Source organism: Actinoplanes auranticolor, assembly GCF_018332655.1.
GTDB lineage: Bacteria > Actinomycetota > Actinomycetes > Mycobacteriales > Micromonosporaceae > Actinoplanes > Actinoplanes auranticolor.
In genome coordinates this window covers 1-56,223 of record NZ_BOQL01000007.1, presented here as the reverse complement: position 1 = coordinate 56,223, position 56,223 = coordinate 1, and the positions used below count along the sequence as shown (strand labels likewise).

At 72.5% G+C, this 56,223-nt stretch carries 53 protein-coding genes and 1 pseudogene (1 of these 54 only partly in view); 30 read left to right on the top strand and 24 right to left on the bottom strand.

Annotated features, from left to right (window positions below; genetic code table 11):
- Positions 1–546: pseudogene (locus Aau02nite_RS04435) on the bottom strand (carbohydrate ABC transporter permease) (it extends 397 nt beyond the left edge of the window).
- A gap of 115 nt (positions 547–661) precedes the next feature.
- Positions 662–2,026 carry an ABC transporter substrate-binding protein gene (locus tag Aau02nite_RS04430; RefSeq protein WP_212987013.1) on the bottom strand — a complete coding sequence of 455 codons (1,365 nt, stop codon included), beginning with the start codon at positions 2,024–2,026 and terminating at the stop codon, positions 662–664.
- A gap of 301 nt (positions 2,027–2,327) precedes the next feature.
- Here Aau02nite_RS04430 and Aau02nite_RS04425 point away from each other — a divergent pair, with 301 nt between their 5' ends.
- Entirely contained in the window at positions 2,328–4,166 is a 1,839-nt protein-coding gene (locus Aau02nite_RS04425) for a diguanylate cyclase domain-containing protein (protein WP_212987012.1), read from the top strand.
- Positions 4,167–4,175: 9 nt separating this feature from the next.
- Here Aau02nite_RS04425 and Aau02nite_RS04420 read toward each other — a convergent pair whose 3' ends face one another.
- The gene (locus tag Aau02nite_RS04420; protein ID WP_212987011.1) at positions 4,176–4,865 is read right to left on the bottom strand and encodes a response regulator transcription factor; all 690 of its coding nucleotides are present in this window, start codon (positions 4,863–4,865) and stop codon (positions 4,176–4,178) included.
- A gap of 113 nt (positions 4,866–4,978) precedes the next feature.
- On the bottom strand, positions 4,979–6,199 hold the full coding sequence (locus Aau02nite_RS04415; protein WP_281420956.1) for an APC family permease: 1,221 nt from the start codon (positions 6,197–6,199) through the stop codon (positions 4,979–4,981).
- Positions 6,200–6,431: 232 nt separating this feature from the next.
- Here Aau02nite_RS04415 and Aau02nite_RS04410 point away from each other — a divergent pair, with 232 nt between their 5' ends.
- The 6 genes from Aau02nite_RS04410 to Aau02nite_RS04385 all read left to right on the top strand — a co-directional run bounded on the left by Aau02nite_RS04410 (position 6,432) and on the right by Aau02nite_RS04385 (position 12,296).
- On the top strand, positions 6,432–7,235 hold the full coding sequence (locus Aau02nite_RS04410) for an FAD binding domain-containing protein (protein WP_212987010.1): 804 nt from the start codon (positions 6,432–6,434) through the stop codon (positions 7,233–7,235).
- On the top strand, positions 7,232–9,913 hold the full coding sequence (locus Aau02nite_RS04405) for a molybdopterin-dependent oxidoreductase (protein WP_212987009.1): 2,682 nt from the start codon (positions 7,232–7,234) through the stop codon (positions 9,911–9,913). The genes Aau02nite_RS04410 and Aau02nite_RS04405 overlap by 4 nt, the downstream gene beginning before the upstream one ends.
- A gap of 102 nt (positions 9,914–10,015) precedes the next feature.
- Positions 10,016–10,453 (top strand): SRPBCC domain-containing protein, encoded by a 438-nt coding sequence (locus tag Aau02nite_RS04400; protein ID WP_212987008.1) that lies wholly within the window; start codon positions 10,016–10,018, stop codon positions 10,451–10,453.
- Positions 10,440–10,790 (top strand): ArsR/SmtB family transcription factor, encoded by a 351-nt coding sequence (locus Aau02nite_RS04395; protein ID WP_212987007.1) that lies wholly within the window; start codon positions 10,440–10,442, stop codon positions 10,788–10,790. The genes Aau02nite_RS04400 and Aau02nite_RS04395 overlap by 14 nt, the downstream gene beginning before the upstream one ends.
- A 49-nt stretch (positions 10,791–10,839) precedes the next feature.
- Entirely contained in the window at positions 10,840–11,658 is an 819-nt protein-coding gene (locus Aau02nite_RS04390; RefSeq protein WP_246594888.1) for a DUF899 domain-containing protein, read from the top strand.
- A gap of 134 nt (positions 11,659–11,792) precedes the next feature.
- A complete protein-coding gene (locus tag Aau02nite_RS04385) occupies positions 11,793–12,296 on the top strand; it encodes a CAP domain-containing protein (RefSeq protein WP_246594887.1) in 504 nt (167 codons plus the stop codon).
- On the opposite strand, the gene Aau02nite_RS04380 is transcribed toward Aau02nite_RS04385, so the two are convergent.
- On the bottom strand, positions 12,211–12,807 hold the full coding sequence (locus Aau02nite_RS04380; protein ID WP_212987006.1) for a hypothetical protein: 597 nt from the start codon (positions 12,805–12,807) through the stop codon (positions 12,211–12,213). The genes Aau02nite_RS04385 and Aau02nite_RS04380 overlap by 86 nt on opposite strands.
- Before the next feature lie 67 nt (positions 12,808–12,874).
- On the opposite strand from Aau02nite_RS04380, the gene Aau02nite_RS04375 reads away from it, so the two are divergent.
- Entirely contained in the window at positions 12,875–13,801 is a 927-nt protein-coding gene (locus Aau02nite_RS04375) for a 1-phosphofructokinase family hexose kinase (RefSeq protein WP_246594886.1), read from the top strand.
- A gap of 5 nt (positions 13,802–13,806) precedes the next feature.
- Positions 13,807–14,700 (top strand): 5'/3'-nucleotidase SurE, encoded by an 894-nt coding sequence (gene surE, locus Aau02nite_RS04370; RefSeq protein WP_212987005.1) that lies wholly within the window; start codon positions 13,807–13,809, stop codon positions 14,698–14,700.
- 4 nt (positions 14,701–14,704) lie between these two features.
- On the opposite strand, the gene araD is transcribed toward surE, so the two are convergent.
- Positions 14,705–15,424: an L-ribulose-5-phosphate 4-epimerase AraD gene (araD, locus tag Aau02nite_RS04365; RefSeq protein WP_212987004.1), complete on the bottom strand. Its 720-nt coding sequence runs from the start codon at positions 15,422–15,424 to the stop codon at positions 14,705–14,707.
- Between the two features lie 89 nt (positions 15,425–15,513).
- On the bottom strand, positions 15,514–16,107 hold the full coding sequence (locus tag Aau02nite_RS04360) for a RidA family protein (RefSeq protein WP_246594885.1): 594 nt from the start codon (positions 16,105–16,107) through the stop codon (positions 15,514–15,516).
- Here Aau02nite_RS04360 and Aau02nite_RS04355 point away from each other — a divergent pair.
- Together Aau02nite_RS04355 and Aau02nite_RS04350 are read left to right on the top strand one after the other, a co-directional pair.
- Positions 16,093–16,485, top strand: a complete 393-nt coding sequence (locus tag Aau02nite_RS04355) for a GGDEF domain-containing protein (protein WP_212987003.1) — start codon at positions 16,093–16,095, stop codon at positions 16,483–16,485. The two genes, Aau02nite_RS04360 and Aau02nite_RS04355, sit on opposite strands and share 15 nt — an antisense overlap.
- Positions 16,452–16,697 (top strand): nucleotidyl cyclase domain-containing protein, encoded by a 246-nt coding sequence (locus Aau02nite_RS04350; RefSeq protein WP_212987002.1) that lies wholly within the window; start codon positions 16,452–16,454, stop codon positions 16,695–16,697. The genes Aau02nite_RS04355 and Aau02nite_RS04350 overlap by 34 nt, the downstream gene beginning before the upstream one ends.
- A gap of 8 nt (positions 16,698–16,705) precedes the next feature.
- On the opposite strand, the gene Aau02nite_RS04345 is transcribed toward Aau02nite_RS04350, so the two are convergent.
- The 4 genes from Aau02nite_RS04345 to Aau02nite_RS04330 all read right to left on the bottom strand — a co-directional run bounded on the left by Aau02nite_RS04345 (position 16,706) and on the right by Aau02nite_RS04330 (position 20,117).
- The gene (locus Aau02nite_RS04345) at positions 16,706–17,503 is read right to left on the bottom strand and encodes an ATP-binding protein (protein ID WP_212987001.1); all 798 of its coding nucleotides are present in this window, start codon (positions 17,501–17,503) and stop codon (positions 16,706–16,708) included.
- A gap of 185 nt (positions 17,504–17,688) precedes the next feature.
- On the bottom strand, positions 17,689–18,465 hold the full coding sequence (locus tag Aau02nite_RS04340; RefSeq protein ID WP_212987000.1) for a maleylpyruvate isomerase family mycothiol-dependent enzyme: 777 nt from the start codon (positions 18,463–18,465) through the stop codon (positions 17,689–17,691).
- Between the two features lie 41 nt (positions 18,466–18,506).
- On the bottom strand, positions 18,507–19,730 hold the full coding sequence (locus tag Aau02nite_RS04335) for a cysteine desulfurase-like protein (protein WP_212986999.1): 1,224 nt from the start codon (positions 19,728–19,730) through the stop codon (positions 18,507–18,509).
- Between the two features lie 21 nt (positions 19,731–19,751).
- Positions 19,752–20,117, bottom strand: a complete 366-nt coding sequence (locus Aau02nite_RS04330) for a MerR family transcriptional regulator (protein WP_246594884.1) — start codon at positions 20,115–20,117, stop codon at positions 19,752–19,754.
- 49 nt (positions 20,118–20,166) lie between these two features.
- On the opposite strand from Aau02nite_RS04330, the gene Aau02nite_RS04325 reads away from it, so the two are divergent.
- Both Aau02nite_RS04325 and Aau02nite_RS04320 read left to right on the top strand, forming a co-directional pair.
- Entirely contained in the window at positions 20,167–20,607 is a 441-nt protein-coding gene (locus tag Aau02nite_RS04325; RefSeq protein ID WP_212986998.1) for a PPOX class F420-dependent oxidoreductase, read from the top strand.
- A gap of 133 nt (positions 20,608–20,740) precedes the next feature.
- Positions 20,741–21,043 (top strand): DUF1905 domain-containing protein, encoded by a 303-nt coding sequence (locus tag Aau02nite_RS04320; RefSeq protein ID WP_212986997.1) that lies wholly within the window; start codon positions 20,741–20,743, stop codon positions 21,041–21,043.
- Here Aau02nite_RS04320 and Aau02nite_RS04315 read toward each other — a convergent pair.
- Both Aau02nite_RS04315 and Aau02nite_RS04310 read right to left on the bottom strand, forming a co-directional pair.
- On the bottom strand, positions 21,040–21,780 hold the full coding sequence (locus Aau02nite_RS04315; RefSeq protein ID WP_212986996.1) for an SAM-dependent methyltransferase: 741 nt from the start codon (positions 21,778–21,780) through the stop codon (positions 21,040–21,042). The genes Aau02nite_RS04320 and Aau02nite_RS04315 overlap by 4 nt on opposite strands.
- Positions 21,781–21,789: 9 nt before the next feature.
- Positions 21,790–22,137 (bottom strand): hypothetical protein, encoded by a 348-nt coding sequence (locus Aau02nite_RS04310; RefSeq protein WP_212986995.1) that lies wholly within the window; start codon positions 22,135–22,137, stop codon positions 21,790–21,792.
- 7 nt (positions 22,138–22,144) lie between these two features.
- On the opposite strand from Aau02nite_RS04310, the gene Aau02nite_RS04305 reads away from it, so the two are divergent.
- Positions 22,145–22,432 (top strand): hypothetical protein, encoded by a 288-nt coding sequence (locus Aau02nite_RS04305; protein ID WP_212986994.1) that lies wholly within the window; start codon positions 22,145–22,147, stop codon positions 22,430–22,432.
- Between the two features lie 16 nt (positions 22,433–22,448).
- Here the strand turns inward: Aau02nite_RS04305 and Aau02nite_RS04300 are convergent, their stop codons facing one another.
- The 4 genes from Aau02nite_RS04300 to Aau02nite_RS04285 form a co-directional block, all read right to left on the bottom strand.
- The gene (locus tag Aau02nite_RS04300; RefSeq protein ID WP_212986993.1) at positions 22,449–23,879 is read right to left on the bottom strand and encodes a serine hydrolase domain-containing protein; all 1,431 of its coding nucleotides are present in this window, start codon (positions 23,877–23,879) and stop codon (positions 22,449–22,451) included.
- Positions 23,880–23,951: 72 nt separating this feature from the next.
- The gene (locus Aau02nite_RS04295) at positions 23,952–24,875 is read right to left on the bottom strand and encodes a serine hydrolase domain-containing protein (protein WP_212986992.1); all 924 of its coding nucleotides are present in this window, start codon (positions 24,873–24,875) and stop codon (positions 23,952–23,954) included.
- Between the two features lie 9 nt (positions 24,876–24,884).
- Positions 24,885–25,493, bottom strand: a complete 609-nt coding sequence (locus tag Aau02nite_RS04290) for a thiamine pyrophosphate-dependent enzyme (RefSeq protein ID WP_212986991.1) — start codon at positions 25,491–25,493, stop codon at positions 24,885–24,887.
- 121 nt (positions 25,494–25,614) lie between these two features.
- On the bottom strand, positions 25,615–26,211 hold the full coding sequence (locus Aau02nite_RS04285; RefSeq protein WP_212986990.1) for a TetR/AcrR family transcriptional regulator: 597 nt from the start codon (positions 26,209–26,211) through the stop codon (positions 25,615–25,617).
- 104 nt (positions 26,212–26,315) lie between these two features.
- Here Aau02nite_RS04285 and Aau02nite_RS04280 point away from each other — a divergent pair, with 104 nt between their 5' ends.
- On the top strand, positions 26,316–27,497 hold the full coding sequence (locus Aau02nite_RS04280) for a macrolide family glycosyltransferase (protein WP_212986989.1): 1,182 nt from the start codon (positions 26,316–26,318) through the stop codon (positions 27,495–27,497).
- Between the two features lie 208 nt (positions 27,498–27,705).
- Here the strand turns inward: Aau02nite_RS04280 and Aau02nite_RS04275 are convergent, their stop codons facing one another.
- The 3 genes from Aau02nite_RS04275 to Aau02nite_RS04265 all read right to left on the bottom strand — a co-directional run bounded on the left by Aau02nite_RS04275 (position 27,706) and on the right by Aau02nite_RS04265 (position 30,328).
- Positions 27,706–28,665 carry an Acg family FMN-binding oxidoreductase gene (locus Aau02nite_RS04275; protein ID WP_212986988.1) on the bottom strand — a complete coding sequence of 320 codons (960 nt, stop codon included), beginning with the start codon at positions 28,663–28,665 and terminating at the stop codon, positions 27,706–27,708.
- Between the two features lie 32 nt (positions 28,666–28,697).
- Positions 28,698–29,681: an Acg family FMN-binding oxidoreductase gene (locus Aau02nite_RS04270; protein WP_212986987.1), complete on the bottom strand. Its 984-nt coding sequence runs from the start codon at positions 29,679–29,681 to the stop codon at positions 28,698–28,700.
- A 110-nt stretch (positions 29,682–29,791) separates the two neighbouring features.
- Positions 29,792–30,328 carry a GrpB family protein gene (locus Aau02nite_RS04265; protein WP_246594883.1) on the bottom strand — a complete coding sequence of 179 codons (537 nt, stop codon included), beginning with the start codon at positions 30,326–30,328 and terminating at the stop codon, positions 29,792–29,794.
- 194 nt (positions 30,329–30,522) lie between these two features.
- Here Aau02nite_RS04265 and Aau02nite_RS04260 point away from each other — a divergent pair, with 194 nt between their 5' ends.
- Genes Aau02nite_RS04260 through Aau02nite_RS04240 form a run of 5 tightly spaced genes read left to right on the top strand, consistent with a single transcriptional unit; the run spans position 30,523 to position 35,693 of the window.
- The gene (locus Aau02nite_RS04260) at positions 30,523–30,939 is read left to right on the top strand and encodes a YciI family protein (RefSeq protein ID WP_212986985.1); all 417 of its coding nucleotides are present in this window, start codon (positions 30,523–30,525) and stop codon (positions 30,937–30,939) included.
- Complete coding sequence (locus tag Aau02nite_RS04255) at positions 30,936–32,162, top strand: RNA polymerase sigma factor (protein WP_212986984.1); 1,227 nt, start codon at positions 30,936–30,938, stop codon at positions 32,160–32,162. The genes Aau02nite_RS04260 and Aau02nite_RS04255 overlap by 4 nt, the downstream gene beginning before the upstream one ends.
- Positions 32,163–32,213: 51 nt before the next feature.
- A complete protein-coding gene (locus tag Aau02nite_RS04250; protein ID WP_246594882.1) occupies positions 32,214–33,509 on the top strand; it encodes a GlnX family signal transduction membrane protein in 1,296 nt (431 codons plus the stop codon).
- Positions 33,506–34,582, top strand: a complete 1,077-nt coding sequence (gene pstS, locus Aau02nite_RS04245; RefSeq protein WP_212986983.1) for a phosphate ABC transporter substrate-binding protein PstS — start codon at positions 33,506–33,508, stop codon at positions 34,580–34,582. The genes Aau02nite_RS04250 and pstS overlap by 4 nt, the downstream gene beginning before the upstream one ends.
- 55 nt (positions 34,583–34,637) lie before the next feature.
- Positions 34,638–35,693 carry an aldo/keto reductase gene (locus Aau02nite_RS04240; RefSeq protein ID WP_212986982.1) on the top strand — a complete coding sequence of 352 codons (1,056 nt, stop codon included), beginning with the start codon at positions 34,638–34,640 and terminating at the stop codon, positions 35,691–35,693.
- A gap of 4 nt (positions 35,694–35,697) precedes the next feature.
- Here the strand turns inward: Aau02nite_RS04240 and Aau02nite_RS04235 are convergent, their stop codons facing one another.
- From Aau02nite_RS04235 to Aau02nite_RS04225, 3 genes are all read right to left on the bottom strand, one after another.
- Positions 35,698–36,615, bottom strand: coding sequence for a phage exclusion protein Lit family protein (locus Aau02nite_RS04235; RefSeq protein ID WP_212986981.1), 918 nt, complete (start codon positions 36,613–36,615; stop codon positions 35,698–35,700).
- Between the two features lie 218 nt (positions 36,616–36,833).
- A complete protein-coding gene (locus Aau02nite_RS04230; protein WP_212986980.1) occupies positions 36,834–38,363 on the bottom strand; it encodes a glycoside hydrolase family 53 protein in 1,530 nt (509 codons plus the stop codon).
- A gap of 27 nt (positions 38,364–38,390) precedes the next feature.
- Positions 38,391–40,385 (bottom strand): beta-galactosidase, encoded by a 1,995-nt coding sequence (locus Aau02nite_RS04225; protein WP_212986979.1) that lies wholly within the window; start codon positions 40,383–40,385, stop codon positions 38,391–38,393.
- Between the two features lie 151 nt (positions 40,386–40,536).
- On the opposite strand from Aau02nite_RS04225, the gene Aau02nite_RS04220 reads away from it, so the two are divergent.
- The 4 genes from Aau02nite_RS04220 to Aau02nite_RS04205 all read left to right on the top strand — a co-directional run bounded on the left by Aau02nite_RS04220 (position 40,537) and on the right by Aau02nite_RS04205 (position 44,765).
- Positions 40,537–41,844 carry an ABC transporter substrate-binding protein gene (locus Aau02nite_RS04220; RefSeq protein ID WP_246594881.1) on the top strand — a complete coding sequence of 436 codons (1,308 nt, stop codon included), beginning with the start codon at positions 40,537–40,539 and terminating at the stop codon, positions 41,842–41,844.
- 11 nt (positions 41,845–41,855) lie between these two features.
- Positions 41,856–42,791 (top strand): carbohydrate ABC transporter permease, encoded by a 936-nt coding sequence (locus tag Aau02nite_RS04215; protein WP_212986978.1) that lies wholly within the window; start codon positions 41,856–41,858, stop codon positions 42,789–42,791.
- Positions 42,788–43,687 carry a carbohydrate ABC transporter permease gene (locus Aau02nite_RS04210; protein WP_246594880.1) on the top strand — a complete coding sequence of 300 codons (900 nt, stop codon included), beginning with the start codon at positions 42,788–42,790 and terminating at the stop codon, positions 43,685–43,687. The genes Aau02nite_RS04215 and Aau02nite_RS04210 overlap by 4 nt, the downstream gene beginning before the upstream one ends.
- Before the next feature lie 100 nt (positions 43,688–43,787).
- Positions 43,788–44,765, top strand: coding sequence for a LacI family DNA-binding transcriptional regulator (locus Aau02nite_RS04205; protein ID WP_246594893.1), 978 nt, complete (start codon positions 43,788–43,790; stop codon positions 44,763–44,765).
- Here the strand turns inward: Aau02nite_RS04205 and Aau02nite_RS04200 are convergent.
- The gene (locus Aau02nite_RS04200; protein ID WP_246594879.1) at positions 44,762–46,381 is read right to left on the bottom strand and encodes a serine/threonine protein kinase; all 1,620 of its coding nucleotides are present in this window, start codon (positions 46,379–46,381) and stop codon (positions 44,762–44,764) included. The genes Aau02nite_RS04205 and Aau02nite_RS04200 overlap by 4 nt on opposite strands.
- Positions 46,382–46,558: 177 nt before the next feature.
- Between Aau02nite_RS04200 and Aau02nite_RS04195 the strand changes: the two genes are divergently transcribed.
- The 6 genes from Aau02nite_RS04195 to Aau02nite_RS04170 all read left to right on the top strand — a co-directional run.
- Positions 46,559–48,784: a putative bifunctional diguanylate cyclase/phosphodiesterase gene (locus tag Aau02nite_RS04195; RefSeq protein ID WP_307857839.1), complete on the top strand. Its 2,226-nt coding sequence runs from the start codon at positions 46,559–46,561 to the stop codon at positions 48,782–48,784.
- A gap of 74 nt (positions 48,785–48,858) precedes the next feature.
- Positions 48,859–49,737 (top strand): alpha/beta fold hydrolase, encoded by an 879-nt coding sequence (locus Aau02nite_RS04190; protein WP_212986976.1) that lies wholly within the window; start codon positions 48,859–48,861, stop codon positions 49,735–49,737.
- Between the two features lie 756 nt (positions 49,738–50,493).
- On the top strand, positions 50,494–51,750 hold the full coding sequence (locus tag Aau02nite_RS04185) for a glycosyltransferase (protein ID WP_212987019.1): 1,257 nt from the start codon (positions 50,494–50,496) through the stop codon (positions 51,748–51,750).
- Positions 51,747–53,318, top strand: coding sequence for an ArnT family glycosyltransferase (locus Aau02nite_RS04180; RefSeq protein ID WP_212986975.1), 1,572 nt, complete (start codon positions 51,747–51,749; stop codon positions 53,316–53,318). Before Aau02nite_RS04185 ends, Aau02nite_RS04180 begins: the two co-directional genes overlap by 4 nt.
- Positions 53,315–54,505: a glycosyltransferase gene (locus Aau02nite_RS04175; RefSeq protein WP_212986974.1), complete on the top strand. Its 1,191-nt coding sequence runs from the start codon at positions 53,315–53,317 to the stop codon at positions 54,503–54,505. The genes Aau02nite_RS04180 and Aau02nite_RS04175 overlap by 4 nt, the downstream gene beginning before the upstream one ends.
- Positions 54,502–56,223 (top strand): Kelch repeat-containing protein (locus Aau02nite_RS04170; protein ID WP_212986973.1); only part of this gene is annotated, 1,722 nt, incomplete at its 3' end. The genes Aau02nite_RS04175 and Aau02nite_RS04170, both read left to right, overlap by 4 nt.

The window sequence follows — 56,223 nt, the reverse complement described above, 5'->3', positions numbered from 1 at the left end:
AGGAACGTGTTCAGTGGTGAGTCCACCAGCCACTGCTGCGGGGTCCCGCCCAGCCAGACCAGCACCTGGTTGAGCAGGCCGATCTGCTTCACGTTGGCCTGGTCCGGCCGGTACGCGTAGACGAAGCTCCAGATGATCGACGCGCCCACGAACGAGATGGCCATGGGCAGGAAGATCAGCGACTTGGCGAACGACTCCATCTTGGCCTTGTCGACCAGGATGGCGTAGAGCAGCCCGACCGCGGTGGCCACGAACGGCGTCACCACGACCCAGAAGACGGTGTTGCGCAGCACCGTGAGCTGATCGCCGTCGGTGAAGATCGTCTTGTAGTTGTCGATGCCGATGAAGGCGTTGCCCGCCGCGTTGAAGAACGACTGGTAGATCGTGCGCACGCCGGGGGTAGACGAGCCCGACGAGCAGCATGAGCACCGTGGGGGCGAGATAGGAATAGGCGACGATGCGGTCACCGCGGCGGCCGCCGAAACGGCCCGCGATGAAAAGGATGATGCCCACGACCGCGGCGAAGAGAAGGATCGCAGCGAACATCTGCGTGATCTTCTCGGCGGTGGTGTCGGCGGTGTCGAACACGCGACCCGTACCTCCTCTGGAGAGCGGCGGGGCCGGTCGCCTTGCGGCGACCGGCCCCTGGTGAAGATTCAGATCACTTGGGCCAAGCCTTCTCGATGTTGTCCACCGTCGTCTTGGTGTCCTGTCCGGTGATCCAGCTCGTCGTCTGCTTCCAGTAGGCGTTGGAGCCCACGGCGGCCGGCATCTGGTCCGAGCCGTCGAAGCGGAACGTCGCGTTGGGGTCGAGCAGGATGGTCGCGGCCAGCTTGTCGACCGGGTTGCTCAGGTTGTTCGGGTCGATCTTGTTGTTGGCGCTGACCCAGCCCTGCGAGAGCTTGGCCTTGATGTTCGCCCACGTGTCGGTCGACAGGTACGTCTGGAAGGCCTTGACCTCCGGACGGTCCGCGAACGCCACGTTGAACTCGCCACCGCCGAGCACCGGCTTGTCCGTGGCGGTCTTGCCCGGCAGGTAGAACGCGAAGACGTCGCCGTCCTCGGCCACCTTGGTGCCCTTGGGGAAGTTCGCCGCGTAGAAGCTGGCCTGGCGGTGCAGCGAGCAGGTGCCCTCGAGGATCGGCAGACCGGCGTCCTGGAACGTGGTCGTGGCGATGCTCTTGACCTCGCCCAGGCCGCCGTTGACGTAGGCCGGGTTCTTCAGGTACGCGCCGGCCGCGTCCAGCGCCGCCGTCGACTCGGGGCCGTTGAACGGGATCTCGTGGCTGACCCACTTGTCGTACGTCTCCGGGCCGGAGAGCCGGAGCATCATGTCCTCGTGCCAGTCCGTGAGCGGCCAGCCGGTCGCCTCACCGCTGGCGATGCCCGCGCACCACGGCTTCTTCTTGTCCGCGACCATCTTGTCGGTCAGCGTCTTGAGCTCGTCGAGCGTCGTGGGCACCGTGTAGCCGGCGTCCTTGAACTCGCTGGGCGAGTACCAGACCAGCGACTTGACGCTGGCGCCGGACGGCGCGCCGTAGAACTTGCCGTCGACGGTGGCGTAGGCCTTCCAGTCCTCGCCCCAGAACTTGTCGACGTTCGCCGCCACCTCGGCCGGAGCCTCGACCGCCTTGCCGGTGGCCACGAGCTGCTTGAGCAGGCCCGGCTGCGGCACGATGGCGAGGTCCGGCGGGTTGCCGGCCTTGGCGCGGACCAGGATCTGCGTCTCGAAGGCCTTGTCGCCCTCGTACTTGATGGTCACGCCGGTGCACGTCTCGAAAGGCTTGTACGAGTCCTTGTACGCCGTGTCCTCGGGCGTCACGATGCCCGTGTAGACCGAGACAGTCTTGCCCTTCAGGTCTCCGAACGAGCTGAACTGCGCGCAGTCGATGGACTGCGCGGCCGTGTCGGAATCGTCGGCCGAGTCATCACTGCCGCCGCAAGCGGCCAGACCGAACACCAGGCCGATGCCCAGCGTGCCGGCGAGCGCGCTCCTGAAGCGCGGGCTATTGGATTGACCGAACATACCTCTCCCTATCTCACATCACGCCGGGGCGTGACATCACCGTCACCGTCTCCGGTTCCCCCGGTTGCCAGTCAAGAGGTGGAAACGGTGTTTCGCAATGTTTCCGCTTGATCAACCGAGTAACGATTCGGCACCGGGCCAGCGGAGACCTTAAACGGTTAAGAAAACTAACCGTCAATGGGCAGGTCAGCCGCCGCACCGATGTCACCCCGGCGGCGCACCCGGACCGCTACCCCGTACCGGTGTAGTAGGTGGGCGCGGCGTGGCCGTGCCGAGCCCGAACGCCCGCAGGAGGATCGCGATGCCGCCCGCCCGGTCCCGCTCGCTGCTGCGTACGGTCGCGACCGACCCGGTGCTGCTCACCCTGGCCGGGGTGGCCCTGACGGCGATCTGCTGGCTGCTCTGGGGGCCGGGCGGCATCGCGGTGCACGTGTTGCTGCGCTCGTGGCTCGGCCCGGTCCTCAACCTCTTCCTGCTGGCCGGTGCGCTGCGGCTCGCCCGCCGGCCCGGGCGCGACCCGGCCGACCGGCGCTTCTGGCGCTCGGTGACCGCCATGGGCGGCCTGCTGCTGGCCGGCCACCTCGGCCGGCTCGCCGGCGCGCTGCACAGTCCCGACGCCGGTGCGGTGGCGACCGGCCGTTTCCAGAGCATCTGCGTGCTGGCCGGGGTCACCGTGCTGGTGGTCGCCGCCCTCACCCACCCGCGCCCGCCGGCGTCCGGCCGGGCCCGGCTGCGCTACCTGCTGGACACCTCCGCGGTCGGCACGGCCGCGGTCGTGGCCATCTGGTTCATGGCCGACCGCTCGGCCGCCCTGGGCGTCAGCTCGGACGCCTCCATGGCCGCGGTCGCCATCGCGGTCGTGACCACCTTCGCCGTCACCCGCCTCATCATGGGCGGGCACAGCCCGATCAGCTCGGCCGCGGCCGCCCCGCTCGGCGCCGCCGCGGTGCTGCAGTGCGTCAACGGTGGTGTGCTGCCGGGCAGTGCCGGGTGGCGGGTGCAGCTGGCGTTGCAGCTCGCCGCCGTCACCCTGGTCAGCGTGGCCCCCAGGATGCAGGAACTCGCCGACCGCGTGGCCGCCGGCCGGCCCGCGCGGCGCCGCCGGACCTACAGCGTGCTGCCGTACGCCATGCTCGGGCTCGTCTTCGCCGTCCTGCCCGCTGTCCTGCCGGCCGGGCTGAGCACCACCGCCCTGGTCGCGCTCGGCGGCCTGCTGGTGATCACCGCCGTCGTGGTGGCCCGGCAACTGCTCACCTTCGCCGAGAACGAGTTGCTGGTCCGGCGCTCGGAGGCCGGCCTGGAGACGCTGCGCCGGCAGGAGGAACGGGTCCGGCTGCTGCTGGAGTACTCGACCGACATCACCTCGCTGATCGACCACACCGGCGCGATGACGTACCTGACCCCGGCCACCCGGATGCTGGGCTACGAGCCGCACGAGATGCTCGGCGTCCGGGTGATCACGCTGATCCACCCCGACGACCTGCCCGCGCTGCTGGGCGACCTGCAGCGGTTGATGGCCACGCCCGGTGCGACCTTCACCTACCAGGCGCGCTACCGGCACGCGGACGGCTCCTGGCGCTGGCTGGAGGTCACCAGCCGCAACCTCACCCACGAGCCCAGCGTGGGCGCCGTGGTGAGCAATGCCCGCGACGTCACCGACGCCCGTGAACTGCAGGACCGGCTGCGGCACGAGGCCACCCACGACCCGCTGACCGGGCTGGCCAACCGGGTGCTCTTCGGCCGCCGGCTGGCCGCGGCGCTCGGCGGCGGCGTCGCGCTGCTGCACATCGACCTGGACGGGTTCAAACCGATCAACGACACGTACGGCCACCACGCCGGCGACGCGGTGCTGGTGCGGGTGGCCGAGTGCCTGCGCGCGGCGCTGCCGGCCACGGCGGTGGCGGCGCGGCTGGGCGGCGACGAGTTCGCGGTGCTGCTGCCCGGGGCCGGCACGACCGCCGCCGGCCTGGTCGCGGAGCGGTTCCGCAGCGCGCTGGCCGAGCTCGTCGAGGTGGACGGGCACCGGCTGACCATCGGCGCCAGCGTCGGTGTGGTGGTGGGCGCCGGGGACGACCCGGAGGCTCTGCTGCGCCGGGCCGACGAGGCGATGTACCGGATCAAGCACGCCGCCCGGCGCTGACGGGCAGGGTCAGGGCAGGCGGGCGCGGAGCGCGTACCCGAAGCCACGGTGCGTCGCGATCAGCGGTGGGCCGAGCCGCTCCAGCTTGCGGCGCAGCGAGCCGGCATGGGCCTCGACCAGCTCGTGCCCGCTGCCCGGCAGGTCCGGCCAGACCCCGGCCCGGATCTCGTCGTGCGACAGCACCCGGCCCGGATCCCGCAGCAGCAGGCGCAGCAGCTCCCGCTCGGACGGCGACAGCGCGACCGGCTCCCCGGCCCGGCGCACCTCGCCGGTGTGCTGGTCCAGCTCCACGTCGGCGTAGCGCAGGACCCGGTTGCCCGGCGCGCCGTCCAGGCGCCGCAGCGCCGCGTACACCCGGGCCAGCAGCACCTCGACGTCGAACGGCTTGGTGATCCAGTCCTCGTCGCCGTAGGCCAGCTCGGCGACCAGGTCGTCGCGGGTGTCCCGGGCGGACAGGAACACCACCCCGGTCTCCGCGCCCTCGGCGCGCAGCCGCCGGCGCACGTCCATGCCGTCGCCGTCGGGCAGCGACACGTCCAGCAGGACCAGGTCCGGCCGTTGCTCGGCGGCCTTCTCCACGGCCTGTGCCGCGGTGCCCGCGGTGTCGACCGCGAAGCCGTGGCCGGTCAGCACCGTGGACAGCAGGTCCACGATGGTCGGCTGGTCGTCGACGACCAGGATCCGTGCGTTTCCCGTCATGTCGCCCCCATGAGACACAGCGTGAGCACCCGGTGGGTACACCCCGACAGTCCTCCCGGTCGGGACATGGAGGAAAGACCCTGCCCACATGGCAGGAACACGACGGCGGCCGATCACACCTGCGCGGCGCCGGCGCGGCGGCGTAGCCACCACACCGCGATGCCGAGCGCGAAGACGGCCAGCCCGGCGACGACCGAGGGCAGCGGCAGGGTCGCCGCCAGCAGCAGGCAGCCGGCGAGCCCCAGGACCGGCAGCGGCCGCCACGGGGCGCCCTCGCCGGGGCGCAGCGTCATCGCCGAGGCGTTGGCGATCGCGTAGTAGACCAGCACGCCGAACGAGGAGAATCCGATCGCGCCGCGCAGGTCCACCAGCAGCACCAGTACGGCCACCGCGACACCCACGGCGGCCTCGGCGCGGTGCGGCACCCCGGTCCGCTCGCTGACGGCGTCCAGCACGCCGGGCAGGTTACGGTCGCGGGCCATCGCGAACGTCGTCCGGGAGACGCCCAGGATCAGGGCGAGCAACGATCCCAGCGCGGCCAGCGCCGCCCCGGCCCGCACGACCGGCGCCAGCCAGCCCGGTCCGACCTCGGCCAGCGGCGCGGTGGCGGCGGCGAGCCGGGCGGGCCCCAGGCTGCCGAGCAGGGTGAGGGCGACCGCGGTGTACAGGACGAGGGTGAGGGTGAGCGCGATCGGGACGGCCCGGGGGATCGTGCGGGCCGGGTCGCGGACCTCCTCACCCAGGGTGGCGATCCGGGCGTACCCGGCGAAGGCGAAGAAGAGCAGGCCGGCACCCTGCAGCACGCCCCACGGCGAGACTTCGGGGCCGCTGCCGAGGTGGGCCAGGCCGTCGGTGGAGCCCGCGGCGACGACCGCCAGCAGTACGGCGACGACCGTCGCCACCAGGATCCGGGCGGCGAGCGCCGACTTCTGCACCCCGGCGAGGTTCAGCGCGGTCAGCGCCGCGACGGCGAGCACCGCCAGCAGCCGCTCGTGGCCCGGTGCGACGTACGCGCCGAAGGTCAGCGCCATCGCCGCGCAGGAGGCGGTCTTGCCGATGACGAAGCCCCAGCCGGCGAGGAATCCCCACACGTCACCCAGCCGCCTGCGGCCGTAGACGTAGGTGCCGCCGGAGGACGGGTACACCGCCGCCAGCCGCGCCGAGGAGACCGCGTTGCAGTACGCCACCACGGCCGCCACCGCGAGGGCGAGCAGCAGCCAGCCGCCCGCGACCGCCGCCGCCGGGGCGAACGCGGCGAAGACTCCCGCGCCGATCATCGCGCTCAGGCCGACCACCACCGCGTCGGTCACACCCAGCCGCCGGGTCAGCTCCACGTGCCCATCCTCCCGAGATCCACGGACAGCTTTGTAGCCGGGTGAGATGAACGCCGGGTGGACGTGCTCACTCCGAGATCGACACGGCCACGACGCTGATCGTCATGGCTGCATCCGTTCCGCTCCTCCGCACCGTATGACGGGTGAGGATAAGCGTTCGCACGCCGGAAACACCCCGCGCGTACCGTAACGTTCCAGGTCAGGCACGGTACGTCGGGACGGGGGACCGCACGTGGATCTGCACACGGTCGTCGAGGTCGTCAGTCCGGCCGAGGTGGGGCAGTGGCGGCCGGGGGATGCCTGGCTGGCCGGCGGGACCGGCCTGTTCGCCGAGCCGCAGACCGGTGTGACCCGGCTGCTCGACCTGGTGGCCGCGGGCTGGACCCCGGTCACCGCGTCCGGCAACGGCCTGGAGATCGCCGCGACCTGCACGGTCGCCGACCTCGCCGGGTACGCGGGCGCCCAGCACTTCACCGCCTTCCACGAGCTGGCCACCGCCTGCTGCCGGGCCTTCCTCGCCTCCTTCAAGATCTGGAACGTGGCGACCGTCGGCGGCAACCTGTGCGCCGCCCTGCCCGCCGGACCGATGATCGCGCTGACCGCGGCGCTGGACGGCGAATGCCTGATCCTCGGCCCGGCCGGCGAGCGACGCATGAGCGTGGTGCGGCTCGTCACCGGTGACGGCGCCACCGCCCTGGCCCCGGGCGAACTGCTGCGCTCGATCACGCTGCCGGCCGCCGCGCTGACCGGCCGTACGGCGTTCCGTCAGGGCTCGCTGTTCGCCCACGGCCGGTCCGCCGTGCTGCTGATCGGCCGCCGCGCCGGGGCCGGGCTGGTCCTGACGGTCACCGCCGCGACCGTGCGCCCGTTCCAGCTGCGGTTCGCCGAGGTCCCGGGGGCCGGCGAGCTGGCGGCCGCGCTGCGGGACACCATCGCCGCCGACGACTATGTGGACGACGTGCACGGCCTGCCCGCCTGGCGCCGGCACCTGACCCGCCGGTACGCCGAGGAGATCCGCGCGGAGCTGGCCGGATGAGCGTACGGATCAACGGCACCGACCACGACGAGCCGCCCCGCCCCGGGCAGTGCCTGCGGACGTACCTGCGCCAGGAGGGCTGTTTCGGCGTCAAGAAGGGCTGCGACACCGGCGACTGCGGAGCGTGCACCGTGCACGTCGACGGCCGGCCGGTGCACAGCTGCGTCTATCCGGCGTTCCGGGCCCAGGGCCGGCAGGTCACCACCATCGAGGGGCTCGCGCCGCCGGACGGGCTGCACCCCGTGCAGCAGCGCTTCCTGGACGCGCAGGGCTTCCAGTGCGGCTTCTGCACGGCCGGCATGATCATGACGACCGTGGCCCTGGACGAGCCGAAGCCGGCCGACCTGCCGCGCGCGCTCAAGGGCAACCTGTGCCGATGCACCGGCTACCGGGCGGTCGCCGACGCGATCAACGGGGTGCGGACGGTCGACGAGCCCGGCGCCGGACCGGCGATCGGCGACGGCCTGGGCGCGCCCGCCGGCCCGCAGGTCGTCACCGGTACGGCGCGCTACACCTTCGATGTGGACGTGCCCGGCCTGTTGCACCTCAAGGTGTTGCGCTCGCCGCACGCGCACGCCCGGATCACCGCTATCGACACCGCCGCGGCGCTGGCCGTGCCCGGTGTGCATGCGGTGCTGACCCACGAGGACGCCCCGGCTCGGTACTTCTCCACCGCCCGCCACGAGCATCCGACCGAGGACCCGGCCGACACCCGGGTGCTCGACGACGTGGTGCGGCACGTCGGCCAGCGGGTCGCCGCCGTGGTCGCGGAGACCGAGGCCGCCGCGGAGGAGGGGTGCCGGCGGTTGCGGGTCGCGTACGAGATCCTGCCGGCGGTCCTCGACCCGGAGGCCGCGATGCGGCCCGGCGCCCCCGCCGTGCACGGCGACAAGGTCACCGGGCACCGGATCGCGCGCGCGGCCGACAACGTGGTGGGGGAGCTGCACGCCGAGCTGGGCGACGTCGAGGAGGGGTTCGCCGGCGCCGACGTGGTCTACGAGGAGACCTTCCGGACGCCCCGGGTCCAGCACGCCGCGCTGGAGACGCACGGCGCGATCGGCTGGCTCGACGGGACCGGGCGGCTCACCCTGCGCACCAGCTCGCAGACGCCGTTCCTGACCCGGCGGGCCCTGGCCGAGCTGTTCGAGCTGCCCCTGGACCGGGTCCGGGTGCTGACCGGCCGGGTCGGCGGCGGCTTCGGCGGCAAGCAGGAGATGCTGGTCGAGGACCTGGTGGCGCTGGCCGTACGGCGCACCGGCCGGCCGGTCAAGCTGGAGTACACCCGGGCCGAGCAGTTCACCGCGGCGACCACCCGGCACCCGTTCACCGTACGGATGAAGGCCGGCGCCCGCCGCGACGGCACCCTGACCGCGCTGTCCCTGCGGGTCGTGTCGGACACCGGCGCGTACGGCAACCACGGCCCGGCGGTGATGTACCACGGCTGCCACGAGTCGATCGCCGTCTACCGCTGCGCGAACAAGAAGGTCGACGCGTACGCGGTCTACACCAACACCGTCCCTTCCGGAGCGTTCCGCGGCTACGGCCTGGGCCAGGTGTCGTTCGCGGTCGAGTCGGTGCTCGACGAGCTGGCCCGCCGGCTCGGACTGGACCCGGTGCTGGTGCGCGAGCGCAACATCGTGCGCCCCGGGGAGCCGCTGGCCGCGCCCGGCGATCATGCCGACGACCTGGTGATCGCCAGCTACGGCCTGGACCAGTGCCTGGACGCCGTCCGGTCGGCGGCTGCCGGGCCGCTCACCGAGCCGGTGCCGGACGGGTGGCGGGTCGGCGAGGGCATGGCCCTGGCGATGATCGCCGCCGGGCCGCCCGGCGGGCACTTCGCCGACGCCGCGATCACCCTGTTGCCCGGCAGCCGCTACGAGATCGCGGTCGGCACGACCGAGTTCGGCAACGGCAGCACCACCGTGCACGCCCAGCTCGCCGCGGACACCCTCGGCACCACCCCGGACCGGATCGTGGTCCGCCAGTCCGATACCGATGTGGTCGGCCACGACACCGGCGCCTTCGCCTCGACCGGGGTGGTGGTCGCCGGCCAGGCCGTCCTGCAGGCGGCGCGGTCGCTGCGCGAGCGGCTGCTCACGCTGGCCGGACCGGGCGCGGTCAGCCTCGGTGCGGACGCGGTGACCCTGCAGGACGGTCAGGTCAGCCTCGAGGACCTGGCCGCGTCCGGCACGGCGCCGGTACGGGCCGAGGGGCACTGGACCGGCACCCCGCGCTCGGTGGCGTTCAACGTGCAGTGGTTCCGCATCGCCGTCGACCCGGGCACCGGTGAGCTGCGGATCCTGCGCAGCGTGCACAGCGCGGACGCGGGCACGGTGCTCAACCCGCTGCAGACCCGCGGCCAGATCGAGGGCGGGGTCGCCCAGGCGCTGGGCGCCACGCTGGCCGAACACGTGGACATCGACGCCGGGGGCCGGGTCACCACGGCCGGCTTCCGGCAGTACCACCTGCCGACGTTCGCCGACGTACCGCCGACCGAGGTGGTGTTCGCCCGGACCGAGGACGCGATCGGCCCGCTCGGCGCCAAGTCGATGAGCGAGAGCCCGTTCAACCCGGTCGCCCCGGCCCTGGCCAATGCGCTGCGCGACGCGACCGGCGTGCGTTTCACCGACCTGCCGTTCACCCGCGACCGGATCTGGCAGCGGCTGCGGGCTGAATGAGCGCCGCCTTCAGGAACGGGACGGCCGGCTCCGCTGGTTGACGCAACCATTCGATTGCTATATGTTGAGTGGCAACCAAGCAGTTGCTATAAGGGAGACGACATGACCTTCCCCGACCGGATCGAGCGCACCCTCCAGCTGAGCCAGCCGCCGGAGCGCGTCTGGGCGGCGCTGACCACCGCCGAGGGGCTGGGCACCTGGTTCGGCAACCGCGCCGAGGTCGACCTGCGCGTCGGCGGCCGGGCCACGCTCACCTGGGACAGCGGCGACAGCGCGGTGCTCACCATCGAGCGCCTCGAGCCGCCGCGCGTCTTCGGCTACACCTGGCCGGTCAGCGGCCTGCCCGCCGAGGACCCGCGCCGCACCTACGTCGAGTTCACGCTGGAGCCGCACGGCACCGGCACCACCCTGACGATGGTCGAGAGCGGCTTCGCGCAGCTCCCGGACGACGGCCAGCACAAGGTGGCCTACTCGGGCAACATCGAGGGCTGGACGAACGAGCTGGGCGAGCTGGTCGCGTACCTCGATGGCCGGTCCTGATCCCGCCCGGCCCCAGCCGGATCTGGAGCAGGTGGCGCAGGAGGTCTTCACCGCGCTGGCCGACCCCAGCCGGCGGGTGATCCTCGCCGCGCTCGCCACCGGCGGGCCGGCCACCGCGACCGACCTGGCCGCCCAGCTGCCGATCACCCGCCAGGCCATCGCCAAGCACCTCGCCCTGCTCGCCGAGGCGGGGCTGGTGGTGGCTGAGCGGGGCGAGCGGCGCCGGGTCCGCTACCGGGTGGACTCCGCGCCCATGAAGGTGGCCCAGCAGTTCCTGGGCGCCCTGGCCCGCGACTGGGACGGCCCGCTGGCCGCCCTGCGGGACCACTTGCGATGACCTGACCGAACCGCTGACAGGAGTGTCCGATGCTGCTACTGGAGCCCCGTTGCGTCACCGTTCCGGCGCGCGCGTCATGAGCGCGCCGGCGGGAAACCTGCCCGAGGTGGTGTCCCGCGAGCAGTGGCTCGCCGCCCGCCGGGAGCTCCTGGCGAAGGAGAAGGACCTCACCCGGACCCGGGACCGGGTCAACGCCGACCGCCGCCGGCTGCCGATGGTCCGGGTCGACGAGCCGTACACCTTCGAGGGCCCGGACGGCCCGGTGCGCCTGCTCGACCTCTTCGAGGGCCGGCGGCAGCTGGTGCTGCACCACTTCATGTTCGCCCCGGAGTGGGACCAGGCCTGCGCGAGCTGTTCCTCCGCTGCGGACGGGATCGGCCGGCTGCGGCAGCTGCACGTCCGCAACACCACGCTCGTGGCGGTGTCGCGCGCGCCGTACCCGAAGCTCGCCGCGTTCCGGGAGCGGATGGGGTGGCAGTTCCCGTGGTACTCGTCCTACGGCACCAGCTTCAACTTCGACTTCCACGCCACCCTCGACGACCGGGTCGCGCCGGTGCTGCTGCACTTCCGTACCGAGGACGAGCTGGCCGAGGCCGGCACCCCGTGGACGGGCGGACCGTGGACGCCGGGCATGCGCGGCTCGGAGCTGCCCGGGATCAGCGTGTTCCTGCGGGTCGGCGACGAGGTCTTCCACACCTACTCCACGTACGGGCGGGGCATCGAGGACTTCCACAACGGCTACCCGTACCTCGACCTGACCGCGCTCGGCCGGCAGGAGGCGTGGGAGGAGCCCCCGGGCCGGGCGACGCCGCTCGGCCTGCACGTCGGCGGCCCCGCGATGCGCGTGCCCGACGCGTACGGGACCTGACGCGCCGGGCGGGGCGCCGGCAACCGAACGGCGACGCAGGGGCATCCGTCCTGCGATCAAAGCGTCCGGGGCAGGGCCGAAGGGAACGGTGAACCTGGCGATCGGCCAGGCGCCGTACTCCGAGAGGAACCTCCTTGCGCTCGCTTCTTCGCCGTTTCGCCCTGGCCGCCCTCATCGCCCCCGCCGCCGTCGGCGTCTCGATGGTCGCGTCCCCGGCCGAAGCCGCACCGGCGACCGCACAGGCCCAGAGCGTGCAGGCCCAGACCGTGCAGGCCGACGTCGTCCGCCTCACCAACGCCCGGCGCACCGCGGGCGGCTGCAGTGCCGTCACGGTCAACGCCCAGCTCACCGCGGCCGCCGTCGGCCACAGCACCTGGATGGCCCGGACCGGCACGTTCTCGCACACCGGCAGCGCCGGCTCCACCTTCGTGGTGCGGGCCAAGGCCGCCGGCTTCGCCCGCCCGTCCAGCGAGAACATCGCCTGGGGCTACCGGTCCGCCACCGATCTCGTCAACGCCTGGATGAAGAGCCCGGGTCACCGCGCCAACATCCTCAACTGCAAGTCGCGCACGGTGGGCGTGGGCGTCGCGTACGCCGCCAACGGCGCCCCGTACTACACCCAGGTCTTCGGCTACTGAGCGGAACGCGCCGGTCGGGCACTTGACCGAGCAGGTCGAGCAGCATCAGCAGGAAGAACTGCGCTCCCGTGCCGGACGCCGCGCCCAGCACCGTTCCCACGGCGGCGTCCGTCACGCTCACCTCGGCCGCCGCCTCCTCGTGCCAGGTGATGTCGACCGTGCCGGCGGTGGTCAGCTCGAAGTCACCGAGCCGCCGGCCGTCGCGGGTGAGCCGGCTGACGTCCGGGCTCTTCGGACGGAACCGGTACGTCACCGCGCCGTGGACCACGGTCACCTGGTACGAGCCGCGCCGGTACCGCCCGGAACCGGGGCGCAGGGTGACCGGCGAGCCGTCCACCGCCATGCTGAGGCGGCGCGCGTCGCGGGTGCCGATCGGGATGTGTTTCTTGAGGCCGGTGTCGTCGAGACGCCCGATCACCGCTGTGCCGGACCGGCCGGCGAGGGTGGCCGCCACCGCGACGCTGCCGTCACTGACCGCCACGGCGACGGGCTGGTCCATCGTCTCGGTCACCGCCCCACGACAACGAAGCAGATCAATGACCCGGTTGAGTCCCGCCGGACGGGGAATGACGTGCGTCATGGATGCTCGGGTGATGGTGTTCGCGCCGGTGCCACTGCTGACCGTGACTCTCGAACAACAGGCCGATGTGGTCGAGCTGCACGTCCATCCCGGCGGCCAGGGCGTCTGGCAGGCCCGCATGATCGCGGCGCTCGGGGTGCCCGTCACGCTGTGCGTGACCGTCGGTGGTGAGGCCGGCGAGGTGGTCGAGCGGCAGCTGGTGGAGCAGGACGTGACCGTGCGCGCGATCCGCCGGGAGTCCTCCAGCGGCTGGTACGTGCACGACCGGCGCGACGGCAACCGGACCGAGCTGGCGCAGCATCCCGGCACGCCGCTGCTGCGCCACGATCTCGACGAGCTCTACAGCGTGACGCTGACCGAGGGTTTGCGCGCTCCGGTCAGCGTGCTCAGCGGCCCGCAGGATCCCGCCCTGGTCGATCCCGAGGTTTACGGCCGCCTCGCGGCGGATCTGACCGCCAACGGCGGCGCCGTGGTGGCGGACCTGTCCGGCCCGTACCTGGCGGCGGTGGTCGATGCCGGCGTGACGTTCCTCAAGGTGAGCCACGAGGAGCTCATCGACGACGGTCTGGCCGAGGACGACAGCGCCGACGCCCTCGTCCGGGCGGGGCGCGAGCTGCGTGACCGCGGCGCCGGCTCGGTGCTGATCAGCCGGGCCGGGGACCCGGCGCTGGCCTTCGTCGAGGACCGGGTGATCGAGGTACGCCAGCCGCCGTTGCGGATCGCCGACCACCGCGGCGCCGGCGACTCGATGAGTGCCGGGGTGGCCGCGGTCCTCGCCCGCGGCGGCGACACCGAGGAGGCGATCCGCACCGGCGCCGCGGCCGGGGCGCTCAACGTCACCCGTCACGGGCTGGGATCCGGCCGCGCTGAGGCGGTGGCGGAGCTCGCCGGCCGGGTCAGCCTCGACACCCTCGACAAGAAGTAGGGGACATGGACGGATCTCGGCCGCGGCTGCTGGTGACCAACGACGACGGCGTCCAGGCCCCGGGCATCCGCCGACTCGCCCGGGCGGCGCGCGACGCCGGGTACGACGTGACCGTGGCGGCACCCCGGGAGGAGGCGAGCGGGATGAGCGCCGCGCTCACGGCCGTCACGGAGGAGGGCCGGGTGCGGTTCAGCCGTACGTCGCTGGCCGGGCTCGAGGACGTGCCGACGTTCGCGGTCGCGGCGTCGCCCGCCTACATCGCCCTGCTGGCCGGCCTGGGCGTCTTCGGGCCGGTGCCGGATCTGGTGCTCTCCGGGATCAACCGTGGCGCCAACGCCGGACGGGCGATCCTGCACTCGGGCACGGTCGGCGCGGCCGTGACCGCGGCGGCCGGCGGGGCGCGGGCGATGGCCGTCTCGCTGGACGTGCTGTCGCCGGCGGAGGGCAGCGCGGCCAGCGGTGGCGCCGCGATCGCCGCACTGGACACGGTGGACGACGAGCAGCGGCACTGGTCGACCGCCGCCGAGCTGGCCGCGAGCCTGCTGCCGTGGCTGGTGGACGCACCGGCCGGAACGGTGCTCAACCTCAACGTTCCCGATCGCGCGCCGGACCGGGTCGCCGGGTTGCGCCGGGCGACGCTGGCCCCGTTCGGTCAGGTGCAGATGGCCGTCGGGGAGTCCGGGGAGGACTTCGTCCGGATGACCATCGAGCAGAACGCGGACCGGGTGGCCGGCAGCGACATCGACCTGCTGGCCGAGGGCTACGCCACCCTCACCGCCGTACAGCCCCTGGGTGAGGCGGGCGATCTCACAGTGCCCGGGGACGCCGGGCGGACGGGCGTACCGGAGGGGATCGTCCGCCCCCGGACCCCGGCCGACGAAGCCGCCCGCCGGCCCTGACCGGTCAGGCGCCGGTCGCCTTGCTCAGGTCGTTGCCGTAGTAGGCCCCGGCGCCGTGCTTGCGGGAGAAGTGCCGGTCCAGCAGCCACTGCGGGGCCGCGGCGGACGGGTTGAGGGCGAGGGTCTTGAGCGCCATCTCGGCGACGGCCTCGCAGACGATGGCGTGCTCCACCGACTTGCCGGCGTCCTTGCCCCAGGTGAACGGGCCGTGGTTGGCCGCCAGTGCCGCCGGGGTGGCCTGCGCCGCCTCGTCGTCGCCGATCAGCTCGATGACCGCCAGTGCGGTGTTGAACTCGTAGTCCTGGGCGCACTCCTGCGGCGTGAGGTCCCGGGTGACCCGGACCGGACCGCTGAAGGTGTCGGCGTGGGTGGTGCCGAGCACCGGCACGTCCCGGCCCGCCTGGGCGAACGCGACGGCGTGGGTGGAGTGGGTGTGCGTGATCCCGCCGATCGAGGGCCACCGCAGGTAGAACGCGCGGTGGGTCTCGCTGTCCACCGACGGCTTCAGCCGCCCGGCGACGACCCGGCCGGTCTCGAGGTCGACCGGCACGAGCAGGTCGGCGGTCAGGTCGTCGTAGGCGACCCCGGACGGCTTGATCAGGTAGATGCCCGCGGCCCGGTCCACGCCGCTGACGTTGCCCCAGGTGAGCGCGGCCAGGCCGGCTTTGGGGATGAGCCGGTTGGCCTGCAGTACGGCCTCGCGCAGTGCCTGGTCGTCGGTCATGCGGTCTTCCTTCGCGTCCGGGGCGGTCAACCGCTGATGTTAACGTTCACACGGTGTCTCCGTCGACCGGGACGCCACATTCGGTCCGATCAGCCGGCGGCCACGATCATCTCGATCTCGACGCAGATGTCGAACGGCAGCTCGGCCACCCCGATCGCGGAGCGGGCGTGCGCCCCGGTCTCCCGGCCGAAGACCCGCACCAGCAGGTCCGAGCACCCGTCGATCACCGCGGGGGTCGCGGTGAACCCGGGCGCGCAGTTGACCATGCCGAACACCTTGAGCACCGACGTCACCCGGTCCAGCGAGCCGAGCTCGGCCCGCAGCGTCGACAGCAGGAACAGGCCGGTCAGCCGGGCGGCCTCCCGCGCCTGCTCAGCCGTGACGTCCGCACCGACCTTGCCGCGTACGAGGCTGCCGGCGATCGCCTCCGGCGGGATCTCCCGATCGCTGCGCCCGGGCAGCCGGCCCTGATCGTCCACCCGCAGCGGGCGTTCGCGCTCGCGGTCGGTGGGGGCGGCACCGGGCAGTCGGCCACCGAGGTACGCGCCGAGTTCGATGCCGCCCGCAGCGCGATGGCCGCCGCCAACACCCGGCTCACCACCCGCGCCACCGGGGGCGCCGGTGAGCCGCCGTGCTGCCCGGTCACCTCGGCCTTCCACTGTGTCGCGGTGCGCCGCGGTCACCTGGTCTCCCTCGACGACAGCGAGGCGCTCGACGCCTGCCCCAAGCTCAGGAACCGTCCGCAGGGCCGGTTCTCGGCGGTCTGTGTGCCGGTCACCTTCATGGGCCGGTCGCTGGGCGTCCTGCACACCACCGGCGCCGCGGGCCGGGTGCCCGCCGCCGAGACGCTGTCCGGGCTGTCCCTGCTGGGCGCGCAGGCCAGCAACCGGATCGGCACGCTGCGCTCGTTCGAGCTGGCCCGGATGCAGGCCGGCACCGACGCGCTGACCGGCCTGCCGAACCGGCGCGCGTTCGAGAGCGCGGTCCGCGCGCGCCTGCGCGACGGCGGCCGGCTGGCGTTCGCGCGGTGCTGGTCCTGGACCGGCTGCGGGCCGCGCTGAGCGAGGCGATCGACGGCGGTACGCCCCGGTTCACCGCCGGCTTCGGCGTGTGCGCCAACCTCGGGCACGCCGAGTTCGACGATCTGCTCCGGATCGCCGACAAGGCCCTCTACCGGGCCAAGCACGAAGGAAAGGACCGGGTGGTCGCCTCCGGCGTCCCGGAGCACAGCCGGCAGTCCCCGGCAGCCGCCGCCCTGTCGAGCACCGGCTGAGCCGGTCGTCAGAACGGGCGTTGCCGCCGGGTACGCAGCGTCGCCCAGACCATCTTGCCGTCACCGGTGGTTATGGCGCCCCAGGCCGTGGACTTGCCGTCCACGGTGCGCAGACCCCGGCCGCGTTCGCCGGCCGGGTGGTGCAGCAGGCGCGGCAGCCGGGGATCACCGTCGCGCACCGAGAGGTGCAGTCCGGCGCCGCGCCGCCACACGGCCGCGCCGAGGTCCGTGCCGGCGTGCTCGATGGCGTTGCCGACCAGCGCCGACATGATCGCCCGGCTGGGGGCCACCAGCTCCGGCATCCGCCAGGTGTCACAGGCGATGTCGACGAGCTCGCCGGCCACCTCGACCGACGACGCCTCCGGCGGCAGCCGGCTCAGGCAGAGGCGTTCGGTCGGTGGCGTCGGCTTGGCCATCGCGGCCCGCGCCTGCGCCACAGTGGGGAAGGCGGGCAGGAACTGGCCGGCGCCGAGCCGACGCAACCGGCCGGCCAGCGGGGCCACCGGAGACAGGGCCAGCGCCAGCCCGACCGGCGGATACATGGCCGCGGCGGCTCTGTTGACCGACAGCCACATCGCCGCGCTGACGGCGTACGGGTCGTCGAACTCCGCCAGGTCGGCGATGATCGCGGTGGGATGCTCGACGAGACATTTGCGCAGGCCCCCGTACAGCTCCGTGCTCAGGCGCAGGCTGAACCGGCCGCGGACGGTGATCTCCAGCAGGCCGGTCTCCACATCGCAGGTGACCGAGAAGCACGCGCCGCGATCGTCGCCGCCGAACAGGTAAGGAGGACCGACCTCCGCCATGGAATCACTCCCGAATGAGACCGCCCTCGTCGCACGGCCATCTGGGAGTCTGTTCGCGTCGTCACCCGCCGTCAACGCGGGTCTCGGGCCACCACCCTAACGAGCGACGCAGCGCGCCCCGTCGATGCGGTAGGCATGATGCATTTCAATGGGCGCCCCGTCGGTCGGCGGGCCATCGAGGGCGGTCACGCGTCCGGGTCCCAGGCGATGAGGCGGTCGAAGACACGCTTGTCGCCGTCGAGCTCGAGAGATTCCGGCGGGATCCGGCCGTAGAAGAAGAGGACCAGGTCACTGGCCGTGAGCCGGGCGGAGGCGTCGGCGGCGTCCGCGCCGTCAGCGGTCGGGGGCAGCGGGGCGACCCGGGCGCCGCCGGCCGAGAGCCACAGGCGCCAGGAACGGCCCTCGGTGGCGTGGTAGTCGACGACGGCGGGCTCGTGCGGCCAGGCGGCCGTCGTCGCGCAGCAGGTGACCTGGAACTCCTCGACGCCGTCGAGAGCGACCTCCTCCGGCAGCGGCTGCGGGCTGCCCACGGTGACCTGGGCGTCGTAGGTGTGCACCGCGATCTCCTGGAGCTGGTGCCGGGCGGCGGCACCGGTGGTCTGCGGTGACTGCGACCGGCCCCACCACGTCCAGCAGCCCCGGTCCGGGCCGGCCTCGCGCAGCGCGTCGAGCAGCTGCCGCGTCGACTCCGTCCACCAGTCCAGCAGGGCCTCGCGGTCCTGGGGCGCCGTCGACTCCCATCCGGATCTCGCCGGGGGAGCGTCGGCGGGGCCCGCGGCGACGATGGCCGCCCACTTGCGGCGCCCCTCGCCCAGATGCTGGGCCAGATCGGCCAGTGTCCATCCGGGACAGGTCGGCACCGGAAGGTCGAGACCGGGCGCGGACGCCAGCGCCGCGCGGAAGGCGTTCGACCGGTCGTCGATCAGCCGCAGCAGATCGGGGAACTGCAGGGTGTGGGTCACGCCGAGTGTCTATCACTGCGCTGCGGCGACCGGACAGCGATTTACCGGCCGGCCTCCAGCGCGGCCAGCAGCCGGTCCACCTCGCCGACGGTGTTGTAGTGGTAGATGCTCGCCCGTACGGCGCCGCCGCTGTCGCGCAGCCCCGTCGCGGTGAAGTACTCGTAGGCGTAGTAGTCGCCGGAGAAGACGCAGATGCCCTGCTCGCCGAGCCGCCCGGCGGTCTCGGCGGGAGACTCCCCGCGGACCCGGAACGACACCGTCGGGCACCGCTGCGCCGGGGCCGGCTGGACGGTCACGGCCGGGTCGGCCGCCAGGCCGGCCAGCAGCCGTTCCAGCAGCTCCGCCTCGTACGCGGCGGCCACGGTCAGGCCGGCGACCACCCGGTCCCGGCGCGTCGTACCCGCTGCGGCCGGAGCTCCGCCGGCGAGCTCCGGCAGGGCGGCCAGGTGCTCGACCGCGGCGGTGACCCCGGCCAGCAGCTCGAAGCTCGGGGTGCCGGACTCGAAACGCTCCGGCACCGCGTCGGACGACGGGATCAGCTTGGCCGGCCGCAGCCCTTCCCACCGGGCCGGCTCGGCGATCACCGCGGCGAGGTGCGGACCGGACCACTTGTACGCGCTCGTCACGTAGAAGTCGGCGCCGAGCCGCCGAACATCGGTCGGCACGTGCGCGGTGGCGTGCACGCCGTCGACGTGGACCAGCGCCCCGGCCGCGTGCGCCAGGTCGGCGATCTCCCGCACCTGGGGCATCGCGCCGGTCACGTTGCTGGCCGCGGTCACCGCCACCACCCGGGTACGCGGACCGACCAGTTCGGCGTACTGCTTCGCGGGCAGGTCCCCGCTGTCGGGGTCGAACTCCGCCCAACGCACGATCGCCCCGGCGGCCTCGGCGGCCTGCACCCACGGCCGCACGTTGGCGTCGTGGTCGAGCCGCGAGACGACCACTTCGTCACCGGGCCGCCAGGACTGCGCCAGTGTCCGCGCCACCACGTAGGTCAGGGCGGTCGCGCTGGGCCCGAAGACGACCCCGCCGGGCTCGCCGCCGACCAGGTCGGCCACCGCTGCCCGGGCCGCGGCGACGATCTCCCCGGCCCGGCGGCCGGGCTCGAAGGCCGGGCTGCGGTTGGACACGGCCCGCCGCAGCGTGCCGGCGACGGCGTCGACGACCGGCCCGGCGGCCTGGGTGCCGGCTGCTCCGTCGAGGTGGGCGAAGCCCTCGGCCAGAGCGGGGTAGGTGGCCCGGACCCGGGCGACGTCGTACGTCATGGGCCCGACCTTAACGCAGCCTCAGGCGGGGCCCGCGCGCCGTTCCGCCGTGGTGATGTAGTCCTGCAGGAGCTTGCGGGAGTGGGCCAGGGTGTCGAGGCGCTCGTCCAGCTCGTCGCGGCGGGACCGCAGGGTGTCCAGCAGCTCCGCGCAGGGCTCGAGGTCGGGGGCCGTGCCGCTGACGCAGGGCAGCAGGAAGGCGATCTCCGGGGTGGACAGGCCCGCCTCGAGCAGCTTCCTGATCTGGGTCACGGTCACGACGGCCTCGTCGGCGTACTCCCGGTAGCCGCTGGGGCCGCGGCCGGGGCTCAACAGCCCCTGGGAGTCGTAGTACCGCAGCAGGTGGGCCGGGACTCCGGTCCGCCGGCTGAGTTCTCCGATCAGCACCGCGGTTCTCCTTGACCTTCACACCGGTATGAAGGTTGATGATTGTGCCATGACTTCTCCCTCGGCCGCGCCGTTCGACCCTCGCACGCTGCTCGCGGAGAGCCGGCTCGGCGTCCTCGCCACGATCAAGGCGGACGGCCGTCCCCAGCTGTCCCCGGTGACGCCCTACTACGACCCGCGAACCGGCCTGATCCACGTCTCCATGACCGAGGGCCGGGCCAAGACCGCCAACCTGCGCCGCGACCCGCGCGCCACCCTGGAGGTCACCCGGGCGGACGGCTGGGCCTGGGCGACCGCCGAGGGGGTGGCGACCCTCGTCGGCCCGGGCTCCGACCCCGAGGGCCCCGAGGTCGAGGCCCTGGTCGACTACTACCGTCGTGCCGCCGGGGAGCACCCGGACTGGGCGGAGTACCGGTCGGTGATGGTGGCCGACCGCCGGGTCCTGATGATCATGACGGTCGACCACGTGTACGGCGCCAGGATCCGCTGACCCCGGCCGGGATCAGCGGAACAGGCCCAGGTCGATCGCCTCGGCCGTGGCCCGCTGCCCGGCGATGTTCGGGTGCGGCGGGCCGGAAGGCAACCTCGGCCGTCTTGTCGGACCCCCGTGCGATGCTCCGGCGGTGGTGGTCGATTTCGAAGCCGAGCTGTGGATCTGGGATGCCCGGCGGCTCGACAGCTGGACCTTCGTCAGCCTGCCGGTCGCCGAGTCGGAGGACATCCGCGAGCTGACGGCCGGGCAGGCGCGCGGCTTCGGGTCGGTGCGCGTCCGCGTCACGGTGGGGGGCAGCGTCTGGACCACGTCGATCTTCCCGGACGGCAAGCGCGGCGCCTACGTGCTGCCGGTCAAACGGGCCGTCCGCAAGGCGGAGGGCCTCGGCGAGGGCGACACCGTGAAAGTGCGCGTGGAGCTGCTCGACTTCTAGTGGCGCCGCAGCACCAGCGTCACGAAGCCCAGCACCTTGCGGTAGCCGCGCAGCCACTGCTCGCGGTGCTCCCGGGCCAGGGCGAGGGCGGCCGCGGCGTCGGGGTGGCCCGGGTTGTCCAGCGCCCACTCGGTGAGCGAGCCGGTCCACGACCATTCGTAGTCGTCCCACTCGGCAGTGTCGCTGATGTGGGCGTACACCGGCTCCCAGCCGGCCTGCCCGGCGATGTCGGTCAGCCCGGCCAGGTCGGTGTAGTCCTCGGCCTTCGCGCCCAGCGCGGCCAGGGCTCCGGGTGGCGGCGGAACCTCCCAGAAGCCCTCGCCGACCAGTAGCACACCGTCCGGGTGCACGTGCCGGCCGGCGAGCGTGAGCGTCTCGGTGAAACCCCCGAACGCGTGTGTCGACCCCACGCACAGCACCAGGTCGTAGTCGCCGTCGGGCACGTAGCTGCGGGCGTCGCGCTCGTGCAGGGTCAGCCGGTCGGCGAGGCCCCGCTCGGCCGCGGCGGTGGCGGCACGTTCCAGGGCGTACGGGTTGGTGTCGACGCCGTCCGCGTGACCGTCCGGGTAGTGGGCCAGGGCCTGCAGGGCCCACGCGCCCTCACCGCAGCCCAGGTCCAGGATCCGGGCCGCCGGTTGCCGGCCGGCCCGGCGCAGCAGGCGGTTGACGTTGACCCCGAGGACCGGGGCCGCGATCGGGTGGTGCGAGTGCGCGATGCTGCTGAGTCGTCGATCCATCCTGCCGAGTCAACACCAGTGCTCGCGCAGCCAGGGCACCAGGACGGCCAGGACCCGGCCGGCCTGCATGGCGCTCATGTGCTCGGCGTCCGCCGGCAGCTCCACCGTCCAGCCCAGCTTGCCGAGCTCGTCGTGGTGCTCCCGCACGGCGCCCGCGATCGCCACGTAGGCGTTGTCCCACCGGGGTCCGTAGCGGATGTTGTCGTCGGCGCCGGCGAACACCAGCCGCGGCATGGCCAGCCGGTCGAGGGCGGCCCGCTCGTCGAAGCCGCGCAGCGACTCGTAGAGCGTGACGTACTGCTGGGTCTGCTCGGGGGACTGGGTGGTCTCGGCCGCGTCCCGGTCGCCCGGCTGCACCTCGGCGGTGCGGGTCGCCCACCCCTGGCTGACCGGGCGGCCGTGGTCGCAGGCCACCCAGGGCCCGCACGAGCAGGACTGGCGCGAACGGCTGCTGCGGATCCTCGACGGCTGGGCGGTCCCGCGCACCGCCCGGCCTACGGCGGTCACCATGCTGTACTCCACCGTCCGCGCGACGGCGGAGACCACTGCGGCGTACCGGCGCATGAACCAGGAGGGCTTCACCGCCTGGCTGGAGCTGGCCGAGGCGACCAGGCGCCAGGTCCCGGACGCCCACGCCCTCACCGGCGGCTGAGTCCCGGCGCCGCGAGCTAAGCGACGTCGGGGCGGGTCATCAGCGGCGAGCGCAGGTGCAAGGTCAGGTCGGGGGTGGTCAGCGGGACGGTGCTCCAGGTCGCGACCGCTGTGCCGGCGTTCGCGTCGAGCACCAGCCGGACCCGGTGCGGCGTGGTGATGACGTACAGGTCGGCGACGAACGTGTCACCCTGCCAGCCGCCGGCGGCGACGACCGGACGGCCGAGCGGCGAGCTCTCCCGCCACTGACCGTGACCGACGGCGAGCTTGACGGAAGGCTCGAGTTGCAGCTGCCACCCGCCGTCCACCGGCTCGACGATCACCGGGGTCCCGCCGGGCAGGGCCGATTCCCCGGCTGTGGCGTCGATGCGGGCCGTGGCGGAGCGGGACGGGGCGGCCGAGCCGGGCGGCTTCGCGAACGACAGCTGATGCAGCCGCTCGGCGAGGATCTCGTCGTCCCGGGCACTTCCCGGATCGTCCAGGCCGGGCAGGAGGAACTCCCACAAGGCGCCCGGCATCTCCTGGTGCGGATCGCCGCCGCAGGTCACCGCGACCACGAGATCATGGGACGGGACGACCACGCACAGCTGGCCGAAGGCGCCGTCACCGCGGTAGCCGTGACGCGACATCCAGAACTGGTAGCCGTACCCGACCAGCCCGTCGGGATTGAACAGATCCTCCTCGCTCAGCTGGGTCTCGGTGTGCTTGCCGGTCGCGAGATCGACCCATTCCCGCGGGACGAGTTGCCGGTCGCCCCAGACGCCTCCGCGCAGCAGCAGTTGCCCGAAGGCGGCGACGGCCTCGGTCGTGAGATGCAGTCCGTGGAAGCCGAACGCGGCGCCGCTGGAGAGCCGGTCCCACTCGGCGTGCTCGATGCCCATCGGGTGGAAGAGGCGCTCGTCGAGCAGTTCCGGCAGGCCGCGGCCGGTGACCCGTTCCACCATCCGGGCCAGGACGCCGGTGGTCGCGTTGTCGTAGGCGTGCCGGCTCCCCTCCGGCTCCGGGAACGGCACCCGCAGGAAGCCCTTCACCAGGTCGCCCGGTTCCCGCTCCCACGCCTCGGTGAGGCTGTCCCCGGTGTGCCCGGTCGTCATGGACAGCAGGTGGTGCACGGTGAGGCGGCGTTCCTGCGCGCCGACGCCGGCCGGCACGTGGTCGGGCAGCACGTCGACCACCCGGTCGTCGAGCGAGAGCAGCCCGTCGGCGATCGCCAGCCCCACCGCGATCGAGGTGAACGACTTGGTCAGCGAGTAGAGCAGGTGCCGGCGCCCGGCCGAGTACGGCGCCCACCAGCCTTCGGCGACGACGTGACCGTGCCGCACGACCATGAGGGAGTGACACTCGACGGACCGCTCGTCGAGCCGGTCCAGCAGCGCGCCGATCGCCCGGGACGAGACCCCCGAGGCCGCCGGTGTGGACCGTGGCAAGAGGGTGCGGTGAGCGGACATCCGCGGACGGTAACAAGACCGGCCCGTCGTGGCCCGCGAGTTTTGTCTGCTCGCCCCCGGCTGAGCCGCCGGTCAGCCGAGCGCGAGGCCCAGCAGCGGGTCGAGGGCCTCGGCGTCGGTCGACTCGGAGTTGCTGAGCACCACGATGCGGCAGTCCAGGGCCGGCACCCAGGCGTCGAAGGCGCGGAAGCCGGGGTTCTCGCCGGAGTGGTGGAACCAGGCGTGGCCGCGCACCGAGCCGGCGAACCAGCCGTAGCCGTATCCGCGGGCGTCCTCCGCGCCGCCCGTCGGGACCTGCTCGCTGAGCATGGCAGTGCGGTAGCGCTCGCCGAGCACCCGCCCCGCGAGCAGGCTGTCGATCCAGGTGGCCAGGTCGGCGGTAGTGGACCAGAGGTCGCCGGCACCCATGCCCGTGACGTCCAGCTCCCACGACAGGACCGCGCCACCGTCCCGGTCGTGGCCGCGGGCGATCTCCGTCCGGTCGCCGGGGGCGCCGGCGAAGGTGTCCGCGAGGCCCAGCGGCGTGAAGATCTCCTCGGCGAGGAACTGCCGGTACGGACGGCCGGCGGCCTGTTGCACGACGTGCGCGAGCAGCACGTACGCCGGGCTGCTGTAGTGCCAGCCGGCGCCGGGCCGGAACAGCGGCGGCACCCGATGGAACGTTTTCAGCAGCTCACCCGGGTCCACCTGCTCGGCCGGGTCGATCATCGGGTAGTCACCCCAGTGGCCCAGGCCCGACGTGTGCGTCAGCAGATGGTGCAGCGTGATGTCCTGCCAGAACGGAGGGCAGCCGCCGAGCCGGCGCCCGATCGGGTCGTCCGGGCTGAGCACCCCCCGCTCGGCCAGCAGCAGGACCGCCGCGGCGGTGAACTGCTTGCTCACCGACGCGATCTGGAAGCGGGTGCCGGCGGTGCAACCGTCGCTGACGGCCTCGGCGATCGTGTCGCCGCCGCGGCGGACCAGGACGGAACCGGGGATCGTCGGCAGGGTGGGCATCCGTCGACCCTAACGGCCCCGGTGCCCGCCGAGCTGCCCCGCGACGTGCTTCTCGATGGCCGCCAGGGCGTTGTCGTCGAGCTGGTGGTCGGCGCGCATCCGATCGGCCAGGATCCGGATCGGGTCGTGCAGCGGGCCGTCCGCCGGGAGGTACGTGCGGAAGTGCAGCAGTTGCGGGCCTGCTCCGGCCCGTACCGGATGCACCGCTGTCAGGGTCGCCCGGGTGACCGCCTCGATGTCCGCGCCGTCCACCGTGCCGGCCGCGAGGCCGCCGGTGCCGTCCGGGTGGGTCCCGTGCCGGCCGGCGCAGCAGAACAGCACGGGCAGCCGGTCGTCGATCGCCTGGTCCAGGCTGGCGGCCAGCCCGGCTGCCGCCTCGTCGCCGACGAAACACACCGTCACGGCCGGCCGGTGCCGCCGGACGGCGTCGTGGGCGAGCTCGACGGCCAGGACCGGGCCGTCGGCCACGGTGTCGGCCGGGCCGAGCGCCGACCGCAGGCCCACCGTGATCGCCTCCTCGCCGCGGTGGCCGGCGTCCTGGTCGCCGCGGCGCAGCAGCAGCATCCGGTGCAGGAGTTCGGTGCGTTGCGCCGCTGTCGCCGGATGTCTTCCGGTCATCGTGGCCACCTCCGTCGGTGCGTCCCCCTGAGTGTCGTCGCCCGGCCGGGCCGGGGACAGGGGCGGAAGACCCGGGAAATGCGAAGTTCAGACCGCTCTCGGGCTGGTCTGAGATCTGAGTTCAGGCGGCCCGTGGCCGCAGCGCCGCCATCGCCAGGTCGACGATGCCGTCGGCGTACTCATCGGTGAGCGGCCCGGTGCGCAGCATCCAGCGGTGGTACATCGGCCCGATCAGCAGCTCGACGGCTTGGTCGAGATCGGCCTCCTTCCGCAGATGGCCGGCCTGGCGGGCGGACCGCAGCCGGGTCTTGATGGCGTCGAGTTGGGGCCGCAACAGCCGGTCGCGCACCTGTTCGGCGAGTGTCTCGCTGGACAGCGTCTCGATGGTGAGCGCCCGGGTGGTCGCAGACAGCCGGGGATCGGCGAGTTCGGCCACGATCGCGCGGACGACGGCGCGCAGGTCGGCCTCCAGGTCGCCGCTATCGGGCAGCACGGGGGGGCCTGCTGAGGAGACCTGCTCGGCGAGCGCGTCCAGGACGACCGCCCCGCGGCCCGACCACCACCGGTAGATCGTCTGTTTGCCGACGCCGGCTCGGGCCGCGATCGCCTCGACGGTGAGGTCGCGGTAACCCGACTCGTGGAGGAGGGCCAGCGTCGCGTCCAGGATGGCTTTCCGTGAGCGCTCGCTACGGCGGGCGGGATCGGGTGCGTTCGGCATGGCGTCACCCTATCCAGAGCAAGACGCACCGTCTCGTCTTGACAACGCCGACGGCGCTGCGAGACGCTACGTCTCGTCTTGTCGCACGAATTCGGAGGCATCCCATGCAGCGCGCACACATCGCCGTGGTCAGCATCCCGTTCCCGGGACACGTCAACCCGAGCATCGAGGTCGTCCGGGAACTGGCCGCACGCGGGCACCGGGTCACCTACGCCAACGACACCTCCTACGCTGCTGTCGTGGAGGCGGCGGGGGCGGAGTTCAAGCCCTACCGGTCGATGCTGGTGAACGGCAACGACGGCTCTGAGAGCGACACGATCGATCAGCTCACGCTGTTCCTGGACGACGCCGTCGCGATGCTTCCGCAGCTGCGCCAGGCATACGAAAACGATCGGCCCGACCTGTTCCTGTACGACATCGCCGGCGCCCCGGCCCGGCTGCTTGCCGAGCAATGGGGCGTGCCCGCGGTGCAGCTCTCCCCCACGTTCGTCGCCTGGGACGGCTATGAGGAGGAGATGGCACCCATGGTCACGGCGATGAGAGCCGACCCCCGCGGCGCCGCCTACTACCGCCGATTCGAACAGTGGCTGATCGACAACAAGTCCTCGGTGACCGACAGCGTCGCCTTCCAGGGCCGGCCGCAGCGCGCTCTGGTCCTGATCCCCCGGATCATGCAGCCCAACGCCGAGCGGGTGGACGACTCCGTCTACACCTTCGCCGGTCCGATCCTCGGCGAGCGCACCGGCCAAGGCACCTGGACCCGGCCCGCCGAGGCCGAGAACGTGCTGCTCATCTCGCTCGGCTCGGCTTTCACCGAGCACCCGGAGTTCTACCGACGCTCAGTGCGGGCCTTCGGCGACCTACCCGGTTGGCATGTGGTGTTGCAGATCGGCCAGCGGGTCGATCCGGCCGAGCTCGGCGACCTGCCGGGCAACATCGAGGTCCACTCGTGGGTGCCTCAGCTGGAGATACTGCGTCAGGCTCAGGCCTTCGTCACCCACGGCGGCATGGGCGGCAGCACCGAGGGCCTGTACTGCGGAACCCCGATGCTGGTGGCCCCGCAGGCAGTGGACCAGTTCGGCAATGCCGAACGCCTGGTCGAACTCGGCGTGGCACGCCGGATCGACACCGGCGAGATCACCGCGGAAGAGTTGCGGTCCGTGTTCCTCGACCTCGTCGCCGACCCGCAGGTACGCCACACGAGCGCCCGGATCAGCCGGGAGCTGCAAGAGTGGAGCGGCGCCGGATACGCCGCGACACTCATCGAGGCGGAACTGCCACGTTGAGACCCGGTAGCGACATCACCGCCCGGTGCCCGGCCGAGCCGAACGAGAGCGGCTTGACCCTCGCCGACCCCGTGTCGTCGGGCCACCCGGCGTCACCGGCGAAGTCCCGGGCGTTCTCACTACCGGCGCTGCTCTGCCGCAGCGTCTGCGACCCGTCGGCGACGACCGATGAGGTGCCGCCCGACTCGGACCAGCCGCTGGTGCCTTCTCAATCTTCGATGAGGACGTCGTCGAGGGCGCGGCGGCGGGTGGGGCCGCCCGCCTGGCCGTAGCCGATCCGCAGCGCCATCTGCGGCATCCCGGAGCGGCCGAGCGACCGGCGCAGCTGGTCGCGCGCGGCCGGCACCTCGATCGGCTGGGAGATCATCGAGCAGGCCAGGCCGGCGTCCGTGACGGTCAGCAGCACCCCTTGCAGGGCCTGGCCCGCGATGAGCTGATCGTGCGGGCGGTCGCCGGCCGTGCCGAGGATCGCGACCAGCGGTTCCGGTTCGAAGTCGCGTCCCGGGGCGCGCCGGCGGTCGGAGAAGGCGCGCTGGGGGAGCAGATCCTGGGGTTCGGAGACCGGGGCGCCCGCCGGCACCGCGACACCGTCGGGTGCCTCGTCGGCATGCGTCCAGGTCGACATCTCGGCCTGGTAACTCGCGTCCCGGCGCAGCACGCGGTCCGCGCTGCGGGCGATCTCGGCGAAGCCGCTCAGTGCGGTCATGCCCACCAGCAGGTCCAGCCAGCCGGACTCGGCGCGGGCGGCCTCGACCAGGCGCTGCCGCACGTCGGGCGGCACGGGGTCGGGCCAGAACGGTCGGCGGTTGCTGAACCGGCGGGGGATGGCCGCGGCCAGCTCCGTTTCGGCGTACGTGGCCGGGCGCCGGGGACCGGGGGTGAGCCGGGCGAGCAGGTCCGGCTGGGTGCGGTCGGGCCGCAGGAGGACCTCGGCCGGGGTGCCCGCGCCGGCCAGGGCCAGCCGGGCGTTGTAGACGGCGGCACCGCCGGCGATCCGTACCGCCCAGCCCGTGCTGTCCGCCACCGCGAGCTGGCGGTCCGGGTCGGCGAGCACCTCGATGGCGCCGTCACGCAGCCGGAACCGCCACGGCTGGCTGTTGTGCAGCGAGGGTGCCCGGACCGCCGCGGCGGCGGCGCGCCGCAGGTCGGCGTGATCGTAGGTCAGCACGGCAGGTTCCCTTCCTCCGACGGTGGGTGCGCTCACCGCTCGATGCGGATGATCTCCGCCGGGGAGCGGCGGGCCTGCGGCGGCAGCGGTTCGTGGTCGAGCGGGTAGCCGAGCCGGACGGCGATGTAGGGCTCGCCGAGGTCCGACAGCAGGCTGGTGAGCAGGTGCCGGGTCCAGGCGACCTCGACCGCCTCGCTCAGCGGTGCGGTGGCCAGCCCGTCGGCCGTGGCCAGCAGCAGCAACGCGGACAACGCCTCACCGCCGCGGAGCAGGTCGGCGGGCCGGTCGGTCATGCCGAAGACGATCACGTAGGCGGCGCCCTTGTCGATGCCCCCGTCGGCGCTCAGGCCGGGGTTGCCCTCGGGGGCGAAGTCCCGGACCGGCACCCGGCGCAGAGCCGGCTCCACCGCTGTCTCGGGCGACACGCCGTCGCCGCGCCACTGCGGCCGGTTCGTCCAGCGGTCCAGCTCCTCGCGGTAGGCCGGATCGTCCTGCTGGGCACCGGCGGCCCGCTCGGTCGAGACGGCCAGCGCGGGCACCTGGTCGGCCGGCACGACGTGCAGGTAGGCGCCCTCCGCCTCGACGAAGCGGCGCAGCTTGGTCAGGGTCTGCCCGGTGACGGGCTGATCACCGAAGGGGCGCCGGTCGGTGCGGCGCCGGCTCACGGCGGCGGCCATCCGCTGGGCCTCGGGATCCGCCGGGACGGCATGCCCCAGCCGGAGCCGGGCCAGCAGCGTCGGCTGGGTGGGGTCGGGCAGCCGGTCCACGGTGCTGGTCCAGCCGGTCGCCGCCAGGGCGGTACGGGCGTGGTGCAGGGCGGTGCCGCAACTGAGCAGCAGCAGGCGTCCCTCGGGGTCGGTGGCGGCGAGCTGCCGGTCCGGGTCCGCGTACAGCTCCATGGTGTCGCCGGCGATCCGCCACTGCCACGGCTGGGTGTTGAACACCGAGGGGGCGTGCAGCGACGCCTCGGCGGCCGAAGCGAGCTGCCGGGTGGCCGGGGCCGGGTGCGCGGTCATGGTGGAAACCCTCCTGGTCGGTCTCATTCCACGATCGCGCCGGCGGCCCGCCCGGTGCAGGGCCGAAAGACCCGAAGCGCCCGGACTTCTGCTCCCTGGGGCAGGCGAGCTCAGGCGTCGCTCGGGCCGGGTGACCAGCCGGTCTGCTGCGCCCAGTCGTCCGCCCGGTGGATGATCCGCCAGCAGTGGCCGGCTTTCGCGTCGGTGTAGGCGAGGCCGTCATGCGGATGCTCGGCGGCGAGGCGGCGCTTGACCTCCGCGTATTCCGCGGCGTCGGACGGATGTGCCCGCAGGTAGTCGCGGAACAGCAGCGGGAACTGCTCCGAGAAGCTGCCGGCCCGGCGCACGTGGACATGGGTCCGCGGCTCACCGGGCGGCTCCCGGAAATACCGCTTGGTGCGCTCCGGATTGTCGGCGCGATGGACGAAACCCAGACCGGCCAGCGGCTCCCGGAAGGGGCCGAGCGGCTCCAGCCGGGCCACCGAGATCTGGATGTCGACGACCGGCTTGGCCGCCAGCCCGGGCACCGCGGTGGACCCGATGTGGTCGATCCGCAGGGCGACGTCCCCCAGCGCGCCCCGCAGCCGCCGCCCGAGCTCGGCGAAGCGCACCGCCCAGCCGGAATCGTGATCGACGATGCGAATCACCCGCACACCGTGCGCCCTGTCGCCCTCCACCACCCGCATCGTAGGCGGCCCCGGCGAGCGTCCCGCCGCCACCGCCGGTACGGTCGCCCGGATCAGCTGCCGCTCGATTCCCGGTTGATGTCGAGAACCCCCGCGGCAGCTTCGTCCATCGGTGACCGCGCCCGCCGGGTGCGGCGCGAGGATAGGGGTCAGGCGTGACGAAGTACCTGCTCATCGTGGATTACCAGCCCGGCGTCATCGACCGGCCGATGGACGAGTGGGCGCCCGGCGACATCAAGGCGCACATGGACTACTACGGCGTGTTGCGGGCCGAGTTGCTGGCCAGCGGCGAGCTGGTCTACCAGGAGGCGTTGACCGGCCCGGAGCTCGCCAAGGTGGTCACCAGCGACGGCGTGGCGGCGCCGGTGGTCACCGACGGGCCGTTCGCCGAGTCCAAGGAGATGCTGGCCGGCTTCCAGCTCGTCGACGTCGAGAGTGAGGAGCGCGCCCTCGAGATCGCGGCGAGGATCTCCGCGGTGCCCGGGCCCGGCGGGGTGCCGCAGCAGCAGCCGATCGCCGTACGCCGGGTGCTCGGTCCCTCCGACTTCGCCCTGCTGACCCCCGAGCTGTGACCTCGGCGCCACCCGTGGAGAACCTGCTGCGTGAGTTCGCGCCGCAGGTCCTCGGCGTGCTCGTGCGCCGGTTCGGGGATTTCGACGCCGCCGAGGACGCCGTGCAGGAGGCGTTGCTCGCTGCCGCGCTGCGCTGGCCGGTCGACGGCGTTCCGGGCAATCCGCGCGGCTGGCTGATCCGGACGGGCGCCAACAAGCTGGTCGATCAGATCCGTAACGAGCAGGCCCGGCGGGAGCGGGAGCGGCGGGCCGCGTCCGAGGTGCCGGCGGGCGGCGTACCGGACCATGACGACACGCTGACCCTGCTCTTCCTGTGCTGCCACCCGGCGCTGACGCCGGCCTCGGCGATCGCGCTGACCCTGCGGGCCGTCGGCGGCCTGACCACCGCCGAGATCGCGCACGCCTTCCTGGTGCCGGAGGCGACGATGGCCCAGCGGATCAGCCGGGCCAAGCAGCGAATCAGGGCCTCCGCGGCGCCGTGGCGGATGCCGGAGCCACCCGAGTGGCGCGCGCGGTTGCGGTCGGTCCTGCACGTGCTCTACCTGATCTTCAATGAGGGGTACGCCGTCAGCACCGGCCCCGGCGTGCACCGCACCGAGCTGTCGAATGAGGCCATCCGGCTGACCCGTACGGTGCACCGGCTGCTCCCGGACGACGGCGAGGTCGCCGGCCTGCTCGCATTGATGCTGCTCACCGACGCCCGCCGTCCCGCCCGCACCGGCGCCGGCGGTGAGCTGATCCCGCTGGAGGAGCAGGACCGCAGCCGCTGGGACCGGCAGCTGATCCAGGAGGGGACCACGCTGCTCGACGCGGCGCTGACCAGCGGCACGGTCGGTGAGTACCAGTTGCAGGCGGCGATCGCGGCCCTGCACGACCGGGCCGCCCGGGTGGGCGACACCGACTGGCCGCAGATCCTGGCCCTGTACGGCCTGCTGGAACAGATCACCGGCAATCCGATGGTCTCGCTGAACCGGGCCGTCGCAGCGTCCATGGTGCACGGTCCGGCCGAAGGGTTGCGCCTGCTCACCACCCTCGACGAACGGCTGCTCGGCCACTACCGCCTCGACGCCGTCCGGGCGCACCTGTACGAGCGGGCCGGTGACACCCCGGCCGCGATCACGCACTACCGGGCGGCCGCCGCCCGCACCACCAGCACGCCGGAAAGGCAGTATCTGACGACCCGGGCCGCCCGCCTGCACGAATTGCTGGAAAACAACAAATGAACGGCGGTATCCGGCCCCGGAATGATTGCCCGGGTGCATTACCGTGGCGGCGTGTCCGCAGTTGCCATGGCGACGAGAGAATTGTTCCGCCCGGAAACCCCCGTACGCCTGCGCCTGTGGACCGCCCTGGTCATCTGCGTCGCCCTGGCTCTGCTCGCCGCCTCCGGCCTGCTGTTGTCCCAGGTGCGGGAGCAGGTCCGGGTCATCGGCGGCGAGGCGGCGCCGCAGGCCGCCACCGCCGCGGATCTGTATTTCGCCCTCAGTGACCTGGACGCCCAGGTGGCCCGAATGGTGCTGGTCGGTGACGCCGCGGAATTGTCCGGCAGTCAGCTCGACGCGCTCGGCACCTATCAGCAACGCAGCCGGCAGATCGACGAGGATCTGCAGCGGTCACTGACCACCGTGACCGGGCAGGCCGACCGGGCGATCGTGCTGGAGCTGATGCACGAGCTCGCGGTCTACCGCCGGTGGGTGTGGCAGACCCTCACCGCCCAGTCGCAGGCGCCGCCGCAGCCACCGGGCCGGCTGCCGCCGGACGCGCTCGGCTACTACACCCAGGCGACCAACGTGCTGCACCTGCGGCTGCTGCCCGCCGCCGAGCGGCTGCGCGACGCCGGTGAGTCGCGGCTGGACCGGGCGTACGCGGCCAAGGGCACCACCGAGGCGTGGGCGGTCGGCTCGGTCCTCGTGCTCGGCGGTGGTCTGCTGGTACTGCTCGTGGCCCTGCAGGTCTGGCTGGCGCGGCGGTTCCGCCGGTGGCTCAATCCGGCGCTGGCCCTCGCCACTGTTCTCGTGCTGGGCCTGACCGCCGGGGTGTGCCTGGTCGTCGTCGCGCAGGGGCAACGGCTCAGCGCCGCGCGCAACGACCACCTGACGCCGTATCTGGCGCTCTCCCAGGCGCGGGCGCTGAGCTACGACGCCGCCGCGGACACCAGCCGCTATCTGCTCAGCGGCAACCTGGCTCTCTACCAGCAGGACTTCGCCGGCAAGTCGGCCCGGCTGACCGCCGTGGCCGGGGACCTGGACGACGGCGGACAGGTGCTCGACCGCTGGCTGGGCTATCAGCGCGACCATCAGCGCGTGGTGGCGCTGGCCGGCTCCGGGCGTACCCGGGCGGCGGTCGACGTGGTCACCGGCATCCGCCGCGGCGACGCCGCCTTCGACTTCTCCTACTTCGACGCCGCGGTCGGCGCGGCGGCCACGGCCCGCAAGGCGGGCTTCGACACGGCCCTGCGTGACGGCGAACGCCTGCTGACCGGCTGGCCGCTGATTCCGTTCCCGGTGCTCGCAGCCGTGGTGCTGCTGGTGCTGCTCGGGGTCCGCGCGCGGCTGGCGGAATACCGATGAGGGCGCCGCTGCGGCTCGCCGCCGTGCTGGTGCTGGCGTCCGGGGCCGCAGCCTGTGCGCCGGTGTCCGCGCCGCCGGAGGCCGCCGGGGCGATCGTGTGCGCGGACGGATCGCTGCGCGGGCAGGGCTCGTCGGCGCAGACGAACGCGGTCAACACCTGGATCCGGAACTACCAGGTCGCCTGCTCCGGTGCCACGGTCGCGTACGGGAGCACCGGCTCGGGCGCCGGCGTGCGGGCGTTCCTGGCCGGCACCGGCGAGTTCGCCGGCTCCGACTCACCGCTCACCGCCTCGCAGCAGGCCGCCGCCGACGCCCGGTGCGCCCGGGGCCCGGCCGTGCACCTGCCCATGGCGATCGGGCCGATCGCGCTCGCCCACAACGTCGCCGGGGTCGGGGAGCTGCGGCTGGCCCCGGCCACCGTGGCCCGGATCTTCGCCGGGACGGTGACCAGCTGGGACGACCCGGCGATCGCGGCGGACAATCCGGGCGTGGCCCTGCCGTCGACGGCGATCCGCACCGTGCACCGCTCGGACAGCTCCGGCACCACCGCCAACTTCACCGCGTTCCTGGCCGCGACCGCCCCCGCCGACTGGCGCTTCGGCGGGGACAGCACCTGGGCGGCCCCGGGCGGCAGTGCCCAGCGCGGCAGCAACGGCGTCGCGTCGACGATCGCCCGCACCGACGGCGCCATCGGCTACGTCGAGGCGTCGTACGCGCGGTTCCACAATCTGGCCGTGGCGCGGATCGGCAACGCGGCGGGGGAGTTCGCCGCGCTGACCGACGAGGCGGCCGGGCGGACGGTCGCGGCGGCCGCCGTCACGGGGACCGGCTCCGACCTGCGGCTCGCCGTCGACTACCGGACCACCGCCGCCGGGGCGTACCCGATCGTCCTGGTGACGTACGAGATCGTCTGCCGGACCGGCACGCCCGCGGGCACCCTGCCGCTGCTGCGCGGTTTCCTCGGCTACACCGCCGGCCCGCAGGGCCAGGCTGCCGCCGCCCGGCTCGGATACACCCCGCTGCCCGCGGCGCTGCAGGCCAAGGTGCTCGCCGCGGTGGCCACGCTGAGCTGACCGGTCGATCAGGGCAGAGCTCGCCCGGACCAGGCCGTGGATCTAGGCTGGCGGCATGGAATATCGCAACCTCGGCCGGTCCGGTCTCCGGGTCTCCGTGCTCACCATGGGGACGATGACGTTCGGCGGCAAGGGCGGCTTCGCCAAGGTCGGCTCGACCGACGTGGCCCAGGCCCGCCGCCAGGTCGACCAGTGCCTCGACGCCGGCGTCAACCTGATCGACACCGCGGACGTCTACTCCGCCGGGGTCTCCGAGGAGATCGTCGGCGAGGTGCTCGCCGGCCGCCGCGACGAGGTCCTGGTGGCGACCAAGGTCCGGATGCCGATGGGGCCGGGCCCCAACGACGCCGGCCTGTCCCGCCAGCACATCATCGCCGGCTGCGAGGCCAGCCTGCGCCGGCTGCGCACCGACCACATCGACCTCTACCAGGTGCACGAGTGGGACGGGCAGACCCCGCTGGAGGAGACCCTCGAGGCGCTGCAGCAGCTGGTCACCGCGGGCAAGGTGCGGTACGTCGGCGCGTCCAACTACACCGGCTGGCAGCTGATGAAGGCCCTCGGCACGGCGGACCGCACCGGGCTGCCGCGCTTCGTCAGTCAGCAGATCTACTACTCGCTGCAGGCCCGCGACGCCGAGTACGAGCTGATCCCGGCGGCCGTCGACCAAGGGCTGGGCGTGCTGGTGTGGAGCCCGCTCGCCGGTGGCCTGCTCTCCGGCAAGTACCGCCGGGGCGTGCAGCCGCCGGCCGGCTCACGGCAGCTCACCGACTGGAACGAACCGCCGGTGCACGACCAGGAACGGCTCTACGACACGGTCGAGGTGCTGGTGGAGATCGGCGCCGACCGGGGCGTCCCGGCGGCTCAGGTCGCGCTGGCGTACCTGCTCGGCCGGCCGGCGGTGACCTCGCTGGTGATCGGGGCGCGCACCACCGAACAGCTCACCGACAACCTGGCCGCCGCCGAGCTCGTGCTCAGCGCCGAGGAGCGGGCCCGGCTGGACGCGGCGAGCGCGCCGACGCTGCTGTACCCGTACTGGCATCAGGCGAAGACGGCGAGTGACCGGCTGTCACCCGCGGATCTCACCCTGCTCGGCCCGCACCTGGCGGACTGAGCCATCAGGCCCGGGCGCGCCGCACGATGGTCTCCTCGCGCAGCACCAGCGAGCTCACCCAGGCCTCGGCGTAGTGCAGCAGGCCCCGCGCGCCCGCCTGCTCGAAGATGCGCCGCAGCAGCTCGGTACGGCGCGTCGGCGGCGGGTGCTCCCCGTCAGTCGTGCCGCGCACCCGGTTGACGATCTGCTCCACGGCCAGGAAGAGGAACGGCCCGGCCACCGCCAGGGCCCGCCAGCGGAACTCGGCCGACTCGTCGACGCCGCGCAGGATCAGCATGGCGGCGAGTTCGTCCGCCTCGTACTCGCGGCGGGCGGTGCGCGGGTCGTCGTCCGGTGGGGTGTGCCGGTGGCCGGCCAGCAGGTGGCCGTACTCGTGGCCGAGGGCGAACCGCTCCGCCGACCGGGCCATGAAGAAGCCGAAGGTATTCTGCCCTTCCGCCGCCGGGGCGTCCGGCCCCGCCGGGTCGCGGTGGAGGTAGGCGGTCACGGCGTCGGCGAACGCCGCGTCGGCCTCGTCCCGCTGCTGGCGTTGCTGGAGGGCCGCGGCGGCGTACCGGCTGGCGCCCTGCTCGTCGCGGGCGGGGGTGAGCTGTGACGCCACGAGCGTGCCGGCCACGCGGTCCAGCAACGGCCGCAGGCCGGTGTCGAGCAGGATCAGGGTAGTGTCGCCGGCGTCCTGTGTGCGCGCGTGCAGGGACCGGTGCGGGAAAGCACCGACGTGGGTGCCGGCGGGCACGTCGATCCGGCTCACCGCGAGGGTACGGCGGATCCCGGCGTCCACGGCGTCGAACGGGTTGGCCAGCTCGTAGCCGCTCTCCCGGATCGAGGCCAGCACGTCCTCACCGAGGTGCGCGCGTTGCGCGGAGCCGAGTCCCTCGACATAGGCGCGGACCGCCGCGCGGGGCAGGGTGCCGTCGGGCATCGCTCGGCCTCCTGTGATCGTGATCCCGGCATGGTGGGGTAGGACAGGATATGGTCAGGCGTCGATGGTCAACAGCGGCGGGGGACCCCTGGGCGGCGTTGGTGGACGGTACTGCCGACGCTCATGATCATGGTGGCGCCGACGGTGGTAGCGCAACCCGCGGCGGCCGCGGATGACGACATCCTGTCCAGGCTGCGCGCGCTACAGCCGCTGACCGCTCAGAACCGCTTGAACACCGACAGGGCCGGCAGCGCGCGCCAGTCGTAGTCGAAGAGGGCCTGGTTCTCCCAGCCGTCACCGGAGGCCGGGTCGGCCGGGTCCCAGCCCGCGCCGTCGGCCGCCGTCCACGTCGGCTCCCAGTAGAAGACGCCGAGCGCGTCCGGCACGCCGGCGACTACGGTCAGGATGTCGCGCAGCGCGTCGGACTGCCCGCGCGGCGTCGCTGGATAGCCGCCCGCCTCGGCCAGGGCCGCGGTGAAGATGTTCGTCTCGTGGTCGTTCTCGGCGGTGGTGAAGCCGTACGCGGTCTCGGCCACCATCACCGGCTTGCCGTAGCGGCTCGCCAGGTCCAGCAGGTTGGCCTGCAACGCGCCGAGCGTGCCGTGCCAGTAGACGTAGTGCGACACCGCGATCACGTCGAACGGCACGTTGCGGGCCGTGGCCTGGTCGAACCACCAGCGGTGCCCGCCGTTGTCGCCGCCCTCGGCCAGGTGCAGCACGACCTTCGTCTCCGGGGACGCCGCCGTGACCGCGGTGCTGCCCGCCGTCAGCAGGGCGGCCAGGCCGTCCCAGTTGTCCCAGCGGCCATCCGGCCACAGCAGGCCGCCGTTGATCTCGTTGCCCACCTGGGCCATCGCCGCCGGGGTGCCCTGCGCCCGCAGGTCGTGCAGCACCTCGTAGGTGTGGTCGTAGACGGCCTGCTTCAGCTGCTCGAAGCCGAGCGCCGCCCACGCCGCCGGCTTGTTCTGTTTGCCCGGGTCGGCCCATGCGTCGGAGTAGTGGAAGTCGATCAGCAGCTGCTGTCCGGCCGCCTTCGCCCGGCGGGCCTGGGCCAGCACGTCCTCCTTGTCGTTGTAGCCGTCGGCCGGGTCCACCCAGACCTTCAGCCGGATGGAGTTCACGCCGTTGGCCGCGAGCAGCGGGAACGGGTCGCGCCGCTGGCCGGCGGCGGTGCGGTACACGGCACCGTGGTCCTCGTTCTTGGTCACGTGCGAGACGTCCGCGCCGGTGATCGCCAGCGGGGTGCCCGGCGCGGAGTCCGACGGCCCGAAGGCGATGTCGTCGAAGTTCGTGTACTGCCCGGCGGCGGCGTCGGAGTGCAGCACGATGGTGCAGCGCCCGCCGGTCACCCTGACGGTGACGGCGAGCCGGACCCATGCGTTTCCGGTACGGGGAATCGCGGCCCGTTCCTCCGCCGAGCCGCAACTGTTCAGCCCCACGTACGCCGAGGGCTGGTTGCCGCTCGAACGTACCCGCAGGCTCAGCGTGTACGTGCCGCGCCGGAGCCCGGTGACCGGCTGGCTCGTGGTGACCCGGTACGCCGAGTCCGCGTAGTGCGTCAGCTGGTGGCTGCCGGTGGAGCCGCCGGCCTCGACGAAACTGGCGGCTCGCGAGCCGCTCTCCGACCAGCCGGTGATGCCGGTCTCGAAGCCCGGATTGCGCACGTCACCGGGAGCGGCGGCGTGTGCGGGAGAGGCCGCGACGACCAATGCGGTAGCTGCGGTCAGGACGAGGGGTGTGCGAAGCATGGGAGCTCCAAGGGGGAGAACGGACTGTCATCGGTCGCCGCGTCGCAGGACGCGGAAGCTTCCGGCGGGGACCGGGAGGCCGTCGGCCACCACGTCCCCGGTGAGCAGCTCGACGCCGTCGCCGGGCACGACGACCTCGCTGCTCCCGTGGTTGATCGCGATCAGGTAGGCGCCGGTGTCGCCGTGCCGCTCGACGACCTCCAGGGACGGGGGCAGGTCCGGCGCCGGGGGCAGGCCGGCCGCCTCGGACACCGCGGCCAGCAATGCGGCGGTGCCCTCGGCTGTCAACCGCGTCGAGACGTAGAACGCCTGACCTTTCCCGTACGCGTGCCGGGTGATCGCCGGCAGCCCGGCCGCCGGACCGTCGGCGTAGGACACGAGCGCCGTGGCACCGTGCAGTTCCAGCCGCTCCGCCCAGCTGCCGGCGGTGCGGCCGTCGCCGAGCCGGACGCTGCGCCCGGCGGCCAGCGGCTCGAACTCCTCGACCCCCAGGCCCAGCAGGTCGCGCAGGGCGCCGGGATAGCCGCCGGGGTGCACGGCGTCGTGCCCGTCGACGATCCCGGAGAAGTACGAGACCAGCAGCGTCCCGCCGCCCGCCACGTAACGCCGCAGGTTGTCGGCCGCGCCCGGGCTGAGCAGATAGCTGCTCGGCGCCACCACCAGCGGGTACCCCTCCAGCGCGCCCTCCGGTTGCGCGAAGTCGACGGTCCGGTGCGCGCGCCACAGCGGCTCGTAGAACGCCTCCTGCCGTTCGCGGAAGCTCAGCTCCTGCGACGGGCGCCAGGGCAGTTCGAGTCCCCACCACGACTCCCAGTCCCACAGCAGGGCCACTTCGGCGGTGATCCGGCTGTCGCGCAGCTCGGCCAGCTCGCCGAGCGCCGCGCCCAGCGCCGCCACCTCCCGCCAGGTCCGGGTGCCGGTGCCGCCGTGCGGCAGCATCGCCGAGTGGAACTTCTCCGCGCCGAACCGCGAGGCGCGCCACTGGAAGAACAGGATGCCGTCGGCGCCGCGGGCCAGGTGCTGCATGCTGTTGCGGCCCAGCTCGCCCGGCGCTTTGGTGAGGTTGCGGGGCTGCCAGTTGACCGCGTTGGTGGAGTGTTCCATCAGCAGCCAGGACCGCCCGTGGGCCACCGAGCGGGTCAGGTCGGCGCACATGGCCAGCTCGATGTGGTTGTCGGCCCGTTCGGCCTGCAGATAGTGGTCGTTGGCGACCAGGTCGACTTCGGTGCCCCACTTCCAGTAGTCGATGTTCTTGCAGTTGGCCAGCATGAAGTTGGTGGTGACCGGGATGCCGGGGGCCAGGCGGTGCAGGATGTCGCGCTCGCGCCGGAAGTTCGCCAGGTGCGCGTCCGAGCTGAAGCGGAGGAAGTCCAGCTCCTGCGCGGGGTTCACTGTGGTCGGCGCGACGATCGGCGGCTCGACCTCGGCCCAGTCGCCGAAGCGCTGGCTCCAGAACGTGGTGCCCCAGGCGTCGTTGAGCTTGCCCAGGTCGCCGTAGCGGTCGCGCAGCCAGTTGCGGAAGGCCGCGGCCGAGGTGGGGCAGTAGCAGAACGGGTTGGCCCCGCCGTACTCGTTGTGGGCGTGCCACAGCACCACGGCGGAGTGGCCGGCGTAGCGGCGGGCGAGCTGCTCGGTGATCCCGGCGGACGCCGCGGCGTAGGCCGGTGAGCTCGGGCAGAACGACTGCCGGGCGCCGCCGCCCAGCCGCGTGCCCTCGCGGGTGATCGGGGCGGCGTCGGGGTGGCGGTGCAGGAACCACGGCGGCGGGGCGGCCGTCGGGGTGGCCAGGTCGACGGCGATACCCGCGTCGTGCAGCAGCGCGAGGCTGCGGTCGAGCCAGCCGAACTCGTACTCGCCGGGGGCCGGCTCCAGCATCGCCCACGCGAAGATCCCGAGGCTGACCAGGTTGACCCCGGCCTCGCGCATCAGCGCCACGTCGGCGGTCCATACCTGCTCCGGCCACTGCTCGGGGTTGTAGTCCCCGCCGTAGGCGATCCGGTCCATCCCCGGGATGAGCGGCATGTACGGCTCTTTTCTGTGAGCGCTCCCAACCTTGCACAGGCATAATTGCACAGCTTTCACCTGCACAGTTAACGCATCCGCAACTCTTGACACGGTGTGCCCGTGGGTTAAGGCTGTGAGCGCTCACAGCCACCATCCCCGGAGAGGCACGATGATGAGGAAGAAGTTCGGCGCCCTGCTCGCGGTGGTGCTCGCCGCCGGCCTGAGCGCTGCCTGCACCAGTGATTCCGGCGACGCCGACCAGGGCGCGCAGCCCGGCGGCAAGGTCGAGCTCTCGTTCTGGGCCTGGGCGCCGAACATCGACAAGACCGTCGACGCCTGGAACGCCGCCAACCCCGACATCCACGTGACGTTGAGCAAGCAGGCCGGCGGCGGTGACATCGTCACCAAGCTGCTGACCGCGGCCAAGGCGGGCAACCCGCCGGACCTGGCCCAGGTGGAGTACCAGTCGCTGCCCACCCTGGTCAGCAACGACGTGCTGGCCGACATCGCCGAGCAGGCCGCGCCGGTCAAGGACAAGTTCGCCGAGGGCGTCTGGCAGCAGGTCACGCTGGGTACCGACGCGGTGTACGCGATCCCGCAGGACTCCGGCCCGATGATGTTCTACTACCGGGCCGACGAGTTCGACAGGCTGGGCCTGACCGTGCCGAAGACCTGGGACGAGTTCGCGCAGACCGCTCGTACCGTACGGCAGAAGGCCCCGAAGAAGTACCTGACCACCTTCTCGGCCAACGACCCGGGCTGGTTCACCGGCCTGGCCCAGCAGGCCGGCGCCTCCTGGTGGGGCATCAACGGCGAGACCTGGAACGTCAGCGTCAATGACGCGGCCACGAAGAAGGTCGCCGACTACTGGGGTGGCCTGGTCGCCGAGGGCGCCATCGACAAGCAGCCGATGTACACCCCGGCCTGGAACAAGGCGCTCAACGACGGCACCCTGATCGCCTGGCCGAGCGCGATCTGGGCGCCCGGAGTGCTCGCCGGCAACGCGGCCGCGACCAAGGGCAAGTGGGCGATGGCGCCGATGCCGCAGTGGGCCGCCGGCGAGAACAAGACCGGCAGCTGGGGCGGCTCCTCCACCGGCGTCACCGCGGCCGGCAAGAACAAGGCCGCCGCGGTGAAGTTCGCCGCCTGGATGAACGCCGACCCGGCCGCCACCGCGCTGCTCATCAAGGAGAGCTCGATCTACCCGGCCGCCCGCGACGCGCAGTCCAGCCCGTTGCTGCAGGAGCCGCCGGCCTTCTTCGCCAACCAGAAGGACTTCTACACCTCGGCCAAGGCGATCGCCGAGACCGCGTCCGGCTTCGTCTGGGGGCCCAACGTCAACGTCGCGTACGACACCTACAAGGACGCCTTCGGCAAGGCGATCACCGGCAGGACACCGTTCTCCGGTGCCGTCGACACCATGCAGACGGCCACCGTGGCCGACATGCAGAAGAACGGCTTCAAGGTCGCGAGCTGAGAGGACCCGTCATGTCAACGGCCGTCACCGGCCGGTCGCGGCGAGGTACGGCAGCCCGCGGGGTGCCGTACCTCTTCCTCGCCCCGGCCATCGTGCTCTTCGCCCTCTTCCTGCTCCTGCCCATCGGGTACGCCGGGTATCTGAGCCTGCGCAAGGTCAAGGTCAGCGGCCTGGGGCTGGGCCGCAACTCGCGGAAGGAGATCTTCGCCGGGCTGGAGAACTACCGCACCGCGCTGGCCGACCCCGAGCTGTGGGGCAGCGCCGGGCGGGTGCTGCTCTACGGCCTGACCCTGCTGCCGGTCATGCTGGGCCTGGCTCTGCTGTTCGCCTTGCTGCTGGACCGGCCGCGGGTCCGGCTGGCGCGCTTCTCGCGGCTGGCGATCTTCCTGCCGTACGCCGTCCCCGGCCTGATCGCCAGCATGCTCTGGGGCTTCCTCTACCTGCCGGCGGTGAGCCCGTTCACCGACCTGGCCGGCTGGCTGGGGCTGCCCGAGCCCGACCCGCTGACCGGCGGTTCGGTGTTCTTCGCCATCGTCAACATCGCGGTCTGGGGCGGTGTCGGCTTCAACATGATCGTGCTGTTCACCTCGCTGCGGGCCATCCCGGGCGAGATCTACGAGTCGGCCCGCCTGGACGGCTGCACCGAGTTCCAGCTCGCTGTCCGGATCAAGATCCCGCTGCTGCTGCCCTCGCTGATCATGACCACGGTCTTCTCGCTGATCGCCACCCTGCAGGTCTTCACCGAGCCGCTGACCGTGCGCTCGCTGACCAACTCCATCTCGTCGACGTGGACCCCGCTGATGAAGATCTACCGCGACGCTTTCGCGCAGAACGACATCTACTCCGCCGCCGCCAGCTCGGTGCTGATCGCCGGGGTCACGCTCGTGGTCTCGTTCGGCTTCCTGCGCCTGGTGCAGCGGCAGGCCTTCGGAGGTGAGGACCGGTGACCGCGCTGGCCACCTCCGTACCGGTGCACGACGACGTGGACCCGGCCGGGCCGCGCCGCCGGCCCGGGCGGCGCACCGCCTGGCTGCCCACCGCGGTGCTGCTGATCGGCGCGATCTACTGCCTGCTGCCGCTGGCCTGGGTGGCCGCGGCGGCCAGCAAGAGCGGGTCGTCGCTGTTCACCACCTTCACCTTCGCCCCGGGCGGGGACCTGCTGGCCAACTTCCGGGAGATGTCGGGTTACGGCGGTGGTGTCTACTGGAAGTGGCTGCTCAACAGCCTGCTGTACGCCGGGGTCGGCGGCGTGCTGTCGGCGTTCGTCTCCGGGCTGTCCGGCTACACGCTGGCCAAGTTCCGGTTCCCCGGGCGCGGCGTCATCTTCAACGTGCTGCTCGCCGGGGTGCTGGTGCCCGGGGTGACGCTGGCCATCCCGCAGTACCTGCTGCTGGCCGAGGTGGGGATGACCGACACCTACTGGGCGGTGCTGCTGCCGAACATCCTCAGCCCGTACGGGATCTATCTGGCCCGGATCTACGCCGCCGCGGCCGTGCCGGACACCGTGCTCGAGGCCGCCCGCACCGACGGGGCGTCCGAGGGCCGGATCTTCGGCCGGGTGGCGCTGCCGATGATGCTGCCCGGGCTGGTCACGGTCTTCCTGTTCCAGTTCGTGGCGGTCTGGAACAACTTCCTGCTGCCGTTCGTGATGCTCTCCGACGACGACAAGTTCCCGGTCACCGTCGGCCTCTTCACGTTGCTCAACCAGGGCCAGGCGGCGCCCGCGCTGTACAGCGTCGTGATCATCGGGGTATTGATCTCCGTCATCCCACTGATCGCGCTGTTCCTGCTGCTGCAACGCTACTGGCGGCTGGACCTGGTCTCCGGGTCGGTGAAGGGTTAGTGACCTCCTGCGGGACTCTCCGACCCGGCTGCGCGGGGGTGCGGCCGGGCGGGAGAATATGACCGTGACCGAGCCCAGCCGACTCCGCTCCCGCCCGACCATGGACGACGTCGCGGCGGTGGCCGGCGTCTCCCGCGGCACGGTCTCCCGGGTGCTCAACGGCGGTCACAACGTCAGCCGGCAGGCCCTGGCGGCGGTCGAGCGGGCGATCAGCAAGACCGGGTACGTCGTCAACCAGCACGCCCGCAGCCTGGTCACCCAGCGCTCGGGCTCGGTCGCCTTCATCCTCTCCGAGCCGCAGGACAGGCTCTTCGAGGATCCCAACTTCAACAACCTGCTGCGCGGCTGCACCCAGGTGCTCGCCGGGCACGACATCACCCTGCTGCTGACCGTGGCGGCCACCGGCGAGGACCGCCAGCGGATCGGCCGGTGGGTCACCGCCGGGCACGTCGACGGCGCGCTGCTGGTCTCCAATCACCAGGGCAGCCCGCTGATCGCCGAGCTCAAGGAGCGCGGGCTGCCCTTCGTGGTCTGCGGCCGGCCGCTGGGCCAGGAACGCGACGTCACCTACGTGGCCTCCGACGACCGCGACGGCGCCCGCCAGATGACCGAGTACCTGCGCTCGACCGGGCGCCGCCGGATCGCCATCATCACCGGCCCGCTGGACACCCCCGGCGGCGTCGACCGCCTGGCCGGCTACCGCGACATCGCCGGGCACGGCGACCCCGAACTGATCGCGACCGGCGACTACACCCGGGCCTCGGGCGAGGCGGCGATGGCCCGCCTGCTGACGCAGGCGCCGGACCTCGACGCGGTCTTCGTCTGCTCCGACCTGATGGCGGCCGGCGCGATCACCACGCTGCAGCGGGCCGGCCGGCGGGTCCCGGAGGACGTGGCGGTCGGCGGCTTCGACGACAACAACATCGCCACCACGACCAAGCCGATGCTCACCACGATCCGTCAGCCGTGGGCCCGGCAGAGCGCGGAGATGGTGCGGCTGCTGCTGGCCCACATCGACGGCGCCGAGCACTCGGCCGTGATCCTGCCGACCGACCTGGTGGTCCGCGACTCGGCCTAGAGCGGGCCCCGGTCGACGAAGCTGAACGTGGTGTCCGTCTCGGCGTCGCCCAGGAACTGCACGTAGACCTGGGGCTTCTTGGTGCGCCACTGCAGCGTGCCGTGGGCGTCGTTGTAGATCGTGTACGTCGGGCGGCCCTTGTCGTCCTTGTCGCCCGTCTCCGAGATGGCGAACATCGTCGCCTTGGTGGCCGCGCACTCGGTGCCGACCAGTTCGGCGGCGTCGCCCGGGATCACCTTGGCGCCGAGGCAGAGCGGCTCGCCGTCGGTCGGCTTCTGCGACTGGATCATGTAGTCGACGCCCGTCGGGACCAGGGAGAACAGGGAGTCCTTGCCGGTGCCCCCGGACGTGACCACCTCGTCGGGGAACGGCATGGCGAGGTCGCGGTCGATCTCCACGAAGTGGATCAGGATGCGCCGGTCGCCGGCCAGGATGGTGGCCGGCCCGGCCGGTGTCGGGCTGGGCGAGGCCGCCGGTGCGGACGTCTGCGTGCCGCCCGTCGGGGAGGCACCGGCTCCCGGCGTCGTCTCGCCGTTCGGCGCAACGATCGAGTAGGCGAGGAAAACGCCGCCGCCGGCGAGCACGGCGAGGACCGCCAGGGCGGCGAGCACCACCCGCCCGCGGCGCCGCGGCGGGCGGGTCGCGACGTCACCGCCCGGGCCGTACGGCTGCACCGTCCCGGGGCCGAAAACCGTCCCGGAACGCGCCGGACCGTGGTCCGGCGGCGGCTCGGACCCGGCCATCGCCGTGGCCACGTCGTCGGGGACCGGGCGGACCGGCAGCGTCGCGACCGGCCGGCCGTCGGCCAGCAGCAGGTCGAGCAGCTGGCGGGCGGTGGGCCGGTCGGCCGGGTCCTTGGCCAGGGCCCGGGCGACGATCCCGCGCAACGAGCCGGGCAGACCGGTCAGGTTCGGCTCCTGGGTCAGGATCCGCATGGCGGTGGCCGGCGCCGACTCACCCTGGAACGGCGTGCGGCCGGTGGCCGCGAACATCACCACCGCGCCCCAGGCGAAGATGTCGGCGGCCGGGCTCAGCCGCAGGGCGGGATGCTCGTCGAAGCGTTCCGGCGCCATGTAGGCGACGGTGCCGACCATCTGATCGGTACGCGTGTGCTGGCTGGTCGCGTCCAGCGGGCGGGCGATGCCGAAGTCGATCACCTTGAGCCCGCCCAGTGCGAAGAGCACGTTGCCCGGCTTCAGGTCGCGGTGGATCACCCCGGCACCGTGGATGGCGGTCAGCGCGGTGGCGATGCCGACCGCGGCGCTGTGCAGGGCGGCCGGGGACAGCGGGCCGTTCTCCCGCACCACGTCGGTCAGGGCCGGCCCGTCGACGTACTCGACCACCAGGTACGGCGGCTCGTGGTCCAGGTCGGCGCCGAGCACCTCGGCGGTGCAGAACGGCGGCACCTGCCGAGCCCGGTTGACCTCGCTGCGGAACCGGCCGAGGAACTCCTCGTCGCGGATGAACTCCGCGCGCACCACCTTGACGGCGACCAGCCGGCCCTGCGGTGAGCGCCCGAGGAACACGGTGCCCATGCCGCCGGCGCCGAGCCGGCCGAGCAGCTCGTACTCGCCGAGGTGGGCCGGGTCGCCCGGGCGCAGGGGCTGACTCGACAAGGTCCCTCTCCCCACGCCTCATGACACGCCGAGGGGCACACTATCGCGCGCGTTCCACCCCGACATCCCCGGCCGGGGGTATCGAGGCCGCGCGTGCACGACTCGTGCCCGCACCGCCGTCCGGACGCCGATCGCCGGGGACCTCAGGTCCGGCCCGCGCCGACCGATTGACCGGGCGTGCTGACGGGACGCGTCGACCGCTGGTGGTCGCTCTGGATGGGCGCCGGCACCCTCGCGTGCCTGATCTATCCGGTGGTGCCGTCCGACTCCGCGCAGGGTGTGCTGTCCTGGGCCGTCGGGCTCGCGGCGGTGCTGGTCACGGTGGCCGGGATCCGGCGCAACCGGCCCCCGGCGGCCCGCTGCTGGTACGTCGTGCTGGCGAGCCTGGTGCTGTGGGTGCTGGGTGACGTCGCGTACTCGGTGAGCGGGCTGGTGCTGCCCGTGATGCCGTACCCCTCGTGGTCCGACGCCTTCTATCTCAGCGCCTACCCGCCGCTCATCGCCGGGCTCTACGGGCTCGCCCGCAGCCGGCGTCAGCGTCCGCTGGCGGGCCTGGTCGACACTGCGATCATCGCGGCCGGGCTCGGCCTGGTCTACTGGATCTTCGTGATCGGCCCGATCCTGGCCGACCCGGCCACCCCGCTGCTCGCCCGCCTGGCCACCGTCGGCTACCCGACCGCCAGCGTGCTGATGATCGCAGTGGTGGCCCGGCTCGCCACCCGCGCCGCCCGTCCCACCACCAGCCACTGGCTGCTGATCATCGGCAGCGCGGCCACGCTGGCCTCCAACGTCATCTACACGCTGCTGCCCGGAGTGCTACCGGTCGCCGGGGACGTGATCTACGTCGGGTTCCTGCTCGCCTACGTCTACTGGGCCGGCGCGGCCCTGCACCCGTCGGTCGGTGCGCCCGCGGTCGGTGAGCTCACCGAACGCTTCGGCCGGGGCCGGCTGGCCGTGCTCACCTGCTCGACGCTGATCGTCCCGGCCGTGCTGTTCGTGCAGGGCTGGACCGGGGTCCGGCCGGTCAGCTGGCTGGCGATCGGGCTCGGGGCCGTGCTGCTGTTCCTGCTGGTCCTGCTGCGGATGTCGGGCTTCGTGACGCAGGTGCAGAACCAGGCCGAGCAGCTGGAGGTGCTGGCCATGCGGGACGAGCTGACCGGGCTGGCCAACCGGCGCCTGTTCGAGCAGCGGGTCCGCGGGGCGCTGGCCACCGGTTCCCCGCAGGTGGCGATGCTGGACCTGACCGGGTTCAAGGCGGTCAACGACCGGCTCGGCCGCGCGGTCGGCGACCGGCTGCTGAGCGCCGTGGCCGCCCGCCTCGTGGCCGGTCTGCGCCCGGGCGACCTGGTGGCCCGGATGGGCGGCGACGAGTTCGCCGTGCTGGCGCCGGACGCCACGGACGCCGAGGGGGACGCGATGGTCGAGCGCGTGTGCGCCGCCCTGCGCGTCCCGGTCCAGGCCGGCGAGCACGAGCTGCTGATCGGCGCCGGTGTCGGCGTGGCGGGCGCGGACGGTACGGGCGACCCGGCGGAACTGCTGCGCCGCGCCGACCTCGCCATGTACGCCGCCAAGGCCGGCGGTGACCGGCAGCGCCGCTACGACCCGGGTCTCGACGACGAGGCCGATGCCGAGGCGAGGCTCGGTGCCGAACTGCGCGCCGCCCTGGACACCGGCCAGTTCCGCCTCGTCTACCAGCCCATCGTCTCGCTGCCCGACGCCCGCATCGTCGCGGTCGAAGCCCTCATCCGCTGGCACCATCCCGGCCGCGGCCTGGTCAATCCGGCCGACTTCATCCCCGTCGCCGAACGCAACGGCCTCATCGTCGAACTCGGCGCCTGGATCCTCACCACCGCCTGCGCCCAGGCGGTCACGTGGCAGCGCACCCACGGCGCCGCGGCGCCCGCCCGGGTCAGTGTGAACGTCTCCGCCCGGCAGCTCGCCGAGCCCGGCTTCGCCGACGTCGTCGCCCACACGCTGGCCGGCACCGGCCTGCCGGCGCACCACCTGATCGTCGAGGTGACCGAGACCGCCGTCTTCGGTGGTGGCCAGAGCGTGCAGACGGTCAAGGACCTGCACCAGCTCGGTGTGCGGATCGCCCTGGACGATTTCGGTACCGGCCACTCGTCGCTGGGGTTGCTGCACACCGTGCCCGTCGACGTGCTCAAAGTGGACAAGAGCTTCGTGGACACCATCACCATGGCCGGCCGGCACGCGGTCATCGCCACCGCGCTGATCCAGGTCGCCGACGGACTCGGCCTCAGTGCCGTCGCCGAGGGTGTGGAGACCGCCGAACAGGCCGCCGAGTTGTGCCGCCTCGGCTACCGGCTGGCCCAGGGTTACCACTTCGGCCGGCCCGTCGCCGAACCCGACTTCCACGGCGTGCGCACCGCTGTCGCCGGGTAGCAGCCCGGATCTTCCTCATCCATCATCGTGAGTACCGGTGCGTCCGCGCCGGGCGGCGACGAGAGGATCCCACCGTGCCCCACGTGCAGGCCAACGGTATCGAGCTGTACTACGAGACCCTCGGCGACCCGGCCGACCCGGCGCTGCTGCTCGTCATGGGGCTGGGGGCGCAGCTGATCGACTGGCCGCAGGGGTTCTGCGAGCAGCTGGCGGCCCGGGGCTTCTCCGTGGTCCGCTTCGACAACCGCGACACCGGGCTGTCGGCGAGCCGGCCCGAGTGGGGCGTGCCCGACGTCCGGGCGATCGTGGCGGGAGACCGCTCGACGGTGCCGTACCTGTTGGCGGACCTGGCGCGGGACACGGCCGGGCTGCTGGACGCGCTCGGCCTGCGCCGGGCGCACGTCGTGGGTCTGTCGATGGGCGGGATGATCGCTCAGCAGCTCACCGTCGACCATCCGGAGCGGGTGGCCAGCCTCTGCTCGATCATGTCCACGACCGGGGACCGGTCGGTGGGCCGGGCCACGCCGGAGGCCGCGGCGGTCGTGGGCCGGCCGGCGGCGCCCGACCGGGCCACCGCCGTCGCCGGCGCGGTCGCCGCGGCCCGGATCATCGGATCGCCGGGCTTCCCCACGCCGGAGGATGAGCTGCTGCGCCGGGCGGAGGCCAAGTACGACCGGGGCTACAACCCGCTGGGCACGCTGCGGCAGTACGCCGCGATCATCGCGTCGCCGGACCGGACCACCGCGCTGCGCGGGGTGACCGCACCCACTGTGGTCGTCCACGGTGCCGACGACCCGCTGATCTCGGTCACGGGGGGCGAGGCGACCGCCGCGGCGGTGCCGGGTGCCGACCTGGTCGTGATCGACGGCATGGGCCACGACCTGCCCCGCGCATTGTGGCCCCGGATCGTCGACGCGATCGCCGCGAACGCGGTTCGTGCCGCCGTGCACTGAGGCCGCCCGGCGGATCCGGGTGTCATTCACCGGCGGTCGCTCCATTAACGACCGTTGAGCCGCGCCGCTTTGCAGGAATGGCGTCGTGGGCGCACCGTGATCATGCCATTACCCGGTGGCGCCGAGCCGCGGGATCAGCCCGAAGCATGCCCGAAACATTTGCGCCGTCAATGGTTGCCGGCCGACGGGCGTGCCGGCCTCGGTGAAGGGCTGTCCGGCCGCCGCGCGTACCGGTTGTGACCTGGCGGTTCTGGGCCGCGAATGGCTATTCGCCCGCGGTCCGGAAAGCCATTCCTCACCCCTCGTTCATCCGGCGTCCACCGGCCGCGGGACCGGGGGCCGGCCGTCGATCCCCAGCTGGGAACGCTTCCATGTCAAGGAGACGTGGATCTCAGCAGTCCAGAAACGGCCCCACCCCGCTGGCCCGTTCGGTGGAGACGTGTAGTACCTTCGTCTTTCCGGCAGCGACGGATGTCTCCGCGCGGCTGCTGTCGAGGTCCGATTCGGCCGATACCCTCGCGTATCCCGTCATGTCAGATCGCGGCTGGAAATCCCCGTCGTGATCATGCCTTTCCCGGGTCATTAATGAAGCCGGTGTTTCGCGTACCCGCCATTTCCGGCAACGATTCGGATGTGGCTGTGAAAAAACTGTCCGCCGACTTGAAATCACCGGGGTGGTGCGGGCTATTGTTTGCCCGCTGGTGGGGGTGGGGCCCGCCACATTCCGAAAGGCAACGGGTTTTGGCTGCCGCCGTGATGATTGTGGTTTCGTTGGTGCTCGCGGGTTTCGCCGCGGTGACTCTGTGGTGGACGATGCACGCCTGGCGTACGCCGGAGACGCTGGCATCGACCCGCTTCGCCGCGCCGGACGGCGAGCACCGGCTGACGTTCAGCCTGCTGGTGCCCGCGCGGCACGAGCAGGCCGTGCTCGAGCACACTGTCCAGCGCCTGCTGGAGTCCACCCACGAGGGCTTCGAGATAATCGTGATCGTCGGGCACGACGACCCGGAGACCGCCGAGGTGGCCCACCGCGTGGCCGCCACCGCGCCCGGGCGCATCCTCGTGGTGACCGACACCAACGAGCAGAAGAACAAGCCCCGTGCCCTCAACACCGCGCTGCCGTACTGCCGCGGCGACGTGGTCGGGGTCTTCGACGCCGAGGACCAGGTGCACCCGCAGCTGCTGGAGCACGTCGACCACGCGTTCCGGTCCACCGACGCCGACGTGGTGCAGGGCGGCGTGCAGCTGATCAACTTCCACTCGAGCTGGTACAGCCTGCACAACTGCCTGGAGTACTTCTTCTGGTTCCGCAGCCGGCTGCACCTGCACGCCCGCAAGGGCTTCATCCCGCTCGGCGGCAACACCGTCTTCGTGCGCACCGACGTGCTGCGCGCGGCCAACGGCTGGGACGGCACCTGCCTCGCCGAGGACTGCGACCTGGGTGTGCGGCTGTCCAGCCGGGGCGCCAAGGTCGTGGTGGCGTACGACTCCGCGATCGTCACCAAGGAGGAGACCCCGGGCACCCTGACGTCGCTGCTCAAGCAGCGCACCCGGTGGAACCAGGGCTTCCTGCAGGTCTACCGCAAGGGGGAGTGGCGGCGGCTGCCGGAGTTCGGCCAGCGGATGCTCGCGCGCTACACCCTCACCCAGCCGTTCCTGCAGGCCTTCTCGGGCATCGTCATCCCGATCGGCATCGCCATCGCCATCTGGGCCCAGCTGCCGGTGTTCGTCGCGCTGATCACGTTCGTGCCGGTCATCCCGATGGCCGCCAACCTGGTCTTCCAGACGGTCGGGCTGCGCGACTTCGGTCTCCAGTACGGCCTGCGCACCCGCTGGCACCACTACGCCCGGCTGATCCTCGGCGCCTTCCCGTACGCCCTGGTGCTCGCGGTGGCCGCGCTGCGGGCGGTCTGGCGTGAGTACACCGGCAAGCGCAACTGGGAACTGACCGCGCACACCGGTGCGCACCTGACCGATCAGCCCGTCAAGGCCGAGAGTGGTGTCGCCGCATGAGCATCGCCGAAGCGCCGACCCAGGTCATCATCCTGCCCGACGTACCCGTGCAGCCGGAGCCCCGGCCCGCGCCGGTCCGGCGCTCGCGCACCGACCTGTACGTGGTCGGCGGGCTGACGGCCGTGGTCCTGTTCTTCATGGCCTGGAACATCACCGGCTTCCCGACCGCCACCGACGACGAGGGCACCTACCTCGCCCAGGCGTGGGCGGTGCAGAACGGCCAGGGCCTGGCCCACTACACGTACTGGTACGACCACCCGCCGCTGGCCTGGATCCAGCTCGCCGGGCTGGCCTGGCTGCCGGCCCTGCTCTTCCCGGACCTGATCGCCGTGGCCGCCGGCCGGATCGCGATGCTGCCGGTCGTGGGGGCCAGCCTGGTGCTGGTCTACGTGATCAGCCGGCGGCTGGACCTGTCCCGCTGGGCCGCGGCGCTCGCGCTGCTCACCTTCGGACTGTCCCCGCTGTCGATCACCATGAACCGGCAGATCTACCTGGACAGCTTCGCCGTGGCCTGGATGCTGGCCGCGCTGGCCCTGGCCCTGTCGCCGCGCAAGCACCTGTGGCACTACGCGGCCGCCGGGGCCGCGACCGCGGTGTCCGTGCTGTCCAAGGAGACGATGCTGCTCACCGCGCCGGCGGTGCTGGTGGCGATGTGGCAGAACGCCGCGAAGACGTCCACCCGGCCGTGGGCCTTCGGCGGCTACACCAGCGGCCTCGTGCTGGTCGGCGTCTTCTATCCGCTCTACGCCCTGCTGCGCGGTGAGCTGTTCCCCGGCGAGGGGCACGTGTCGCTCATCGGCGCCTGGCAGTTCCAGCTGATGTCGCGCTCGGGGTCCGGCACCGTCTTCGACGAGGGTTCCGGGTCGAACTCGCTGATCACGTCCTGGCTGTACTACGACACGGTGATCCTGGTCGCCGGGCTGGTGGCCACCGTGATCGCGCTGGCCGTGCGGCGGCTGCGGGCGCCCGCGATCGCCGCGACCATCCTGGCGGTGGTCGCTCTGCGTCCCGGCGGCTACCTGCCCGCCATGTACGTGGTGCAGATCCTGCCGTTCTTCGCCATCGTCATCGCCGGCGTGACCGACCAGGGCGTCCGGCTGCTCGAGCCGCAACGGTCGTGGTGGCGCTGGGCCGTGCTCGGCGTCGCGGCGGTGACGGCGCTGACCCTGGTCGTGCCCCGCTGGTACGACGGCAACCGCCGCGCGCTGACCACCGACGACAACGCCCAGTACGTGGCCGCGGCGTCCTACCTGCGCGACGAGCTGCCGGACCCGCAGCGGGCCACCATCGTGGTCGACGACGTGCTCTGGATCGACTGTGTCGACGCGGGCTTCCAGCGCGAGAAGGTCATCTGGTTCTACAAGCTCGACCTCGACACCGCGGTCGCGAAGACGCTGCCCGACGGCTGGCGCGACGTCGACTACATCGTCTCCACCCCGGCCCTGCGCCAGGATCCCGGCTCCCTGCCCACCGTCACCAAGCTGCTGACGAACTCCACGCCGATCGCGACGTTCGGTCCCCAGGACGGACGCATCGAGATCCGCCGGATCGACAAGGAGAAGCCATGACGCTCACTGCCGGGGGACGCGCGACGGGCCGGGTCCGGATGATGCCGGGCGCGATCGGCGAGGTGCAGGTGGCGACGGCGCTGCGGCAGACCGTCGTCATCCCGACCTTCAACGAGCGGGACAACATCGCGGCGCTGCTGGAACGCCTCGTGGCGGTGCTGCCGGAGAGCGACACCGAGATCGTCTTCGTCGACGACAGCACGGACGACACCCCCGAGGTGATCCGCGCCGCCGCGCGGACGTGTCCGATCCCGATCACGGTGCACCACCGCGAGCACAGCACCGGCGGTCTCGGCGGCGCGGTCGTCGAGGGCATGCGGCTGGCCCGCGGCGCCTGGATCGTGGTCATGGACGCCGACCTGCAGCACCCGCCCGAGATCGTGCCGGACCTGATCGCGGCGGGCCTGCGCGACGGCGCCGACCTGGTGATCGGCACCCGGTACGCGGGCGGTGGCACCACCGACGGCCTCTCCGACGGCTACCGCAAGTTCATCTCCGGCGGCTCCACCTTCGCCACCAAGATGATCTTCCGGAACTCGCTGCTCCAGGTGAGCGACCCGATGAGCGGGCTGTTCGCGGTTCGCACCAGCTCGCTACAGGTGGACGAGCTGCGGCCGCTGGGCTACAAGGTGCTGCTGGAGCTGGTGGTCCGCAACCGGCCCGGCCGCATCGTCGAGGTGCCGTACACCTTCCAGCAGCGGCACGCGGGCGAGTCCAAGTCGACGATGGCCGAGGGCGTGCGCTTCCTCAAGCACCTGGCCATCCTGCGCTTCGGCGCGGAACGCACCCGGATGCTGGCCTTCGCCCTGATCGGGGTGTCCGGCCTGCTGCCCAACCAGCTGGCGCTGTGGTTCCTGGCCCACGTGGCCGGGGTGCACTACCTGGCGGCGGCCGTGCTGGCCAACATGATCGCGGTCGGCTGGAACTTCGCCCTGACCGACACCCTGCTCTACCGCAACCGCAGACACCGCAGCCTGGCGAGCCGGCTCTCCCGTTTCTTCCTGATGGGCAACGCCGACCTGCTGCTGCGGATCCCGCTGCTGGCCCTGCTCGTCGACGGTGTGCACGTCGGCGTGCTGGCGGCCAACCTGATGACGCTCGTGACGTCCTTCGTCGTGCGCTTCCTCATCCTCGACAAGGTCATCTACCGGGCCAAGCCCAGGGCCACCGCTTTGGAGAACGCATGAACCGTCGCCCCCTGCCCCTGCTGAGCCGGCGTGACCGGCTCCGGATAGCCCAGGTCCTCATCGTGACGCTGGTGCTCGTGCTGGCCGTGCCCGGCAAGTCCTTCGCCGGCGCCAACCTGCTGAGCAACCCCGGCCTGGAGGTCGTCGACTCCACCGGCTTCCCGGTCTGCTGGGAGCAGTCCGGCTGGGGCGACAGCACCCACAGCTACGAGGTGACCCACACCGCCCCGCACAGCGGCAAGAACGCCATGAAGGTCACCGTCTCGAAGATCACCAGCGGTGACCGCAAGGCGCTCATGCTGGAGAACCCGTCCTGCGCGCCGAACGTCACGCCGGGCCACCAGTACGACGTCTCGGCCTGGTACAAGAGCACCACGCCGAACACGGTCATGACGATGTTCCGGCACGACGTGGCCCAGGGCTGGGTGTACTGGACCGACCTCGCGACGCTGACCGCCAGCACCACCTGGAAGCAGAAGACCGTCCGTACCCCGCCGGTGCCCGCCAACACCGACCAGGTGGTCTGGGGCGTCACCATCTACGGCGTCGGCACGCTGCAGACCGACGACTACGCCATGGTGGACGCGACCCAGGCCGCGCCCGGCACCTCGTGCAGCGCCGGTCCGGCCTGCACCGCCGGCGCCTGGCAGGTCATGCCGTTCAACTCGCCGGTCCGCGGCATCCACGCCGTGGTGCTCAAGAACGGCAACGTGCTGCTGGTGGCCGGCTCCGGCAACGACCCGTCCGCCTTCGCCGCCGGCACCTTCAAGACCGCGGTCTACAACCCGCGCAACGGCACGTTCGCCAACGTGGCCACGCCGGCCGACCTGTTCTGCGCCGGCCACGTCCAGCTGGCCGACGGCCGGGTGCTGATCATGGGCGGCAACAAGGACTACCCGGCCGCCGACGGCAGCCACGGCTACAAGGGCCTGAAGGACTCGTACATCTTCGACCCGGACACCATGGCGTACACCAGGGTCAACGACATGACCGCCGGCTCCTGGTACCCCTCGGCCACGGTCATGGGCAACGGCGACGTCATCTCGCTCGGTGGCCTCGGTGAGGACTCCAGCGGCACCGTCGCGACGCAGTACTTCGACAGCAGCGAGGAACGCTGGCTCGGGCTCAACGAGGCCAACCAGACCTGGAGCTTCTGGGGCCTGTACCCGTCGATGGTGCTGATGCAGGACGGCCGGCTGTTCTACACCGGCAGCCACGTCTTCGGCAACGGCCTGCCCGGCACCGGCGCCTCGATCTACGACTACAACGCCAACACCATCACCCCGGTCAGCGGCCTGCAGAAGAAGGACGAGCGCGACCAGTCGATGAGCGTGCTGCTGCCCCCGGCGCAGGACCAGCGGGTGCTGACCATCGGCGGCGGCAACATCGACACCAACCCCGACGCCAACCGGCTCACCGACATCATCGACCTGAAGCAGGCGACCCCGGTCTACAAGCCCGGGCCGCTGCTGCCCAGTGGCAAGCTGACCGGCGGGGTCCCGCAGACGGCCGCGCAGGGCAAGATGTACGTCTCCGCGGTGCTACTGCCCGACGGCAAGGTCTTCGAGACCGGCGGCGCCCTGCACAACCGGGCCGACCCGGTGTACGAGGCGTCCATGTTCAACCCGGCGACCAACACCTTCACCCCGAACATGGCCGTCGACCCGGTGCCGCGCGGCTACCACTCGTCGGCGTTCCTGCTGCCGGACGGCCGGGTC

Coding starts and splice junctions, on each gene's coding strand:
- pstS (WP_212986983.1), top strand. CDS start 33,506: ATGAGGGCGCCGCTGCGGCTCGCCGCCGTGCTGGTGCTGGCGTCCGGG.
- Aau02nite_RS04270 (WP_212986987.1), bottom strand. CDS start 29,681: ATGACCGCGCACCCGGCCCCGGCCACCCGGCAGCTCGCTTCGGCCGCC.
- Aau02nite_RS04240 (WP_212986982.1), top strand. CDS start 34,638: ATGGAATATCGCAACCTCGGCCGGTCCGGTCTCCGGGTCTCCGTGCTC.
- Aau02nite_RS04290 (WP_212986991.1), bottom strand. CDS start 25,493: ATGACCGGAAGACATCCGGCGACAGCGGCGCAACGCACCGAACTCCTG.
- surE (WP_212987005.1), top strand. CDS start 13,807: ATGGACGGATCTCGGCCGCGGCTGCTGGTGACCAACGACGACGGCGTC.
- Aau02nite_RS04400 (WP_212987008.1), top strand. CDS start 10,016: ATGACCTTCCCCGACCGGATCGAGCGCACCCTCCAGCTGAGCCAGCCG.
- Aau02nite_RS04420 (WP_212987011.1), bottom strand. CDS start 4,865: ATGACGGGAAACGCACGGATCCTGGTCGTCGACGACCAGCCGACCATC.
- Aau02nite_RS04180 (WP_212986975.1), top strand. CDS start 51,747: ATGAGCATCGCCGAAGCGCCGACCCAGGTCATCATCCTGCCCGACGTA.
- Aau02nite_RS04295 (WP_212986992.1), bottom strand. CDS start 24,875: ATGCCCACCCTGCCGACGATCCCCGGTTCCGTCCTGGTCCGCCGCGGC.
- Aau02nite_RS04300 (WP_212986993.1), bottom strand. CDS start 23,879: ATGTCCGCTCACCGCACCCTCTTGCCACGGTCCACACCGGCGGCCTCG.
- Aau02nite_RS04280 (WP_212986989.1), top strand. CDS start 26,316: ATGCAGCGCGCACACATCGCCGTGGTCAGCATCCCGTTCCCGGGACAC.
- Aau02nite_RS04430 (WP_212987013.1), bottom strand. CDS start 2,026: ATGTTCGGTCAATCCAATAGCCCGCGCTTCAGGAGCGCGCTCGCCGGC.
- Aau02nite_RS04335 (WP_212986999.1), bottom strand. CDS start 19,730: ATGACGTACGACGTCGCCCGGGTCCGGGCCACCTACCCCGCTCTGGCC.
- Aau02nite_RS04405 (WP_212987009.1), top strand. CDS start 7,232: ATGAGCGTACGGATCAACGGCACCGACCACGACGAGCCGCCCCGCCCC.
- Aau02nite_RS04375 (WP_246594886.1), top strand. CDS start 12,875: ATGGATGCTCGGGTGATGGTGTTCGCGCCGGTGCCACTGCTGACCGTG.
- Aau02nite_RS04185 (WP_212987019.1), top strand. CDS start 50,494: ATGATTGTGGTTTCGTTGGTGCTCGCGGGTTTCGCCGCGGTGACTCTG.
- Aau02nite_RS04205 (WP_246594893.1), top strand. CDS start 43,788: ATGGACGACGTCGCGGCGGTGGCCGGCGTCTCCCGCGGCACGGTCTCC.
- Aau02nite_RS04315 (WP_212986996.1), bottom strand. CDS start 21,780: ATGGATCGACGACTCAGCAGCATCGCGCACTCGCACCACCCGATCGCG.
- Aau02nite_RS04220 (WP_246594881.1), top strand. CDS start 40,537: ATGATGAGGAAGAAGTTCGGCGCCCTGCTCGCGGTGGTGCTCGCCGCC.
- Aau02nite_RS04345 (WP_212987001.1), bottom strand. CDS start 17,503: ATGGCGGAGGTCGGTCCTCCTTACCTGTTCGGCGGCGACGATCGCGGC.
- Aau02nite_RS04215 (WP_212986978.1), top strand. CDS start 41,856: ATGTCAACGGCCGTCACCGGCCGGTCGCGGCGAGGTACGGCAGCCCGC.
- Aau02nite_RS04425 (WP_212987012.1), top strand. CDS start 2,328: ATGCCGCCCGCCCGGTCCCGCTCGCTGCTGCGTACGGTCGCGACCGAC.
- Aau02nite_RS04230 (WP_212986980.1), bottom strand. CDS start 38,363: ATGCTTCGCACACCCCTCGTCCTGACCGCAGCTACCGCATTGGTCGTC.
- Aau02nite_RS04395 (WP_212987007.1), top strand. CDS start 10,440: ATGGCCGGTCCTGATCCCGCCCGGCCCCAGCCGGATCTGGAGCAGGTG.
- araD (WP_212987004.1), bottom strand. CDS start 15,424: ATGACCGACGACCAGGCACTGCGCGAGGCCGTACTGCAGGCCAACCGG.
- Aau02nite_RS04225 (WP_212986979.1), bottom strand. CDS start 40,385: ATGCCGCTCATCCCGGGGATGGACCGGATCGCCTACGGCGGGGACTAC.
- Aau02nite_RS04325 (WP_212986998.1), top strand. CDS start 20,167: ATGACTTCTCCCTCGGCCGCGCCGTTCGACCCTCGCACGCTGCTCGCG.
- Aau02nite_RS04285 (WP_212986990.1), bottom strand. CDS start 26,211: ATGCCGAACGCACCCGATCCCGCCCGCCGTAGCGAGCGCTCACGGAAA.
- Aau02nite_RS04175 (WP_212986974.1), top strand. CDS start 53,315: ATGACGCTCACTGCCGGGGGACGCGCGACGGGCCGGGTCCGGATGATG.
- Aau02nite_RS04235 (WP_212986981.1), bottom strand. CDS start 36,615: ATGCCCGACGGCACCCTGCCCCGCGCGGCGGTCCGCGCCTATGTCGAG.